General features: G+C 57.3%; 50 protein-coding genes (2 of these 50 running past the window's edge). 19 read left to right on the top strand and 31 right to left on the bottom strand.

Going from position 1 to position 57,671, the window contains the following annotated elements:
- Nucleotides 1-2,283, bottom strand: the 5' portion of a protein-coding gene (mgtA, locus tag UR289_RS19390; protein WP_320711339.1) for a magnesium-translocating P-type ATPase. The gene continues 426 nt to the left of window position 1, outside the view; the window shows 2,283 of its 2,709 coding nt (coding positions 1-2,283); its start codon is at nucleotides 2,281-2,283; the stop codon falls past the left edge of the window.
- 388 nt (nucleotides 2,284-2,671) lie between these two features.
- Between mgtA and treR the strand changes: the two genes are divergently transcribed.
- The 5 genes from treR (at nucleotide 2,672) to nrdG (ending at nucleotide 9,983) form a co-directional block, all read left to right on the top strand.
- Nucleotides 2,672-3,619 (top strand): trehalose operon repressor TreR, encoded by a 948-nt coding sequence (gene treR, locus UR289_RS19385; RefSeq protein ID WP_320711337.1) that lies wholly within the window; start codon nucleotides 2,672-2,674, stop codon nucleotides 3,617-3,619.
- A gap of 129 nt (nucleotides 3,620-3,748) precedes the next feature.
- Complete coding sequence (treB, locus tag UR289_RS19380) at nucleotides 3,749-5,167, top strand: PTS trehalose transporter subunit IIBC (protein WP_320711348.1); 1,419 nt, start codon at nucleotides 3,749-3,751, stop codon at nucleotides 5,165-5,167.
- Nucleotides 5,168-5,218: 51 nt separating this feature from the next.
- Nucleotides 5,219-6,862, top strand: coding sequence for an alpha,alpha-phosphotrehalase (gene treC, locus UR289_RS19375; protein WP_320711335.1), 1,644 nt, complete (start codon nucleotides 5,219-5,221; stop codon nucleotides 6,860-6,862).
- A 376-nt stretch (nucleotides 6,863-7,238) separates the two neighbouring features.
- Complete coding sequence (gene nrdD, locus UR289_RS19370; RefSeq protein ID WP_023310191.1) at nucleotides 7,239-9,377, top strand: anaerobic ribonucleoside-triphosphate reductase; 2,139 nt, start codon at nucleotides 7,239-7,241, stop codon at nucleotides 9,375-9,377.
- A gap of 141 nt (nucleotides 9,378-9,518) precedes the next feature.
- Nucleotides 9,519-9,983: an anaerobic ribonucleoside-triphosphate reductase-activating protein gene (nrdG, locus tag UR289_RS19365; RefSeq protein ID WP_033144500.1), complete on the top strand. Its 465-nt coding sequence runs from the start codon at nucleotides 9,519-9,521 to the stop codon at nucleotides 9,981-9,983.
- Nucleotides 9,984-9,986: 3 nt separating this feature from the next.
- On the opposite strand, the gene UR289_RS19360 is transcribed toward nrdG, so the two are convergent.
- The 14 genes from UR289_RS19360 to pmbA all read right to left on the bottom strand — a co-directional run bounded on the left by UR289_RS19360 (nucleotide 9,987) and on the right by pmbA (nucleotide 21,340).
- Nucleotides 9,987-10,271, bottom strand: coding sequence for a type II toxin-antitoxin system RelE family toxin (locus UR289_RS19360; protein WP_033144499.1), 285 nt, complete (start codon nucleotides 10,269-10,271; stop codon nucleotides 9,987-9,989).
- Nucleotides 10,261-10,503 carry a type II toxin-antitoxin system RelB/DinJ family antitoxin gene (locus tag UR289_RS19355; protein WP_008501400.1) on the bottom strand — a complete coding sequence of 81 codons (243 nt, stop codon included), beginning with the start codon at nucleotides 10,501-10,503 and terminating at the stop codon, nucleotides 10,261-10,263. The genes UR289_RS19360 and UR289_RS19355 overlap by 11 nt, the downstream gene beginning before the upstream one ends.
- Nucleotides 10,504-10,580: 77 nt before the next feature.
- Complete coding sequence (locus tag UR289_RS19350) at nucleotides 10,581-12,491, bottom strand: BglG family transcription antiterminator (protein WP_320711333.1); 1,911 nt, start codon at nucleotides 12,489-12,491, stop codon at nucleotides 10,581-10,583.
- A gap of 19 nt (nucleotides 12,492-12,510) precedes the next feature.
- Nucleotides 12,511-13,647, bottom strand: a complete 1,137-nt coding sequence (locus tag UR289_RS19345; protein WP_094935147.1) for a lactonase family protein — start codon at nucleotides 13,645-13,647, stop codon at nucleotides 12,511-12,513.
- A 114-nt stretch (nucleotides 13,648-13,761) separates the two neighbouring features.
- Nucleotides 13,762-14,502, bottom strand: coding sequence for a 2-dehydro-3-deoxy-phosphogluconate aldolase (dagF, locus tag UR289_RS19340; protein WP_033144496.1), 741 nt, complete (start codon nucleotides 14,500-14,502; stop codon nucleotides 13,762-13,764).
- Complete coding sequence (locus UR289_RS19335) at nucleotides 14,499-15,617, bottom strand: DgaE family pyridoxal phosphate-dependent ammonia lyase (RefSeq protein WP_045888480.1); 1,119 nt, start codon at nucleotides 15,615-15,617, stop codon at nucleotides 14,499-14,501. The genes dagF and UR289_RS19335 overlap by 4 nt, the downstream gene beginning before the upstream one ends.
- A complete protein-coding gene (locus UR289_RS19330; protein ID WP_320711330.1) occupies nucleotides 15,601-16,734 on the bottom strand; it encodes an amidohydrolase/deacetylase family metallohydrolase in 1,134 nt (377 codons plus the stop codon). Before UR289_RS19330 ends, UR289_RS19335 begins: the two co-directional genes overlap by 17 nt.
- A 42-nt stretch (nucleotides 16,735-16,776) precedes the next feature.
- Entirely contained in the window at nucleotides 16,777-17,418 is a 642-nt protein-coding gene (locus UR289_RS19325) for a DUF4310 family protein (RefSeq protein WP_023310183.1), read from the bottom strand.
- A gap of 13 nt (nucleotides 17,419-17,431) precedes the next feature.
- Nucleotides 17,432-18,208 (bottom strand): DUF4311 domain-containing protein, encoded by a 777-nt coding sequence (locus UR289_RS19320; RefSeq protein WP_023310182.1) that lies wholly within the window; start codon nucleotides 18,206-18,208, stop codon nucleotides 17,432-17,434.
- A gap of 22 nt (nucleotides 18,209-18,230) precedes the next feature.
- Nucleotides 18,231-18,530 carry a DUF4312 family protein gene (locus UR289_RS19315; RefSeq protein ID WP_006810338.1) on the bottom strand — a complete coding sequence of 100 codons (300 nt, stop codon included), beginning with the start codon at nucleotides 18,528-18,530 and terminating at the stop codon, nucleotides 18,231-18,233.
- Nucleotides 18,531-18,532: 2 nt separating this feature from the next.
- Nucleotides 18,533-18,895: an SFCGS family glycine-rich protein gene (locus UR289_RS19310; RefSeq protein WP_023293430.1), complete on the bottom strand. Its 363-nt coding sequence runs from the start codon at nucleotides 18,893-18,895 to the stop codon at nucleotides 18,533-18,535.
- 10 nt (nucleotides 18,896-18,905) lie between these two features.
- Entirely contained in the window at nucleotides 18,906-19,244 is a 339-nt protein-coding gene (locus UR289_RS19305) for a glycine dehydrogenase (protein WP_320711327.1), read from the bottom strand.
- Between the two features lie 315 nt (nucleotides 19,245-19,559).
- A complete protein-coding gene (gene cybC, locus UR289_RS19300; RefSeq protein WP_008501412.1) occupies nucleotides 19,560-19,946 on the bottom strand; it encodes a cytochrome b562 in 387 nt (128 codons plus the stop codon).
- 41 nt (nucleotides 19,947-19,987) lie between these two features.
- A complete protein-coding gene (pmbA, locus tag UR289_RS19295) occupies nucleotides 19,988-21,340 on the bottom strand; it encodes a metalloprotease PmbA (RefSeq protein WP_023310180.1) in 1,353 nt (450 codons plus the stop codon).
- A 95-nt stretch (nucleotides 21,341-21,435) separates the two neighbouring features.
- Between pmbA and yjgA the strand changes: the two genes are divergently transcribed.
- Nucleotides 21,436-21,987, top strand: a complete 552-nt coding sequence (gene yjgA / locus UR289_RS19290) for a ribosome biogenesis factor YjgA (protein ID WP_029739257.1) — start codon at nucleotides 21,436-21,438, stop codon at nucleotides 21,985-21,987.
- A gap of 77 nt (nucleotides 21,988-22,064) precedes the next feature.
- On the opposite strand, the gene mpl is transcribed toward yjgA, so the two are convergent.
- Nucleotides 22,065-23,444: a UDP-N-acetylmuramate:L-alanyl-gamma-D-glutamyl-meso-diaminopimelate ligase gene (gene mpl, locus UR289_RS19285; RefSeq protein WP_029739256.1), complete on the bottom strand. Its 1,380-nt coding sequence runs from the start codon at nucleotides 23,442-23,444 to the stop codon at nucleotides 22,065-22,067.
- A gap of 197 nt (nucleotides 23,445-23,641) precedes the next feature.
- Here mpl and fbp point away from each other — a divergent pair, with 197 nt between their 5' ends.
- Both fbp and UR289_RS19275 read left to right on the top strand, forming a co-directional pair.
- Nucleotides 23,642-24,640 carry a class 1 fructose-bisphosphatase gene (gene fbp, locus UR289_RS19280; RefSeq protein WP_023310178.1) on the top strand — a complete coding sequence of 333 codons (999 nt, stop codon included), beginning with the start codon at nucleotides 23,642-23,644 and terminating at the stop codon, nucleotides 24,638-24,640.
- Nucleotides 24,641-24,790: 150 nt separating this feature from the next.
- Nucleotides 24,791-25,147 (top strand): helix-turn-helix domain-containing protein, encoded by a 357-nt coding sequence (locus UR289_RS19275; protein WP_033144492.1) that lies wholly within the window; start codon nucleotides 24,791-24,793, stop codon nucleotides 25,145-25,147.
- Here the strand turns inward: UR289_RS19275 and UR289_RS19270 are convergent.
- From UR289_RS19270 to ytfQ, 5 genes are all read right to left on the bottom strand, one after another.
- A complete protein-coding gene (locus UR289_RS19270) occupies nucleotides 25,119-26,690 on the bottom strand; it encodes a methyl-accepting chemotaxis protein (RefSeq protein ID WP_033144491.1) in 1,572 nt (523 codons plus the stop codon). The genes UR289_RS19275 and UR289_RS19270 overlap by 29 nt on opposite strands.
- Nucleotides 26,691-26,783: 93 nt before the next feature.
- On the bottom strand, nucleotides 26,784-27,785 hold the full coding sequence (gene yjfF, locus UR289_RS19265) for a galactofuranose ABC transporter, permease protein YjfF (RefSeq protein ID WP_023310175.1): 1,002 nt from the start codon (nucleotides 27,783-27,785) through the stop codon (nucleotides 26,784-26,786).
- Nucleotides 27,772-28,797: a galactofuranose ABC transporter, ATP-binding protein YtfT gene (gene ytfT / locus UR289_RS19260; protein ID WP_320711324.1), complete on the bottom strand. Its 1,026-nt coding sequence runs from the start codon at nucleotides 28,795-28,797 to the stop codon at nucleotides 27,772-27,774. The genes yjfF and ytfT overlap by 14 nt, the downstream gene beginning before the upstream one ends.
- Before the next feature lie 10 nt (nucleotides 28,798-28,807).
- Nucleotides 28,808-30,310, bottom strand: coding sequence for a galactofuranose ABC transporter, ATP-binding protein YtfR (ytfR, locus tag UR289_RS19255; RefSeq protein WP_029741733.1), 1,503 nt, complete (start codon nucleotides 30,308-30,310; stop codon nucleotides 28,808-28,810).
- Between the two features lie 133 nt (nucleotides 30,311-30,443).
- On the bottom strand, nucleotides 30,444-31,400 hold the full coding sequence (gene ytfQ / locus UR289_RS19250; protein ID WP_014882271.1) for a galactofuranose ABC transporter substrate-binding protein YtfQ: 957 nt from the start codon (nucleotides 31,398-31,400) through the stop codon (nucleotides 30,444-30,446).
- Nucleotides 31,401-31,709: 309 nt separating this feature from the next.
- On the opposite strand from ytfQ, the gene ppa reads away from it, so the two are divergent.
- Nucleotides 31,710-32,240, top strand: coding sequence for an inorganic diphosphatase (gene ppa, locus UR289_RS19245; protein ID WP_010427397.1), 531 nt, complete (start codon nucleotides 31,710-31,712; stop codon nucleotides 32,238-32,240).
- 466 nt (nucleotides 32,241-32,706) lie between these two features.
- Here ppa and UR289_RS19240 read toward each other — a convergent pair whose 3' ends face one another.
- From UR289_RS19240 to tamA, 3 genes are read right to left on the bottom strand one after another with little or no spacing between them, the layout of a single operon-like run.
- A complete protein-coding gene (locus tag UR289_RS19240; protein WP_014830431.1) occupies nucleotides 32,707-33,051 on the bottom strand; it encodes a gamma-glutamylcyclotransferase in 345 nt (114 codons plus the stop codon).
- 2 nt (nucleotides 33,052-33,053) lie between these two features.
- A complete protein-coding gene (tamB, locus tag UR289_RS19235; RefSeq protein WP_320711321.1) occupies nucleotides 33,054-36,830 on the bottom strand; it encodes an autotransporter assembly complex protein TamB in 3,777 nt (1,258 codons plus the stop codon).
- Entirely contained in the window at nucleotides 36,827-38,560 is a 1,734-nt protein-coding gene (gene tamA / locus UR289_RS19230) for an autotransporter assembly complex protein TamA (RefSeq protein ID WP_039261054.1), read from the bottom strand. The genes tamB and tamA overlap by 4 nt, the downstream gene beginning before the upstream one ends.
- 224 nt (nucleotides 38,561-38,784) lie before the next feature.
- Between tamA and msrA the strand changes: the two genes are divergently transcribed.
- Together msrA and UR289_RS19220 are read left to right on the top strand one after the other, a co-directional pair.
- Nucleotides 38,785-39,426: a peptide-methionine (S)-S-oxide reductase MsrA gene (msrA, locus tag UR289_RS19225; RefSeq protein WP_029741954.1), complete on the top strand. Its 642-nt coding sequence runs from the start codon at nucleotides 38,785-38,787 to the stop codon at nucleotides 39,424-39,426.
- Nucleotides 39,427-39,680: 254 nt separating this feature from the next.
- The gene (locus UR289_RS19220; protein WP_032662457.1) at nucleotides 39,681-41,018 is read left to right on the top strand and encodes a hemolysin family protein; all 1,338 of its coding nucleotides are present in this window, start codon (nucleotides 39,681-39,683) and stop codon (nucleotides 41,016-41,018) included.
- A gap of 71 nt (nucleotides 41,019-41,089) precedes the next feature.
- Here UR289_RS19220 and UR289_RS19215 read toward each other — a convergent pair whose 3' ends face one another.
- On the bottom strand, nucleotides 41,090-41,296 hold the full coding sequence (locus UR289_RS19215; RefSeq protein WP_008501430.1) for a DUF1107 domain-containing protein: 207 nt from the start codon (nucleotides 41,294-41,296) through the stop codon (nucleotides 41,090-41,092).
- A gap of 324 nt (nucleotides 41,297-41,620) precedes the next feature.
- On the opposite strand from UR289_RS19215, the gene UR289_RS19210 reads away from it, so the two are divergent.
- Nucleotides 41,621-42,178, top strand: coding sequence for a YtfJ family protein (locus UR289_RS19210; protein WP_094935137.1), 558 nt, complete (start codon nucleotides 41,621-41,623; stop codon nucleotides 42,176-42,178).
- Here UR289_RS19210 and cysQ read toward each other — a convergent pair.
- A complete protein-coding gene (gene cysQ, locus UR289_RS19205; protein ID WP_023310160.1) occupies nucleotides 42,172-42,912 on the bottom strand; it encodes a 3'(2'),5'-bisphosphate nucleotidase CysQ in 741 nt (246 codons plus the stop codon). The two genes, UR289_RS19210 and cysQ, sit on opposite strands and share 7 nt — an antisense overlap.
- Before the next feature lie 190 nt (nucleotides 42,913-43,102).
- Here cysQ and UR289_RS19200 point away from each other — a divergent pair, with 190 nt between their 5' ends.
- Nucleotides 43,103-45,046: a bifunctional 2',3'-cyclic-nucleotide 2'-phosphodiesterase/3'-nucleotidase gene (locus tag UR289_RS19200; RefSeq protein WP_094935136.1), complete on the top strand. Its 1,944-nt coding sequence runs from the start codon at nucleotides 43,103-43,105 to the stop codon at nucleotides 45,044-45,046.
- Nucleotides 45,047-45,600: 554 nt separating this feature from the next.
- Here UR289_RS19200 and UR289_RS19195 read toward each other — a convergent pair.
- A complete protein-coding gene (locus tag UR289_RS19195; protein WP_023331869.1) occupies nucleotides 45,601-45,987 on the bottom strand; it encodes a winged helix-turn-helix transcriptional regulator in 387 nt (128 codons plus the stop codon).
- An 84-nt stretch (nucleotides 45,988-46,071) separates the two neighbouring features.
- Between UR289_RS19195 and UR289_RS19190 the strand changes: the two genes are divergently transcribed.
- On the top strand, nucleotides 46,072-46,920 hold the full coding sequence (locus tag UR289_RS19190) for an SDR family oxidoreductase (protein WP_033144480.1): 849 nt from the start codon (nucleotides 46,072-46,074) through the stop codon (nucleotides 46,918-46,920).
- Nucleotides 46,921-47,005: 85 nt separating this feature from the next.
- Here the strand turns inward: UR289_RS19190 and UR289_RS19185 are convergent, their stop codons facing one another.
- A complete protein-coding gene (locus UR289_RS19185) occupies nucleotides 47,006-48,460 on the bottom strand; it encodes a beta-ketoacyl synthase (protein WP_233469311.1) in 1,455 nt (484 codons plus the stop codon).
- A gap of 620 nt (nucleotides 48,461-49,080) precedes the next feature.
- Between UR289_RS19185 and UR289_RS19180 the strand changes: the two genes are divergently transcribed.
- The 3 genes from UR289_RS19180 (at nucleotide 49,081) to UR289_RS19170 (ending at nucleotide 52,038) form a co-directional block, all read left to right on the top strand.
- Nucleotides 49,081-50,124: a GlxA family transcriptional regulator gene (locus UR289_RS19180; protein ID WP_033144478.1), complete on the top strand. Its 1,044-nt coding sequence runs from the start codon at nucleotides 49,081-49,083 to the stop codon at nucleotides 50,122-50,124.
- A 48-nt stretch (nucleotides 50,125-50,172) separates the two neighbouring features.
- Nucleotides 50,173-50,997, top strand: coding sequence for an AraC family transcriptional regulator (locus UR289_RS19175; protein WP_033144477.1), 825 nt, complete (start codon nucleotides 50,173-50,175; stop codon nucleotides 50,995-50,997).
- A 75-nt stretch (nucleotides 50,998-51,072) separates the two neighbouring features.
- Nucleotides 51,073-52,038, top strand: a complete 966-nt coding sequence (locus tag UR289_RS19170; protein WP_126787388.1) for a DMT family transporter — start codon at nucleotides 51,073-51,075, stop codon at nucleotides 52,036-52,038.
- Between the two features lie 79 nt (nucleotides 52,039-52,117).
- Here UR289_RS19170 and UR289_RS19165 read toward each other — a convergent pair whose 3' ends face one another.
- Nucleotides 52,118-53,767 (bottom strand): methyl-accepting chemotaxis protein, encoded by a 1,650-nt coding sequence (locus UR289_RS19165; protein ID WP_063440651.1) that lies wholly within the window; start codon nucleotides 53,765-53,767, stop codon nucleotides 52,118-52,120.
- A 244-nt stretch (nucleotides 53,768-54,011) separates the two neighbouring features.
- Between UR289_RS19165 and ytfE the strand changes: the two genes are divergently transcribed.
- Nucleotides 54,012-54,674 (top strand): iron-sulfur cluster repair protein YtfE, encoded by a 663-nt coding sequence (ytfE, locus tag UR289_RS19160; RefSeq protein WP_033144474.1) that lies wholly within the window; start codon nucleotides 54,012-54,014, stop codon nucleotides 54,672-54,674.
- A gap of 38 nt (nucleotides 54,675-54,712) precedes the next feature.
- On the opposite strand, the gene cycA is transcribed toward ytfE, so the two are convergent.
- Together cycA and fklB are read right to left on the bottom strand one after the other, a co-directional pair.
- Complete coding sequence (gene cycA / locus UR289_RS19155; RefSeq protein WP_048977313.1) at nucleotides 54,713-56,122, bottom strand: D-serine/D-alanine/glycine transporter; 1,410 nt, start codon at nucleotides 56,120-56,122, stop codon at nucleotides 54,713-54,715.
- A 311-nt stretch (nucleotides 56,123-56,433) separates the two neighbouring features.
- Nucleotides 56,434-57,054 carry an FKBP-type peptidyl-prolyl cis-trans isomerase gene (gene fklB, locus UR289_RS19150; protein WP_008502892.1) on the bottom strand — a complete coding sequence of 207 codons (621 nt, stop codon included), beginning with the start codon at nucleotides 57,052-57,054 and terminating at the stop codon, nucleotides 56,434-56,436.
- 233 nt (nucleotides 57,055-57,287) lie between these two features.
- On the opposite strand from fklB, the gene UR289_RS19145 reads away from it, so the two are divergent.
- Nucleotides 57,288-57,671, top strand: partial view of an OapA family protein gene (locus UR289_RS19145; protein WP_143347621.1) — the 5' portion only. It continues 261 nt past the right edge of the window; only the first 384 of its 645 coding nucleotides appear in the window; the start codon lies at nucleotides 57,288-57,290; its stop codon lies beyond the right edge, outside the window.

Raw genomic sequence — 57,671 nt, 5'->3', positions numbered from 1 at the left:
CGGCTTCTGGATCTGCTCGTCGTCGACGTTATCAAACGGGATCGCTACCTGAGACACGTCGTACATCAGGTTCTGGATCAGCAGGTGCAGCGGCAGCATCGGCAGGAACGGCAGAAACGCGCTCGCCACCAGCACGCTGAAGACGTTACCGAAGTTGGAGCTGGCGGTCATTTTGATGTACTTGAGCATATTGGCGAAGGTGCGGCGCCCTTCGATCACGCCCTCCTCCAGCACCATCAGGCTCTTTTCCAGCAGAATAATATCCGCCGCCTCGCGGGCGATATCCACCGCACCATCGACGGAGATACCGATGTCCGCCGCACGCAGCGCGGGCGCGTCGTTGATGCCGTCGCCCATAAAGCCCACCACGTGCCCTTCGCGCTTAAGCAGGGTGACGATGCGCTCTTTGTGCATCGGCGTCAGCCGGGCAAACAGCGTGGTACGCCGGGCAAGCTTCGCCAGATCATCATCAGAGAGATGTTCAATATCGCTCCCCACCACCACGTCGCCCGCGTCCAGCCCCACTTCATGGCACACTTTAGCCGCCACCAGCTCGCTGTCGCCGGTGAGAATTTTGACGGTAATACCGCTCGCCTTCAGCGCTTTCAGCGCCGGCGCGGTGGTCTCTTTCGGCGGATCGAGGAAGGCGATGTAGCCCTCGAGGATCAGATCGGATTCGTCGATACGCTGATAGTCACCCTCGCGCGCGGGCAGGAACTTGCTCGCGACCGCCACCACGCGCAGCCCCTGACGGTTCAGGTTGTCGGTGACGCGCTTGATGCGGCGCAGCATGGTGTCGTCCAGCGGCACGATGTCGCCGTTATAGCGAACCTGCGTCGACACGTTGAGGATCTCCTGCAGCGCCCCTTTGCAGATCAGCTGATGCACGTCCGTCTGCTCGCTCACCACCACCGACATGCGGCGGCGCTCGAAGTCGAACGGGATCTCATCCACCTTCTGCCAGCGGCCGGAGAGCGTGCGGGCGGACTCCTCGTCCACCCCTTCCAGCACCGCGACGTCGAGCAGGTTTTTCAGCCCGGTCTGATAATGGCTGTTCAGCCACGCGCTGTGCAGGACGCGCTCGCTGGTTTTGCCGGAGATATCGGTGTGGTTCTCCAGCACGATTTTGTCCTGCGTCAGGGTGCCGGTTTTATCGGTGCAGAGGATGTCCATCGCGCCAAAGTTTTGAATGGCGTCGAGGTGTTTGACGATCACTTTCTGTTTAGAGAGCTTCACCGCCCCGCGCGCCAGCGTGGAGGTGACGATCATCGGCAGCATTTCCGGCGTCAGGCCAACGGCCACGGAGAGCGCGAACAGGGCCGCTTCCCACCAGTCGCCTTTGGTGTAGCCGTTGATCAGCAGCACGATCGGCGTCATCACCATCATAAAGCGGATCAGCAGCATGCTGACGCGACCAATCCCTTTCTGAAAGGCGTTTGGCTCGCTCTCCTGCTCGCTGACGCGCCCGGCAAGCTGACCAAACCAGGTGTTGCCCCCGGTGGCGGTGACAATCGCCTGCGCCGTACCGCTGACCACCGTGGTGCCCATAAAGCACAGGGTATCGCATTCAAGCGGATTCATCTGCTGCGGGTCGCGGCTGCGCGCTACCTTTTCTACGGGCAGGGATTCCCCGGTCAGGGAGGCCTGGGCGACGAACAGATCGCGCGCCTGGATGATGCGTAAATCCGCCGGGATCATGTCCCCCGCGGCCAGCTTCACCAGATCGCCCGGCACCAGCTGGTCGATCGGCAGCTCCACCCAGGCGTTTTCGCCGAGATCGTTAATCACGCGCGAGACGGTCGCGGTGTTGCTGACCATCGCCTTCAGGGCATCCGCCGCTTTGGTGGAGCGGGCTTCCTGAATAAAGTTCAGCAGCGTGGAGATACCCACCATCAGGGCAATCACCCCTGCGGCAAACAGATCTTCCGTCGCGTAGGAGATGAGGCCGAGCACGGTCAGCAGCAGGTTGAACGGGTTGCGGTAGCAGAGCCACAGGTGCACCCACCACGGAGACGGCTTCTGCGCCGGGATCTGGTTATCGCCGTGCACGGCGCGGATTTTTTCCACTTCGGCCGCGTTTAGCCCTTCCGGGTGTCCGCCGAACGCGCGCCAGACTTCGTTTTCATCCATCGCCGCCACGTTCAGGCAGCGTTCGGTCAGGGACGCGGGGATCGCCGCCCCCGCCATGTTTTTGGCGTTTGGCAGCGGGTCGCGCTGAACAAGACGGTGTGGCAGGTGGCGGCTCAGCAGGGCCTGCAGCTGCCGGGTGATATTTTTAAACATAGTCATTCCTCCGCATCCGCCTGGGCGGACGCAGCAATTCCTTCAGGCGTGGCAAAGCCGTACCTGAGAGGCACTCAATTTTTCAAGCAGGAACGTTTAAGACGTTGCTGCCTCACGCCGGTGAGACAGCAAAAGCTGGCTTACCGGAAAGAACGCATTCTCCCGTTCAGGAGAGGTGTGGGATCGGGATCCATGAAGCCTCCGGTAAGTAAAAAAACAGGGTGTCGCCGCGCAGTACAGGGATTTAGGCATACCCTTTATGACGATTCGGGCGGTATTATACCCCCCTGCAAATAAACCGAACGTAAACCAGACTTTGCCCATAGCGAAATCGCGCTATAGCATTAGGCTCAATTCACTACATCGTCGTTGTTACAGGGAATACAGCATGCAGAACCGCCTAACGATTAAAGACATCGCACGTTTAAGCGGCGTGGGGAAATCGACCGTCTCACGCGTGCTGAACAACGAAAGCGGCGTCAGCGAACGCACCCGCGAGCGCGTTGAGGCGGTTATGAATCAGCACGGTTTTTCCCCTTCCCGCTCTGCGCGCGCCATGCGCGGGCAGAGTGACAAAGTCGTCGCCATCATTGTTTCGCGTCTGGACTCTCTTTCTGAAAATCTCGCCGTGCAGACCATGCTGCCCGCCTTCTATGAGCAGGGGTATGATCCGATCATGATGGAGAGCCAGTTCTCTGTGCAGCTGGTTGAAGAGCATCTGGGGATGCTCCAGCGGCGCAACATTGATGGCGTGGTGCTGTTCGGTTTTACCGGCATTAAGGACGAGATGCTGAAACCCTGGCAGCCTTCGCTGGTGCTGCTGGCGCGCGATGCACACGGCTTTGCCTCCGTCTGCTACGACGATGAGGGCGCGATTATCACCCTGATGCAGCGCCTGTTTGACGAAGGTCATCGCCACATCAGCTTCCTCGGCGTCCCGCACGCGGACGTCACCACCGGCAAGCGTCGCCATGAGGCGTATCTGGCCTTTTGCAAAAAGTACAACCTCTCCGCCGTGGCCTCCCTGCCGGGGCTGGGCATGAAGCAGGGCTACGAGCAGGTCGCCAGCGTTCTTACGCCGCAGACCACGGCGCTGGTGTGCGCCACGGATACCCTGGCGCTGGGTGCCAGCAAATATCTGCAGGAGCAGCGCATCGATAATCTGCAGGTGGCGAGCGTCGGCAGCACGCCGCTGATGAAGTTCCTGCACCCGGAGATCATCACCGTCGATCCGGGCTACGCCGAGTCCGGCAGACAGGCCGCAGCACAGCTTATCGAGCAGATAAACGGGCGTTCAGAGCCTCGTCAGATCGTCATTCCCGCTCACCTTTCGTAACCCCTCTAAAACAGATTATTGTGATCTTCGCCTGATTTCGGGAACGTTCCCATTTTCGCCGTCACGCTGAAGGAGTAGGCTTGCGCTCAGGTCATTACACCCCCTCACCATCTGTCATGAGGTTTCATGATGAGTAAAGTCAAACAAGCAGATATCGATTGGCTGATCGTCCTGGTCGGCGGACGCGAAAACATCGCTACCGTCAGCCATTGCATTACCCGCCTGCGCTTCGTGCTGAACGATCCGGCCAAAGCCAACCCGAAGGCCATTGAAGAACTTTCCATGGTCAAAGGCTGCTTCACCAACGCCGGGCAGTTCCAGGTCGTTATTGGTACCGAAGTGGGCGATTACTATCAGGCTCTGCTGGCGACAACCGGGCACTCTTCTGCCGATAAAGAGCAGGCGAAGAAGGCCGCGCGCCAGAATATGAAGTGGCACGAGCAGCTGATTTCCCACTTCGCGGAAATTTTCTTCCCGCTGCTGCCCGCGCTGATCAGCGGGGGCTTAATCTTAGGCTTCCGTAACGTCATCGGCGATGTGCCGATGAGCGACGGCAAAACCCTGGCGCAGATGTATCCGGCGCTGAAAACCGTTTACGATTTCCTGTGGCTGATTGGCGAGGCGATCTTCTTCTATCTGCCGGTCGGGATTTGCTGGTCCGCGGTGCGCAAGATGGGCGGCACGCCGATTCTCGGTATCGTGCTGGGCGTCACGCTGGTCTCTCCACAGTTAATGAACGCTTACTTACTTGGTCAGCAGGTGCCTGAGGTGTGGAACTTCGGCCTGTTTACTATCTCCAAAGTGGGCTATCAGGCGCAGGTCATTCCGGCCCTGCTGGCGGGTCTGGCGCTGGGCTTTATTGAAACGCGCCTGAAACGCATCGTGCCCGATTACCTCTATCTGGTGGTGGTGCCGGTCTGCTCGCTGATCCTGGCGGTGTTCCTGGCGCATGCCTTTATCGGTCCGTTTGGCCGCATGATCGGCGACGGCGTGGCCTTCGCAGTGCGTCACCTGATGACCGGCAGCTTCGCGCCGATTGGAGCCGCGCTGTTTGGCTTCCTGTACGCCCCGCTGGTGATCACCGGCGTGCACCAGACCACGCTGGCCATTGATATGCAGATGATCCAGAGCCTCGGCGGCACGCCGGTCTGGCCGATTATCGCCCTGTCTAACATTGCACAGGCGTCGGCGGTTACCGGCATCATCATCGTCAGCCGCAAGCACAACGAGCGTGAGATCTCCGTTCCGGCAGCCATCTCTGCTTACCTCGGCGTCACTGAACCGGCGATGTACGGTATCAACCTGAAATACCGCTTCCCGATGCTCTGCGCGATGATCGGTTCCGGTCTGGCGGGCCTGGTGTGTGGTCTGAACGGCGTGATGGCGAACGGGATTGGCGTCGGCGGCCTGCCGGGCATTCTCTCCATCCAGCCGGCTTACTGGCAGGTGTTTGCCCTGGCGATGGCCATCGCGATTATCGTCCCTATGGCGCTCACCACCGCGGTTTACCAGCGTAAGTTCCGTCAGGGCTCGCTGCAGATTGTTTAACTTCTTCTTTCGGGGCGCAGTTGCGCCCCTTCGCATTTGCAGGAACGCATTATGAATACCCTTCCTCACTGGTGGCAGAACGGCGTCATCTATCAGATTTACCCAAAGAGTTTCCAGGATACCACCGGCAGCGGCACCGGCGATCTGCGCGGCGTGACGCAGCGGCTGGACTACCTGAAAACCCTCGGCATCGACGCCATCTGGCTGACGCCGTTTTATATCTCCCCGCAGGTGGATAATGGCTACGACGTGGCGAATTACACCGCCATCGACCCGGCTTACGGCACGCTGGATGATTTCGACGAGCTGGTTGCCCGGGCGCACGAGCGCGGCATCCGTATCGTGCTGGATATGGTGTTTAACCACACCTCCACGCAGCACGCCTGGTTCCGCGAGTCGCTGAACAAAGAGAGCCCGTACCGCCAGTTCTACATCTGGCGCGACGGCACGCCGGAGCTGCTTCCCAACAACTGGCGCTCCAAGTTTGGTGGCAACGCCTGGCGCTGGCACGCCGAGAGCGAGCAGTATTACCTGCATCTGTTCGCCCCGGAGCAGGCGGATCTCAACTGGGAGAACCCAGAAGTGCGCGCCGAGCTGAAAAAGGTGTGCGAGTTCTGGGCCGATCGCGGCGTCGACGGCTTGCGTCTCGACGTGATTAACCTGATTTCGAAAGATCAGGATTTCCCGGACGACAACACCGGAGACGGCCGCCGCTTCTACACCGACGGGCCGCGCGTTCACGAATATCTGCAGGAGATGAGCCGCGACGTCTTCACCCCGCGCAACCTGATGACGGTGGGCGAGATGTCCTCGACCTCGCTGGAGAACTGCCAGCAGTACGCCTCGCTCGACGGACGCGAGCTGTCGATGACCTTTAACTTCCACCACCTGAAGGTGGACTACCCCGGCGGCGAAAAATGGACGAAGGCGAAGCCGGACTTCGTGGCGCTGAAAACCCTCTTCCGCCACTGGCAGCAGGGGATGCACAACAGGGCGTGGAACGCGCTGTTCTGGTGTAACCACGATCAGCCGCGCATCGTGTCGCGCTTTGGTGACGAAGGGGAATACCGCGTTCAGGCCGCGAAGATGCTCGGCATGGTGCTGCACGGCATGCAGGGCACGCCGTATATCTACCAGGGCGAGGAGCTGGGGATGACCAACCCGCACTTCAGCCGCATCACCGACTATCGCGACGTGGAAAGCCTGAACATGTTCGCCGAACTGCGCGCCAACGGCCGCGAACCGGATGAATTACTGGCGATTCTGGCGAGTAAGTCCCGCGATAACGGGCGAACCCCAATGCAGTGGGACGCTTCGCACAATGCGGGCTTTACCGAGGGCGAGCCGTGGATTGGCGTCTGCGACAATTACGAGACGGTGAACGCCCGCGCCGCGCTCGACGACCCGGATTCGGTGTTCTACACCTACCAGTCGCTGATCGGCCTGCGTAAAACCCTGCCGGTGCTGACGTGGGGAGATTATGAGGATCTTCTGCCGGAACATCCTTCTCTTTGGTGCTACCGTCGTCAGTGGCAGGGGCAGACGCTGATGGTGGCGGCGAACCTGAGTCCTACGCCGCAGGAATGGCAGACAGGCGCTCTCAGCGATAGGTCGCAGGTGGTGATGAGTAACTACCCGGCACCGCAAACGACGTCGCTGCGTCCGTTTGAAGCCGTCTGGTGGTTGCAGCAGTAATTCTCTCTACCGGGTGCGGCTCAGCACCCGGCTTACTTTACTGTTTTTGTTGAGTAAATAATCAGATTTTTCTCTCGCGCCTTTACAATCGCTGAAGCGCCCGTCGTTTGTACTCTCGTCTTTTTACTTTGTTCTGCATCAAATAAATCGCAAACATGTTTGATGCAAATCACTATATGTAGCACTTAAAATGCACGCCGACCCAACATCTTGTATTTATCGTCTACTATTCCAACAACAAGACGGCGCTTACGCTGGCCGGAATTGTGGATAACACGAGCTGGGAACGCGGGAAGTCTTTGGCCCGGCGGGGAATATGCCCGGTTATGACTTCTCCACCTCTGTGGATAACCTGTTTTCAAAAAATGGAGTGATCATGACACCGCATGTGATGAAACGTGATGGCTGTAAAGTGCCGTTTAAATCAGAGCGCATCCAGGAAGCCATTCTGCGTGCAGCTAAAGCAGCGGGAGTCGATGACGCAGATTACTGCGCCACCGTCGCAGAAGTCGTTAGCAGCCAGATGAACGAACGCAGCCAGGTCGATATCAACGAGATCCAGACCGCGGTTGAGAACCAGCTGATGGCGGGGCCCTACAAGCAGCTGGCGCGCGCCTACATTGAGTACCGTCACGATCGTGACGTGCAGCGTGAGAAGCGCGGTCGTCTGAACCAGGAGATCCGTGGCCTGGTGGAGCAGACCAACTCCGCCCTGCTCAATGAAAACGCCAACAAAGACAGTAAAGTGATCCCGACTCAGCGCGACCTGCTGGCCGGTATCGTTGCCAAACACTATGCCCGTCAGCATCTGCTGCCGCGCGACGTGGTCTCGGCGCACGAGCGCGGTGAAATTCACTACCACGATCTCGACTATTCGCCGTTCTTCCCTATGTTCAACTGCATGCTGATCGACCTGAAGGGCATGCTGACCCACGGTTTTAAAATGGGTAACGCCGAGATTGAACCGCCTAAATCAATCTCCACGGCCACCGCCGTCACCGCGCAGATTATCGCTCAGGTCGCCAGCCATATTTATGGCGGCACCACGATTAACCGCATTGATGAAGTGCTGGCCCCGTTCGTGACGGCAAGCTTCAACAAGCATCGTAAAACGGCCGAAGAGTGGCAGATCCCGGACGCCGACGGCTACGCGCACTCCCGCACCGAGAAAGAGTGCTACGACGCCTTCCAGTCGCTGGAGTATGAGGTAAACACGCTGCACACCGCCAACGGCCAGACGCCGTTTGTGACCTTCGGCTTTGGTCTGGGCACCAGCTGGGAATCGCGTCTGATCCAGCAGTCCATTCTGCGTAACCGCATCTCCGGGCTCGGCAAAAACCGCAAAACCGCCGTGTTCCCGAAACTGGTGTTCGCCATCCGCGACGGCCTGAACCACAAGTTTGGCGATCCGAACTACGACATCAAGCAGCTGGCGCTGGAGTGCGCGAGCAAACGCATGTATCCGGACATCCTGAACTACGATCAGGTCGTCAAAGTGACCGGTTCGTTTAAAACGCCAATGGGCTGCCGCAGCTTCCTCGGCGTGTACGAAGATGAAAACGGCGAGCAGATCCACGACGGGCGCAACAACCTGGGCGTCATCAGCCTGAACCTGCCGCGCATCGCACTGGAGGCGAAAGGCAATGAAGCGGAATTCTGGACGCTGCTGGACGAGCGCCTGCAGCTGGCGCGTAAGGCGCTGATGACCCGCATCGCGCGCCTTGAAGGGGTCAAAGCCCGCGTCGCGCCGATCCTTTATATGGAAGGGGCCTGCGGCGTACGTCTGAAAGCGGACGATGACGTGTCGGAGATCTTCAAAAACGGCCGCGCGTCGATTTCGCTGGGCTATATCGGTATTCACGAGACCATCAACGCCCTGGCGGGCGATACGCATATGTACGACAGCGAGGCCCTGCGTGAGAAAGGCATCGCGATTGTTCAGCGCCTGCGCGACGCGGTAGACCAGTGGAAAGAGGAAACCGGCTACGGGTTTAGCCTCTACAGCACGCCGAGCGAGAATCTGTGCGACCGCTTCTGCCGTCTGGACACCGCCGAATTCGGGATTGTGGAAGGCGTGACCGACAAAGGGTATTACACCAACAGCTTCCACCTCGACGTGGAGAAAAAGGTGAACCCGTACGACAAGATCGACTTCGAAGCGGCGTATCCGCCGATCGCCAGCGGCGGCTTCATCTGCTACGGCGAGTACCCGAACATTCAGCACAACCTGAAGGCGCTGGAAGACGTGTGGGATTATAGCTATCAGCACGTGCCGTATTACGGGACCAACACGCCAATCGACGAGTGCTACGAGTGCGGCTTTACCGGTGAGTTCGAGTGTACGAGCAAAGGCTTTACCTGCCCGAAATGCGGCAACCACGATGCGGCTCGCGTCTCCGTGACCCGTCGCGTGTGCGGCTATCTCGGCAGCCCGGACGCGCGTCCGTTTAACGCCGGCAAGCAGGAAGAGGTGAAGCGTCGCGTGAAGCATTTGGGGAATGGGCAGATCGGGTAAGTTCTGCGCAGGGTTCTCACCCTCACCCTACCCCTCTCCCCCAAGGGAGAGGGAACCGATCGAGCACATTGCTAAGCCTGACTCCGGTTTTCTCCCTCTCCCTGTGGGAGAGGGGCGGGGTGAGGGCATCAGGTTAACGCTATGAATTATCATCAATACTACCCCGTCGACATCGTCAACGGCCCCGGCACCCGCTGCACCCTGTTCGTTTCAGGCTGCGTCCACGAATGCCCCGGCTGCTATAACAAAAGCACCTGGCGCTTAAATTCCGGCATGCCGTTCACCGCCGAAATGGAAGACCGGATCGTCAACGACCTTAACGATACGCGCATCAAACGTCAGGGGATTTCCCTCTCCGGCGGCGACCCCCTGCACCCGCAAAACGTGCCGGAGATCCTGAAGCTGGTGAAGCGCATTCGCCGCGAATGTGCAGGCAAAGATATTTGGGTCTGGACGGGATATAAGCTGGATGAACTCAATGCGCAGCAAAGAGAAGTAGTGGATCTGATTAACGTCCTGGTCGACGGCAAGTTCGTGCAGGATTTAAAAGACCCGGCCCTGATCTGGCGCGGCAGCAGCAACCAGGTTGTGCACCATCTGCGGTGAGCATTAGAGCCGTTTGTTTGCATCATGATAAACGGCTGATTTCTCTCGCTTACCGATAGCGATAACGAATACCGTTACAACGTTGTCCTGAACCTGATAGACCAAACGATAACCCTGCGATCTGAGTTTTATTTTGTAGCAATCCGGCAGACCATGCAGGCGGGCCGATTCGACCCTGGGGCTCACCAGCACGTCCGCAAGTTTCTTCTTAAACTGGTCTTTTACAGTCTGCCCCAGCTTGCTCCACTCCTTTAACGCCCTCGGGTCAAATGCCAGTTCATAAGTCATCCAGACTAACCTTGATTCCCTTTTGCGGATTCGCCAGTCGCTCCCGGACCGTCTGTATCAGCGCATCTTCGCTGTCGCTAATCGTGACCGTTTTCACCGGCATACGTCCCGTCTCCGCGACGTACTGAAACAGTAATCGCACGGCTTCCGTTGGGGTGATATTGAGTTTTTCCAGCACGGCATAAGCCTCGTTTTTGAGTTTGTCATCCAGACGGACGTTCAGCGTGGCCATTATGCCTCCAGCAAAATCGAATGTGTAATGCAGTTTAGCATTACATTCGCATTACATCGAATTCTGGATAACGCCTCTCAAAACCGACTCAAACTCTCCATCGCCACCGCCTTAAACCCGGCAAAATCTCCGCAGCTACAGAGCCGCGACATCGCCCGTTCACGCAGGAAGGTGACGAAGATATCGTAAATCGCCATCGCCTCTTCGTATTCGCTTTTGCTGATGGCGAGCAGGAAAATGACGTGCGCGGTTTCATCTCCCCACTGAACGCCGTGTGGGGCGAGCACGGTATAGACCACGGTTTTCTGCGCTAAAAGGCCGAGGGAGTGCGGCAGCGCGATGCCGTCGCCGAGCATGGTGCTGACGATGGCTTCACGCTCGACGACGGAATCCAGGAATTCCGCGCCGACAAACCCCTCGCCTTCAAGCTGCGCGCACAGTTCACGGAACAGCGTTTGCTGGTCAACGGGCTTATCGATAATGCGGAAATGGGCCGCATCGAAGTATTTATCCAGCATCCACGGGCGGGTGCGGTCCACCAGCACCAGCTTGCCGATCTGCTCTAGCTGGTAATCGGTCGGGAACGGGGCGATCATCACCACCGGTTTAGATTTTTCGCTCACGCGGGCGGTGGAAATGACAAAGTCCTCGCCGATGGAATCCGCCAGCTCGTACTCGCGCAGGGTGAGCGTGCGGGCCACCTCAATCTGCGGGTACTTGCGCTGGAGCACCGCCTCGATCATGCGGACCATGGCATTCCCGGCGTCGCATACCAGCAGCACCCGCGGCTGGCGCTGGTAGCCGATGTTGTAATGGCGCTCCAGCCCGACGCCGATATGCAGCACCAGGAAGCCAATCTCGTTTTCGCTGATCACATACGGCGTGTATTTTCCCCAGCTCGACACCGCCGCGAGGGTCATATCCCACGCCATCGGGTAGTGCTGCTTGATGTTATCCAGCAGCGGATTGGGGATCATGATTTGATACCGCACGCGGGTGATCATGGTTTTGATGTGCGTGAGCAGGTCCGCGTGCAGCTGCGCGTCGCTGAGCAGGTTGTAGTTATAGTGGGTGTTGATGTAGCGCAGGATGTAGTTGACCAGCGCTTCGTCGTCATCCGCGTTAATGGCGCTCGGGGCTATCTCCTGAATCTGCCGCGCCGCAATGTGCACGCACAGCCAGCTCTCCTCCGAAGGTGAAAGCGCTTTGCCCGCCAGCTGCTGGATAGTGACGGCGATATCTTTTGCCGCCTCGCGCACGTTCTCTTCCACATCTTCGGCATGGAATTCCGGCAGCGGATAGCCCTCGCTGATGCGCCGCACCGACACCGCGCAGTACAGGCGCAGGAACAGCTCGCCCTCGTCGGTCAGACGGATGTGATGACGCGTCAGCGCCTCGTGCAGCACGGGCACCATCTGCTCCGCCACGCCTGCATTCAGCGCCACGTCGGTCACCAGCGGGTTCAGGCTGTCCTGCTGCGCCAGCTCCCAGAGCAGATCGGTCAGGCAGGCGCGGGTCGACATCTCGCTGCCAAACAGCTTCATGCCGTGGCGCGGACGCGTTTCCAGCGTCAGGTTATAGCGGTGAAACCACTCGCGGACTTCGGCCATGTCGCTCTGCAGCGTGGCGCGGCTGACGAACCACTCGTCCGCCAGATCCTCGAGCTTAAGAGAAAATGCCGAGGTCAGAAAACGCACCACCAGATAGTGCACGCGCTCCGGCCCGGTCCGGGGAATACGCAGCGCGCGCGGGTGGGATGCCTGCAGCTGCTGGTAGCGCTGAGCATCATCAATTTTGAGCTGATAGCCGTTGCCCCGGCTCAATATAAACTGCGCGCCGTGGCTTGCCAGCAGCGCGTTCAGGGCGGTGATATCGGCACGGACGGTTCGCGTGGAGACCGACAGCCGCTGCGCCAGCTCGTCCTGCGGCAGCGTCTCGTTTTGCAACAGATCGAACAGTTGCGCTAAACGTTGGTTCGGAAATCGCACGGGTTTGTCCTCTTACAGCTTAAGGTGAAATGACCATCTGAGATGGGCTGCCGACCGGGGTATAGTCCGGCTCGAAGCTTAATTTCCCGTCCTGCGCCACGCGGAAACGGGTGATGTTGTCGCTGCGCTGGTTCATGACGTACAGCCAGCGTCCCTGCTTATCGAGCGTCAGGGTGCGCGGGTAGTCGCCGCGCGTCCACACGTCGTCCTGATGCGTCAGCGTGCCCTCCGCTGTTACGGTAAAGTGCCCGATGCTGTTATGCAAACGGTTAGCCACATATAGCTGTTTACCGTCGGCGCTTAATGCGAGCCCGGCAGCAAAGCTGGTGCCTTTGTAACCTTCCGGCAGGGCTGAGAGCGTTTTGCCCTCTTTCAGGGTGCCGTTGGCGTTCACGGTATAATGGGTGAGCGTAGACGCCTCTTCGTTAATCAGCCACAGGGCATCGCCTTTTGGCGTAAAGACAAAGTGGCGCGGCCCGGCGCCTTTTGAGGAGGCGCTGATAAACGGCGGATCGTTCGGCGTCAGCTTCCCTGTTCGATCGTCAAAACGGTACTGGTAGAGGCGATCCAGCCCAAGATCGGTGGAAAACACGTATTTCCCGCTCGGATCGGCGGCGATCATGTGCGCGTGGGGGCCGTTATGATCGCTGATGGCAAAGCTGCCCTCCGCTGCCGCTTCCGGCTTCGCCGCGCCCGGTTCGCCCTGATCCTGATGTGTGTCCGTCGCCTCACCCAGGCTGCCGTCTGCTTTAACGGGCAGCACTGCGATAGATCCGCTGACATAGTTCGCCACCAGCAGATGACGACCGTTCGGGGTCAGCGACAGGTAAACCGGCCCCGCGCCGCCGGAGGCCACCTGATTCAGCTCGCTCAGCTCGCCGTTATCCCCCACCCGCAGCGCCTGCACCACGCCCTGCTCCACTTCGCTTGCCAGATAGAGCGTTTTGCCATCGCGTGAGACGGCCAGCTGCGCGGCGTTCGGCAGCCTGCTCACCAGCGTTTTATTCGCCAGCGCGCCGCTTTGCGGGTCAACGGTAAAGCGGTACAGCCCTTCGCCGTTGGGGTTGTAGGTGCCCACCCAGGCGTACTGCGGCTGGGCGATAGCGGCGGTGGCGAGCATTGAGAGTGAAGCAACAAGCAGGGTACGGGTGTGCATGGTGGCTCCTTCAGGTGTGTGCGGTTTGTTTTCCCTCACCCCGGCCCTCTCCCAAAGGGAGAGGGGGTAAAAGTTCCCTCTCCCTTTGGGAGAGGGTTAGGGTGAGGGCAGATACTACTTCACCAGCTTCTTCGTCATCGCAAGCAGCGTACGCACGTCTTCCGGGCGCGTGTCGCCGCTGGCTTTGTCGATAATTGAGCTGTAGATATGCGGGATGATTTTGCTCACGCCCGCGTCGAGGGCGATCTGCAGGATCTCCTCATAGTTTTCCAGATCGATACCTCCGGTCGGCTCCAGCCAGAAGTCGTGACGGGCGCAGGCTTCCGCCACCGCGTTGTACTCGTCACGGCACTTCAGGCCGCCCATCGGGAAGTATTTGATGGAGCTGCCGCCGAAATCCTTCAGCAGGGCAATCGCGGTTTCAACCGGCACAATGCCGTCCGGAGCGTTGCTGCTCAGCGGTCCGGTGGAGATTTTGACCATCCCCACGGTGCCGGTCGGAGAGACCAGGCCGTTGACCACCGACTCATTCTGCCCCAGCAGCGCGCGGCTGGTGGCCACGCCGGTGAAGACCTGGTTGACGTGCTGCGGCTGCACCTGACGGGAGATCTCGCTCACCATCGCCGACTGGTTCGGATCCCCCGCGCCGAGGCCGACGGAGAGTGCGTTATCGATCAGCGCGGCATATTCACGCATATCGGCAACGGCGCTCGCCACGTCCGGGTAATTTTTGGAGAGCACGCCCACCAGCACGTGACCTTCCGCCGCCTCGTAAATGGCGCTGGCGTTGGCTTTCGATCCTGCCAGTACGTTCAGGCAGACGCGGTCACGGTAAAAGTTGGGGGTCAGTTTCATGCTTTTTTCTCCTGTCCTAATACTTCGCTAATGCGGCGATACACGATGTTCAGCTGGTCAGCATTCACGCTGCGCACGTCCGCCTCGATAATCCCTTCGTTGGCCTTGTAGCCACGGAAGTAAATGGCATATTCGCCCTGCTTGAGCTTCGCCACCAGATCGCCCGTGCCGACGCCCGTTGCGGCTTCGTCGAACTTAATCTCGGTGCGCGCGATATCGCGACCGGCGCTGTCCCAGACCACGCGCGCGGTCACGCCGTTGAGGGTGTTGAGCGCCTCGATAAACGGCGTCATCTTCGCCACCATCTCGGCCCCGCTCTCTTTGGTCGCCGTCAGGTAGTGTTCGATGGCGCAGGTCAGGCCAAGAATGCCCTCTTTGCCCACCTTCATCGCGCGGCCAATGCCCGCGGTCTGGCGCTTCACCCACTCAACGTACTGGGTTTTGCCGATCACCAGCCCGCTGGTTGGGCCTTCAATCGCCTTCGCGCCGCTGTAGATCACCAGATCGGCACCGGATCGGTAGTACGCGTGCAGATCTTCTTCCGCCGCCGCATCGACGATCAGCGGGAGATCGTGCTTGCGCGCCACCACCGCCGCCTGCTCGACGCTGAGCATGCTTTTCTGCACGCAGTGGTGCGATTTGATGTAGAGGATCGCCGCCGTGCGCGGGGTGATCGCCGCCGCCAGCTGATCGGCGGAGCATTCGTTGGCGTAGCCCGCCTCCACCAGCTTGCCGCCGCCCAGCGCCACCATGGTGCCCACCGGCGCGCCAAAGTTCACGTTGTGGCCTTTCGGCAGGACGATTTCGTTGTTCTCAATCGGGGTCACGTGCAGGTTTTCCAGCAGCCAGTCGCTGTCTTTGACCAGCACCGCCGCCACGGACTGGGCTATGCCCGCCGACGCGCAGGAAACCACCGTCGCGCCTTCCACATCCAGCAGCTTCGCGATGTACTCCCCGGTTTTATTGACCAGATCCTTCATCTCGAAATAGTGATTCATGCCGTCCATCGCCGCCTGCACCACTTCCGGGCGCGGCGTGGAGACGCCCAGCGCCGTCATGCGGCCAGAGGTGTTGATAACCTGCTTTAAATGGTACTTCTCATAAATCGAAGGCATGTTCCGTGCTCCCTTGTTCGGTCATGTAGCCCTTGCCCGCGCGGATCGCGGCAAGCGGCACCAGAATGTGTTCAGCCTGCAGGCTGTCGTTTTCGGCGTCCGTCAGCACCGTCGGCTGGCGTTTAATTGTGAACAGCGTCAGGTCGGCGTCGAGACCCGGCTGGATGCGGCCCTTGCGCGCCAGGCGCAGGCCGTCGGCGGCGTTGGCGGTCACGCAGGCAATCACCTGCGGCAAGGACATGCCGATGGCGAGAAACTTCGACATCACGCTTGCCAGCGAGCCCACCGGGCCGTTGATGCGGTTGCGGCAGTAGATATCCGAGCTGATGGTGTGCGGCAGAATGCCCATCGCGATGGCGCGTTTCGCCACCTCAAAGCTGAAGCTCGCCGTGCCGTGGCCGACGTCCAGACGCACGCCGCGCTTCAGGGCGGAGGTGATGGAGGCGCGCAGCTCGCCGGAGGGCGTCAGAATGCGGTTGGGCTTGCCGTTGTAGCAGTGGGTGATGATGTCGCCGGAGCTCAGCAGCTCGGCAATTTCGTCGAGGTTCGGCGGGTTGTTGCCGATGTGCACCATCAGCGGCAGGTCGCCGTTCTCTTTCTGAATGGCTTTCGCGCGCTCCAGCGGCGTGATGCCGTTTTCACCGACCACGCTGCTGCTCATGCGCGCCTTCAGGCCGACGATAAAATCAGGGTGGCGCTTCACCGCCTGCTTCACCGCGTCGGCGTCAATATTCGCCATGTTGGCCAGTTCGTTCTGGGCAATCAGCCCCACGCGGGAGATGTTCAGCAGGGCAAACACCTCGGTAGAGGCCCTGCGGGTGATGTCATAGAAATCGTCCACGTCGTCGGCACCGGTACTGCCCGCGTCCACCACGGAGGTGACGCCGGTGGCAATGCCCACGCTGTCCGGCTCGTCGTGGTAAATCGGGGAGTTCGGGTAGCAGTGAACGTGGGAGTCAATCCAGCCTGCGCTGACGAACACGTCGCCGTTCAGCTCAACCGTTTTATGCGCGGGGGCGTCAATCTCGCCCAGCGCCGCGATCTTCCCGTCCTGAATGGCGATATCGGTCAGGGTATCGTCGGCAAGGCGCGCACGGCGCAGGAGTAAATCAAACATGAGGATCTCCTGATAAGGCGGGCGCCTGAGCGCCCGCGGGTATTAAAGGGCGACCGGGAACAGCCAGCCCAACAGCATTGCGCCGAGGATCGCGCCACCGGTGATCGGCTTCTGCCAGATGTAGAACACCAGCGCACCCAGCAGGGAACCGACGCCGATAGGAATGGAGGCGGTCATGGCGCTGAGGATAATCAACGGCCCGAGGAAGCGGCCGGAGGCGTTACCCGCGCCCATCATCACGTCTGCACCGTAGGTGGAGTTGCTCTGGTTGATGGTGAACTTACGCGCCAGGATGATGACGTAGCCAATCGCCAGACCAATCACCAGGCCGGTAATCAGCGCGGCAATGAAGTTGGTCACCGGGAACATGATGCCCGCGCCCAGCAGCAGCGCAGGAACCCCGAGGCCCACGCCGGTCTGGATCGCGCCGCCGATGTCGAGAATACCCACCAGCGACCCTTCGATAATGCGGGCGAACAGGAAGCTCGCGCCGAACGCCGCCACCGCGCCGTAAACCCCGGTATCGATCCCCGCTTTCAGCATCGCCACGAAGGCCACTTCGTTAAACGCGCCGATGCCGTAGAGGTAGTACATGTGCGTCCCGGCGAAAACGCCGGAGGAGAGCAGGCCAACGAAGATCGGGAACGACCAGTCGGCATACCAAAAACCTTTATTCTGTTCCATTTAGAGGCTCCTGTTATTTACCGCTGAGCGAGTTGTGGATCATGTCGAGCCAGTTCGGCACGGTCAGATGGAAGGATTCGATCATCTTCATGTCGAAGCCGCGGAAGAAGCCGCTCAGCACGAAGAGCAGGACGATCGCCGCCATCATCACTTTGGTGACGTGGTTCCAGCCGCTCTCTTCCACGCCTTTCCCGATCAGGATCCCCAGCACCAGGCCCGGTACGGCGTTCCCCATAATCAGCTGCGCCGCGCCGCCAAAGATGGTGGCCCAGAAGCCCGATTTTTTACCCGCGTCGATGGCCGCCAGCCAGAAGATCACCGGCATGACGGTGTTGACCAGCAGGTTTGCCGCCGGTACCAGCACCTTCACGGCGGTGACCTGAAGCGCTGCCGGCACGGAGGAGGCGGTCAGGTTCAGGAAGGTGACGACGAGCATGCCAATCACGCCGCAGGCAATTGCCATTTTGCGCGGGTCGTGCAGCGTTTCGCCGACGTTACGGTTTTTGATCATCAGCGCAGCAGCACCCCAGTTCGGGATGATGCGGTGGTCAACGTCCTGTGTGAAAGCCCCTGCGGCCACGGAAGAGGCCCAGGCGTTAAAGAAGAAACCTAACCCAAAGGAGAAGTGGGAGGCCGGATCCCCTTCACAGGAGTTCAGTTCCCCCAACGTACGAAACGCGCCCATACCCTGAGTGGTAGGCGCATGAAACATGCGTGCAGCCCCGGCGCCAACACCGACGCCAACCAGGCCGCCAATGATGAGCGATTTTATTAATATAATTAAGAACATCAGTCTGCCCTTTTATGAATAATCAGCGTTGCGTGACGAAATCCACCTGGTCAAGATTGATAGCGGTCACGTTGACGGTCACATCCAGCTCCACGCTGTAGGTGCGTCTTTCCCGGCGCAGAAAGAAGAACAGAAACGCTTCTTTTCGCACCGCTTCTTGCGCCTGAACGACCTGCACATCCTGTGGCTCAATACGCAGTAAGATATGCGGTGAGGCTTTCATCACCGCGGCCTGAACGTGGTTGAGCGCGTCGGCAAAGGCGCGCGCTTTGGCGTCGCCTTTGCCCTTCACTCTCACCGTGGTTGTGAACTGTTCTTTCATGCTTATGCGCCGTATTTCTTCTGCCACGCCTGCACCAGACGCTCGCCCAGCTCTTCTTTATCCATAAAGCCGAAGCCCAGCACGTTGCAGCCTTCGTTGATGGCGGTCACGCCCTCTTCCACGGAACGCATGCCGTATTTGGCCTTGTAGCCATATTTGGTTTGGGCAGTGATGGCACCCGCGCCGCCGCTGCCGCAGAAGGAGATGCCGAAGGTGGCGTTTTCCGCTTTCATCACGTCGCCGAGCTTCATGTCTGCCGCCATGCCCGGTACAACCACCGCGCGTCCACCTGCTTTTTCCACACCGGCAGCCACTTTCTGACCTTTACCCAGGCGATCGCCAATCACGACTGTAATCTGTTCCATGTGTTGCTCCTTAAAGGTTGTCTTTCGCGACTTCAAAGTGAACGGAGAGCAGCCAGGCTTCTTCATCAGGAAGATTGCCAAACTGCGCGACCACTTCACGGGCGAGCCGCATTGAATCCGGTGAAATTTCGTCAAACAGCTCTGTTTCAACCTCCGGCAGCGGCTCGCCGGTCACGGACCGGTGCGCCATTGCGCGCACGTGGGAGGTGAGCATCTGCTCCTGTACCGCATTGGGGATGATGTTGTTTCGGGCCAGCAGGGCATAAACCTGCTGCAGCATGGTGTTCGCGAGCTGTTCTGTTTGCTCCGCCTGTTCCCCAACGTCGTTCATTACCGCTCCGTTAATCACTGGTCTTACCCCGTTAATGGCTCTGGAATAAAACTAACGTTGGGGGGGAATTGTTTGTAGCGAGTTGTTTTCCACTTCGAAGTGGAAAGGCGAGCCGCAGCAGTGATCTGTGCCACATAAATGCGGTGAATCTGAATTAATGACGGTATTTGCGTGATGAATATCACGTATTCCAGCGGCAAAACGCGCGCCGGGGAAACGAAACGTTCAGGCGCGGTGACGCAAAAATGTGATGGCGATAGGGTTTACTTATTACCGCGTAAAAAAAACGGGGGCCGCTGGCCCCCGCTGGTTGTTTGTCAGATGCGCGATCGGTTAACGGTATTTCTTGTGGTAGGTATTACGGGTCGTCACAAACTGCTCGGCCGCCGCCTGGGCTTCCTTCACTTTGCCTTCGTTAGCCAGCTTCAGCGCGCCGTCGATCTGGCCGACCAGCACGTCAAAGCCGTGGCGGTAGTCTTTCATTTCTGCGCTGTCTGCCGCTTTGCTTTCCAGCTTCGGAGGCGTCGCTTTTTGTGCGTCCAGCGCCGCTTCACGCATTTTGGTCAGCGCGTCTTTCATTTCAGCCGCATTGTCGGTTTTCTGCACCACCTTCAGGTTTTGACCGAGGATGCCCATGTCGTCTTCAAGATCGGCAGCAAACGCAGAAGAGCCAAGAACCAGCGTTGAAGCCGCGACGATCGCTAACAGATGTTTACGCATTGCTCACTTCCTTTTTTATTATTAAAACGCCTTTACGGGTATTACTGACCGGCGATTTTCATTTCCGGCAGAAGTACAGAACCACACTGTATATTGCTACGTGTTTCAATATCGTTACCGACCGTAACGATATTGCGCCACATGTCCTTCAGGTTGCCAGCGATGGTAATTTCGCTCACCGGATACTGAATTTCGCCGTTTTCCACCCAGAAGCCCGCCGCGCCGCGCGAGTAGTCTCCGGTAATGCCGCTTACGCCCTGGCCCATCAGCTCGGTGACCACCAGACCAGTGCCCATCTCTTTCAGCATCTGCTCAAAGTTCAGGCCCTGTCCGGCAATGCGCCAGTTGTGGATGCCGCCAGCGTGTCCGGTGCTTTTCAGCCCCAGCTTGCGCGCGGAGTAGTTGGTCAGCAGCCACTGGGTCAGAATACCGTCTTTGATGATATCGCGACGTTCGGTGCGCACGCCTTCGCTGTCGAACGGCGTGGAGGCCAGCCCCTTCAGCAGATGCGGATGTTCTTCAATGGTGAGCCATTCCGGCAGGATCTGCTTGCCCAGCGAGTCGAGCAGGAAGGTCGATTTACGGTAAACCGAGCCGCCTGCGATAGCGCCCACCAGATGGCCAAACAGACCGGTCGCCACTTCGTTAGCAAAAATGACCGGGGCCTTCATGGTGGAGAGTTTACGCGGCGACAGGCGTGACAGCGTGCGTTCGGCACACTCCTTACCCACCCACTCAGGAGACTGCAAGTCCCCCAGCGCGCGGCCAATGGTGTAGGCGTAGTCACGCTCCATGTCACCGTTCTCTTCGGCGATCACGCAGCTGGAGAGCGAATGACGGGTAGAGCAGTAGCCCTGCAGCATGCCGTGGCTGTTGCCGAAGACTTTGATGCCGTAATGGCTGTTGAAGCTGCCGCCTTCTGTATTGGTGATGCGCTTATCCGCCTGCAGGGAAGCCTGCTCGGCGCGCGCGGCCAGTTCGATCGCTTCGTCCGGGGTTACTTCCGCCGGGTGGAAAAGATCGAGATCCGGCGCGTCAAACGCCAGCAGGTCTTTATCCGCCACGCCTGCGTAAGGATCCGGAGAGGTATAACGGGCGATATCCAGCGCCGCCTGCACCGTGCGGGCAATGGCATCCGGGCTGAGATCGGTAGATGACGCGCTGCCTTTGCGGTTCTGGTGATACACCGTGATCCCAAGCGCGCCATCGCTGTTGAATTCTACGTTCTCCACTTCACCATAGCGGGTGCTCACGCTGATGCCGGTGGTTTTGCTGACCGCCACTTCGGCGCCATCTGATTTTTCTGAAGCAAGCATCAGCGCGGTGGAGACGGCTTCTTCAAGAATCTTACGCTGCGCTTCAACTTGTGAGGTTACTTTCATCGCAAATGCCATACTGTAAGAGAGAGTTATCTGAAGTCTAACAGAGAACCGTTTTTCAGTGCGCGTCTTAACTGGTAACATTAGCCTCTTTTTTTAAGGAGCCTGACATGACTAAGCAGCCCGAAGACTGGCTCGACGACGTTCCCGGTGATGACATCGAAGACGAAGATGATGAGATCATCTGGGTCAGTAAAAGTGAAATTAAACGTGACGCCGAAGAGTTAAAACAGCTTGGCGCAGAAATGGTAGAACTGGGTAAAAACGCGCTGGACAAGATCCCGCTCGACCAGGATCTGCGTGATGCCATTGAACTGGCACAGAAAATCAAGAAAGAAGGCCGTCGTCGCCAGCTTCAGCTTATCGGGAAAATGCTGCGTCAGCGCGACGTCGATCCGATCCGCCAGGCGCTGGACAAGCTGAAAAACCGCCACAACCAGCAGGTTGCGTTTTTCCACAAGCTTGAGCAGATCCGCGATCGCCTGATTGAACAGGGTGATGACGCCGTACCGGAAGTGCTGAACCTGTGGCCGGATGCCGACCGCCAGCAGCTGCGTTCCTTGATCCGCAACGCGCAGAAAGAGAAAGAAGGGAATAAGCCGCCGAAGTCTGCGCGCCTGATTTTCCAGTATCTGCGCGAGCTGTCTGAGAACGAAGAGTAATCTGTTCCCCTCACCCCGTAGGGGCGAGGGAGAAAAGAAAGTAGGCCCGGTAAGCGCAAGCGCCACCGGGCTTTTTTTTACTCTGCGGCTGCCGCTTCCGCTTTCTTCGCCAGACCGTCCAGCAGCTTCTGATGGATCCCACCAAAACCGCCGTTGCTCATCACCAGAATGTGGTCGCCAGGCTGTGCGGCTTTCACCACCATATCCGCGAGCGCATCCACATCCGCGCTCCAGTGCGCAGGCTGAATGCAGGCATCGGCCACTTCGGCCACCTGCCACGGAATATGCTGCGGCTGCAGCAGGAAGACCTCATCGGCACGTCCTAACGACGGCGCGAGATCATCTTTGCAGATGCCCATCTTCATGGTGTTCGAGCGCGGTTCCAGCACCGCGAGGATGCGGGCTGTCCCGCCGACCTTGCCGCGCAGGGCGGCAAGCGTTGCCAGAATGGCCGTTGGGTGGTGCGCGAAATCGTCATACACGGTAACGCCGTGGGCTTCACCGCGCAGTTCCAGACGGCGACGGGCGTTAATGAACGAGCCCAGCGCATTGGCCGCATCCGCAGGCAGTACGCCCACGTGACGCGCCGCAGCAATAGCCATCAGGCCGTTGTGCATGTTGTGCTCACCCACCAGGCCCCACTTCACCTCACCCACTTTTTCACCGTCGAGCAGCACCTCCCACTCGGAGGCATCGGCGTTGAGTTTCTTCGCCTGCCAGTGGCCCTGCTCGCCCACCAGCTCCTGCTCGCTCCAGCAGCCCATCGCCATCGTCTGCTTCAGGTTGATGTCGTTCTCCGGCAGGATGATGCGCCCCTGGCCCGGAACAATGCGCACCAGGTGGTGGAACTGTTTCTGGATCGCTTTCAGGTCGTCAAAAATATCCGCGTGGTCGAACTCAAGGTTGTTGAGGATCAGCGTGCGCGGGCAGTAATGCACAAACTTGGAGCGTTTGTCGAAGAACGCGCAGTCGTATTCGTCGGCTTCGATCACAAAGAACGGGCTGTCACCCAGACGCGCAGAAACGTCGAAATTACCCGGTACGCCGCCAATCACGAAGCCCGGCTTGTAGCCGCAGGCTTCGAGGATCCAGGTCGCCATGCCCGCGGTCGTGGTTTTGCCATGGGTACCGGCAACGGCAACCACCCAGCGGTCGCGCAGGACGAAGTCATGCAGCCACTGCGGGCCGGACATGAACGGAATATTGCGTTCCAGAACCGCCTCGACGCACGGATTGCCGCGGGTCATGGCGTTGCCGATGATCACCAGGTCCGGCTCGGGATCCAGCTGGCTGGCATCGTAGCCCTGAATTAACGAGATGCCCTGTTTCTCCAGAAGTGTGCTCATTGGCGGATACACATTGGCGTCCGAACCTGTCACTTCATGGCCCAGCGAGCGCGCCAGCATTGCCAGTCCGCCCATGAAAGTGCCACAAATCCCCAATATATGAATGCGCATACGTCACTATCCTTCTTCAATGTGGCGCACATTTTACTCACATGTTAGCGGCTGTGAAACGCATTTCAGGTAAATCCGTATGTTGCTGGCGCGATTCACCTCTGCGCTAATATTTGAATGTTTGTTAAGATTGTTGGGCTTTAGTCGTTTTAGTGAACATACAATCGCTCTACTCACAAAGATGCAGGGAAAGTGTTATGAAAACGTTAGGTGAATTTATTGTCGAAAAGCAGCACGAGTTCTCTCATGCTACCGGTGAACTCACTGCTTTGCTGTCGGCAATAAAGCTGGGCGCTAAGATCATCCACCGCGATATCAACAAGGCCGGTCTGGTCGATATCCTGGGTGCCAGCGGTGCCGAGAACGTTCAGGGCGAGGTTCAACAGAAGCTCGATCTGTTCGCAAATGAAAAATTGAAAGCTGCACTGCGCGCGCGCGACATCGTTGCGGGTATCGCCTCTGAAGAAGAAGATGAAATTGTTGTTTTCGAAGGGTGTGAACACGCTAAATACGTTGTTCTGATGGATCCGCTCGACGGCTCCTCAAACATCGACGTTAACGTTTCTGTCGGTACCATTTTCTCCATCTACCGCCGCGTCACGCCTGTTGGCACGCCGGTAACCGAAGAAGATTTCCTGCAGCCGGGCATTAACCAGGTTGCTGCCGGTTACGTCGTTTATGGCTCCTCCACCATGCTGGTGTACACCACCGGCTGCGGAGTTCACGCCTTTACGTACGATCCTTCACTGGGCGTTTTCTGCCTGAGCCAGGAACGCATGCGCTTCCCGGAGAAGGGCAACACCTACTCCATCAACGAAGGCAACTACATCCGCTTCCCGAACGGCGTGAAGAAGTACATTAAATTCTGCCAGGAAGAAGATAAAGCGACCCAGCGCCCGTACACGTCCCGCTATATTGGCTCTCTGGTCGCGGATTTCCACCGTAACCTGCTGAAAGGCGGTATCTACCTCTACCCAAGCACCGCCAGCCACCCGGACGGGAAGCTGCGCCTGCTGTACGAGTGCAACCCGATGGCGTTCCTCGCCGAACAGGCGGGCGGCAAGGCGAGCGACGGTAAAGAGCGTATTCTGGATATCGTGCCGGAAAGCCTTCACCAGCGCCGTTCATTCTTCGTCGGCAACAACCACATGGTTGAAGACGTTGAACGTTTTATCCGTGAGTACCCGGACGCGTAATGCCTCTCTACAGGGGAGCCGTTCTGGCTCCCCTGTTCATTTATATATTTTACCGTATAAGTGTTTATAAAAAACATGCTTTAATATTCACCACTGCTCCTGCATTATTTCCATAACAGTTTGACAGATATTTCGTGGAGCAGAATCGCAATGAACAATTATTCCCGTGCTAATACCGGCATTGATTTAAATCTTATCCCTGTATTTATTGAAATCGTCCGCTGCGGCAGCATGGCTAAAGCCTCTTTGCGTCTGGAGATGTCACGTCCGGCGGTGAGTCTGGCCCTAAAGCGTTTTAATCAACTCTTTGATGAACCGTTATTTTTCCGCAAAGGTTTATATCTTGAACCGACGGAAAAGGCGTTAGCCTTAACCAGCTCACTGGAAATATTAATGGGTGAAATTCACGATAATATTGCGGCAGTTAATTCCGGAAAAAATAAAACCCCGGCACAGAACGTACCGGGGCTGGGTAATATTATGCAGCGGTCTGAGTCGTCACTTTGAATGATGACATGGCTTCCATCAGCTGACGCGACTGCTCCTCAAGAGAGCGGGTCGCGGCGGAGGATTGCTGCACCAGCGCGGCATTCTGCTGCGCGGTTTCGTCCATCTGATTCACCGCAATATTCACCTGCTCAATACCGCGGCTCTGCTCCTGAGACGCGGTCGCAATCTCACGCATCAGTTTGGTCATGCGCAGCACTTCAGTTGCGATTTCGTCCATCGTTTCGCCGGCCTGCTGGGCCAGCTCGCTGCCCTCGTTAACGTGGGTCTGCGAATCACTGATAAGCGATCGGATCTCTTTCGCCGCGTCGGCGCTGCGGCTGGCAAGGTTTCGCACTTCGCCCGCGACGACGGCAAACCCGCGCCCCTGCTCGCCCGCGCGCGCCGCTTCCACGGAGGCGTTAAGCGCCAGAATATTGGTCTGGAAGGCAATACCGTCGATCACGCTCAGGATGTCGGCGATGCGCGCCGAGCTGCCCGAGATATCGCGCATTTTTTCAATCACGTAGCAGACCATTTCGCTGCCGTGATCGGCCGTGTCGGACACCGACTTCGCCAGCTGGTGCGCCTGCTCGGCGTTATCGGCGTTGAGCTTCACCGTCGCGGTGATCTGTTCCATGCTGGCCGCCGTCTGCTCCAGCGACGTGGCGGTGGATTCCGTACGCTCGGCAAGATCGCGGTTTCCCAGCGTCAGCTCGCGGCTACCGGTGTCAATTTGCGAGCTGGCGTCGCGTACCCGCATAACCGAGTTCATCAGCGACTGCCGCATCTCCTCTATCACCGCGTTGAGGCGGTTAAACTCCTGGCTCGCGGGGGCATTCAGCGTATGGGTTAAATCCCCCGCCGCCACGTTCTCCAGCTGAGCGATCGATGCAGAGAGCGGCTTGAGCAGCATATGGCGCAGCACCAGCCACGCGAGCACGATAATGCCCGCCGTCAGCAGCGCTGCGACGATAATCAGGATCAGCACGCGGGTTTTACTCGCCTGCACGGCACTCACTTCCGCCTGACCACGCGCTTCGCTCCATTTCTGAAACGCCTGCATATCGTTATCAAACTGTTTTGCCACCGGGATCAGCGTCTTCTCCAGCAAATCGTAATACCCGTCCGCGCTCTGGTCGTTCAGGGTTTTCAACATCGGGTTAATCCCCTGCTGGCTATACGTCGCCAGGCTGGCCGCCACTTTATCGAGCAGCTGTTGCCCCTGCTCGTCAGCCACGCCGCCGTCGATCACGCCTTTCAGCGTTTTCTGGGCCAAGGCAACTTCCTGATTGATGTTTTTTACCGCTTTGGCCGCATCGTCCAGCATGCCGATTTCCATCATGCGGACGGCCTGGCCCGCCTCATTGCGCGCGCGCAGGATCAGCGTATAGCCTGAATTAAGCTGCACCATCTGCTCACCCTGAAGGTGATTAATACGCTGCAGTGAAGAAGAACTCTGTGTGAGGGCATAAATGCCAATGCCGCTGACAATCAGCAGCAGAAGGGTCATAACGGCCAGTAAAGAGAGCAAGCCGGTACGAATCGATAGCGTTTTAAGCATGATATTATTTCCGGTAGCGAGATATTTCTGGGCATAAAAAAAGAGTATCGGCCGCTACCGGAAAATGTTTAGACTTTAAGCAAATTCAGCGTGTTATCGCTCTGTTACCGATGTGTTTACGCGGGTAACAGGTGAGCTTTGGCGGTTCTCCCAGAGCACCGTCAGCCCCCGCTGCAGGGCAATAAAAATAAACAGCAGAATGCCGATGGCGATCTTCGTCCACCAGGAGCTGAGCGTGCCGTCAAAGTTGATATAGGTTTGTATCAGCCCCTGGATAGCCACGCCGAACAGCGTCCCCAGCACCGTACCGACCCCGCCGCTCAGCAGCGTGCCGCCGATGACCACAGAAGCAATCGCATCCAGCTCCACGCCCACGCCTGCAAGGGCATAGCCCGCCTGGGTATACACCGAGAAGACGATACCCGCCAGCGTCGCCAGGCCGGTCGAGAGCATATAGATGCGGATGGTGGTGCTGCGGGTGGAGATCCCCATCAGGTTTGCCGACGTGGCGCTACCGCCGATGGCGTAAACCTGATTGCCAAACCGGGTACGATGGGCGAGGAAGATGCCAATCACCACCACGCCCAGCATCAGCAGCCCCATCGCGCTCAGGCGGCCGCCGCCGGGAATTTTCCACGCCAGGCTGGAGAGCGTGTCGTACACCGGATGGTTGATCGGAATCGACTCTTCCGAGACCAGATAGCTCACCCCGCGCAGGAAGAACATTCCCGCGAGGGTAATGATAAACGCCGGGATTTTTAACGCGTCGATCAGCAGCCCCATAAAGGCGCCAAACGCGCAGCCCATCGCCAGCACCAGCGGAAACGCCACCAGCGGAGAGATCCCCCAGAAGCCGATCGCCTTCGCGAGGAACACGCCCGTGAACGCGATCACCGACCCGACGGAGAGATCGATTCCGCCGGAGAGGATCACAAAGGTCATCCCGACAGCGATGATGCCTAAAAAGGCGTTATCGGTCAGGATATTGCAAATCACGCGGGTCGAGGCAAAACCGGGGAATTGGGTGAGGCAGTAGAGATACCCCAGCACAAACACGCCCAGCGTGATCATCAACGGTAAATTACGTTTTATCATGGCCACGGATCCCCTTAATGATGCTGACAAAGCGCGGCGACTGGACGATCAGCACGCAGAGCACGACCACCGCTTTCACCACCTGGTTGAGTTCCGGCTGGAACCCCGAAAGCAGGATCCCGGTGTTCATTCCCTGAATGATCAGCGCGCCAATCACCGAGAGCAGCAGGTTAAAGCGCCCGCCCATCAGCGATCCACCGCCGATCACCACCGCGAGGATCGCGTCCAGCTCCAGCCAGAGCCCCGCGTTGTTGGCATCGGCCCCGCGAATATCCGCCGCGACGATGACCCCGGCGATGGCGGCGCAGACGCCGCTCAGCACGTAGGTCAGCATCACCATCAGGCGGGTGTTGACCCCGGCGTTGCGCGCGGCGCGGATGTTGATCCCGACGGCTTCAATGAACATGCCCAGCGCCGTTTTGCGGGTGAAAAGCCAGAAGACAACGAGCGTGACCAGGGCAACGATCACCGGCGTCGGGAAGAACAGAAGGTTGCCGCTCCCGAGCCACGCCAGGCTCGGGGAGTTAAAGGTGACAATCTGCCCGGAGGTAATCAGCTGCGCCACGCCGCGCCCGGCCACCATTAAGATAAGGGTGGCGACAAAGGGCTGAATTTTCAGCACCGCCACCAGAATGCCGTTCCATAATCCTGCCAGCACGCCGGTGCCTAAGGCCGCCAGCAGTACCACCGGCAGGCTGTGTCCGGCCACGGTCATGGAGGCTGCCGTGGCCCCGGCGATAGCCATCACCGCGCCGACGGAAAGGTCAATCCCGCCGGTGGCGATGACCAGCGTCATCCCGATGGCCAGCAGCGCCACGGGCGCGGCACGGTTTAGAATGTCTATCGGGCTGCCAAACAGGCGGCCATCCTGCACGATAATCTGGAAAAAATGCGGCGCGACCAGGCTATCAACCAGCAGCACCACCAGCAGCGCTGCGATTTGCGGCGTGCCGGTTGGCCAGCTGAAGCGGCGCTTAGACTCACCGGTTTGCGAAAGCGAACGGGGCATCACGATTTACTCCTTATGCCGCGATGGCATTCATGATCGCCGGAACGGACAGCTTATCCAGCGGGATCTCTGCCACCTGTTTGCGATCGCGCATGATGATGACGCGATCGGCATAGCCCACCAGCTCTTCCAGCTCGGACGAAATAACCAGCAGCGCCAGACCGTCCGCGCACAGGGTTTCGATAAGCCGGATAATTTCGGCGTGCGCCCCCACGTCAATGCCGCGGGTTGGTTCATCGAGGATCAGGAACTGGGGTTTGGTCAGCAGCCAGCGAGACAGCAGCACCTTCTGCTGGTTGCCGCCGGAGAGGAACTCAATAGGCTGTTCCGCGCTCGGCGTGCGGATGCCGAGCTGACGGATAAAGCGCTCGGCAATGGCGTTTTGCTCTTTACGGGGGATCGGGCGCAGCCAGCCGCGCTGGGCCTGCAGCGCCAGAATGATATTTTCCCGCACCGAAGCCGCGGCAATAATGCCGTCCGTTTTCCGATCTTCCGGGCAGAAGCCGACGCCCAGACAGGAGGCCTGATGCGGGGATCGCAGGGTTTGCGGTTTGCCCTTGATCAGCGCGGTGCCGCTGTCGGCCGGCTTGATTCCGAATATCACCTCGGCGGTTTCGGTCCGGCCGGAGCCCAGCAGGCCCGCCAGCCCGACAATTTCGCCAGGGCGGACTTCCAGATTAAACGGCGAGATCACCCCTTTCTTACCGTAATCGCTGAACGCGGCGACCGGTTTCTCGCTGAGCAGCGTGCGCCCGGCGCGCTGAAGGGCGTTGGTTTCCAGCTCGCGGCCCAGCATCATTTTCACCAGTTCGATCTGCGGCAGCTCGCGGGTTTCGCGGCAGCCGACAAAGCTGCCGTTGCGCAGCACCGTGATGCGATCGCTTACCTCATATACCTGATCGAGGAAGTGGGTAACGAAGATCAGGCTGACGCCCTGATCGCGCAGCTGGCGCATCAGGGTGAAGAGCATCTCAACTTCCTGGGTATCGAGGCTGGCGGTGGGTTCGTCGAGGATCAGCACCTTTGCCGAGAGATCGATCGCGCGACAAATGGCGACGATCTGCTGCATCGCCACGGAAAAGCGGTTCAGCGGCTCGCGGACGTCGAGGGAGAAGCCGTACGATTCCATCAGCTTTGTCGCCCGCGCCTCCATCTCTTTGCGGCGCAGCAGGCCAAAACGTCGCGGCTCACGGCCAATAAACAGATTATCCGCCACCGACATATTCGGCAGCAGGTTTACTTCCTGGTACACCGTCCCGATCCCCAGCTGCTGGGCATGGGCGGTATTTTTCGGCGAAATGGCGTTGCCTTCCAGCCAGATGGTGCCGCGATCGGCGTGATAAACGCCGGTCAGGGATTTAATCAGCGTCGATTTTCCCGCGCCGTTCTCGCCCAGCAGCGCCATGATCTCACCGCGCCGCAGGCTGAAATCAACGTTATCCAGCGCCTTTACGCCGGGGAAGAATTTGCTTAAGCCCTCTGTGCGGAGGATTTCCTGGTGTTGTTCAGTGGTCATGGTTTTCCCCCTCACCCTGACCCTCTCCCCGGAGGGGAGAGGGGATTGATCGTGCCAATTGTTAATATCCAGCTCCGCCCTGCCTTTCTCCCTCTCCCCTCCGGGGAGAGGGCTGGGGTGAGGGGCGCGGGTCTTAGTAGCCCATATTTTTCTTCTTCTCTAACTCTTCTTTCGCCGTATCAGGCAGGTAGAGCGTGGACTTGGTGACCGTCACCTTCTCAGGCATCGTGCCGTCTTTCTTGAATTTCTCCAGCGCGTCGAATGCCGGACCCGCCATGTTTGGCGTCAGCTCCACGCTGGCGTTGGCTTCGCCGTCGATCATCGCTTTGTAGATGTCCGGCACGCCGTCGATAGAGCCGGTGAGGATATCTTTGCCCGGCTTCAGGCCCGCTTCTTTAATCGCCTGAATCGCACCGATCACCATGTCATCGTTGTGGGCGTAAACCATGCAGATGTTCTTGCCGTTGTTTTCAGCCTTGATGAAGCTCTCCATGACCTCTTTACCTTTACTGCGCGTAAAGTCGCCGGACTGAGAACGGATAATCTTGATGTTTGGCGCTTTAGCGATGGCCTCAGCAAAGCCTTTTTTACGGTCGATGGCCACGCTCGCGCCGACGGTGCCCTGCAGCTCAACGACGTTACACGGCTTGCCGTCGACCTGTTTCACCAGCCAGTCGCCAATCAATTGCCCTTCAAGCACGTTGTTGGCGGTCACGGTGGTCATATAGAGGGATTTGTCTTTGACGTCGATGGAACGGTCGAGCAGGAAGACCGGGATCTCAGCGTCTTTCGCTTCCTTCAGGACGGGTTCCCAGCCGGTCGCCACGACGGGTGCAATAAAGATGGCATCCACGCCCTGGGCGATAAAGGAGCGCACGGCTTTGATCTGATTCTCTTGTTTTTGCTGACCATCGGCGATTTTCAGGGTAATGCCGCGTTTCTGAGCCTCGCTTTTCGCAACGTTGGTTTCTGCCGCTCGCCAGCCAGATTCAGAGCCGACCTGCGAAAAACCTACGGTTAAGGGAGCGGCCATCGCCATAGACGACATGGCTGCCGAAACTGCTGTGACAAGAAGTAAGCGCTTCCACATATGAGCGTCCTCGTAGGGGTGTTTATTGTTGGTTAAAAGATGTTCTGCGAAATGACTATAGCCCATGAAATATGTAACGAATTGCGTTACATCACACTTCAGAAAAGTGAATAAAACGTTAATCACAAGTTTGTAATCGCTTTCATTTCGCCATGAAAAATGCGGCTGAGTTTATGGATTTTTCTGTCATGGAATCGGTCTGAAAAGTGGAGAAAGCGGGGAGAGAAAGCGAAAACAGGCGGAGACATTCAGCGCGAGTTGGCTATAATACCTGCCACTTGTTTACCATCCATTTTAAAGGACACCGACATGAGCTTACTCAACGTCCCAGCGGGTAAAGAACTGCCAGAAGACATCTACGTAGTTATCGAAATCCCGGCTAACGCAGATCCGATCAAATACGAAGTGGACAAAGAGAGCGGCGCCCTGTTCGTAGACCGTTTCATGTCTACCGCGATGTTCTATCCGTGCAACTACGGTTACATCAACCACACCCTGTCTCTGGACGGTGACCCGGTTGACGTGCTGGTCCCAACGCCATACCCACTGGAGCCAGGCTCCGTCATTCGCTGCCGTCCAGTTGGCGTGCTGAAAATGACCGACGAATCCGGTGAAGATGCGAAGCTGGTTGCGGTACCGCACACCAAACTGAGCAAAGAGTACGATCACATCAAAGATGTGAACGACCTGCCAGAGCTGCTGAAAGCGCAGATCACTCACTTCTTCGAGCACTACAAAGACCTCGAAAAAGGCAAGTGGGTTAAAGTTGACGGCTGGGACAACGCAGAAGCGGCGAAAGCAGAAATCATCGCCTCTTTCGAACGCGCTGCTAAGAAGTAATTCTTACTGCCGATTGATGAAAGCCCCGCGAGTCGGGGCTTTTTTATGCCTTTAAAAAACACATGAACTCCTGACCGTCGCGATCGTGAGCGTTATACATGCTAAGTTTCTTTCTTCAAAGCATAAAGATGGGCTACATAAAGGCGTTTGACTGTTACGGTAAAGACAGTAAATGGCAGTATCTCTGCATCATGACATTCCAGCTTGCCTGGTTTTTGTTTTACTTATGGATCCCTTATCGAAGCGATTATGTGATTCTGCTGTTTTTACTGTTTTTCCTGCCCGTCATTTCAAGCAATACGCGGTGCATAAACTACTATGGCCGTTCACGCGCCTTGTGTTTTTTATGGCTTATTGCCCCGTACATCATGCTGTTCGTTCCTCTGTTTTTAACCCGACGCCGGGATACAGAAGAGAGTTGAAGAAATAAAAAAAACAACGACACCTCACGGTGGCGTTGTTTTTTTCAGTACTGGTCTCTGTCTAACCAGTTACCGCTTACAATCCGCGTTAACCCTTCGACCGGACGCTGGTAGACGTACATCCACGCACTTCCGTACGGCGTCTGGATCAACTGGCGTGCGTATTCACCGCCCCTGGTGCGCAAGGCATCAAGTTCGGCAAGCGTCGCGTTATCAATACGATAGACTTCACCCTGTACTGTTCCTTCGCCCGGAACCGCGCCTGGATAGTGGCCCAGGCTGTACAACTGGTAGTTCTCGATATTGTAATTCCCCAGCAGCAGGGCATTGGTCATCCAGTGACTGTTGCCTTGCTTGGTTCGTAAACTGCCGTAGACAAATATTCGCATTGCTAAAACTCAAACTGATAGAGCAGATCAAGTGCCTGGTCTACGCCGGACACTGCTTCCAGATATAGCTTGGGCATCAGGCGATAGCGTAACGTGAGAGTTGCCAGTGAGTCAAAGATCCCCACACCATATTTTACCTGCAGACCCGGCAGTACATAGCCGCTGACCACCACCTGCGAGGAGTCACCCACGCCCTGGGTGTCCAGCGCCAGATTGCTTACGCCGAACGTCTCGCCGATTTTACCCACAACCTGCCCACTTTGTGCAACCCCCAGACCCACTAACATCGAGGTCATCGCCGCACTGTCGCTTTGTCCGCTGTTCAGACCTTGTCCACGCAGCAGATAAGAGAGGGCTTCCTGCTGCGACATCGCCGGGTCAGAGAAGATCTCCGCCTTCGGTTCGTCGGCGGAACCGGTGACGCGAACGCCAGCAATGACGTCATCTTCCGTCGCTTCCGGGTTACGAATCGCCTCGATATTCAGCAGGGGCTGATCCGGTGGGCCGGAGAACAGCAGCTCGCCTTTGCGCACAATCAGATCCTGACCATAGGCGTGGAAACGCCCTTCAGGGATAGTGATCTGCCCGTTCAGGCCAAGCCCCTGTTTATCCTGCGCGACTTTCAGATCGCCCGTCAGCCTCGCCTTCAGCCCAAACGCATTCAACCGCACGTTATTTCCCACGTGCACGATGAGGTTACTATTGATCGGTATGCCCGCGCTCTTCTGTTCGACAGGTTTCAGATTTTCATTGAGCATCACTTCATCACTTGAGACGCCGACCGCGCTTTCCGGCACGTCGTGAACCACGATGCGCGCCCACGGCACGTCGACGCGTCCGTCAAGCGTGAAGAGGCTTGGCGTGGCTTCAAAGACCACATCAGGCGAGACGTCCAGGCGCACCATCGGCGGTACGGTGATGCGCACCTTGCTGCCCTTCGCGGCAATTCGGGCGCGCCAGTTGTCGAGCTGGCTCCAGTCCGCGTCGCCGCTCAGGTTGATTTGCCCTTGCTGCGTCAATACCGAGCCGCTCAGCGTCGAGCTCATACCGTTGAAGTTCATCGCGATCTGGCTGGGCTGCATGTCAAACGGCATGAAGTTACCGTCGATATCCACGCCGCTGAGCCGCATCTGACCGAACAGCTGCGGGCTTTGCACGTTACCGGCCAGGCGCAGGTTAGCGTTCAGCATGCCCTCCGCTTTTTCCCCGCGCGCGAAAATCGGGTTCACCATCGCCAGGTTGAAGTTACGGATGTTGACGTTGCCGCCCAGATTACGCCGTCCCTGCGGATCGGTAATCTGGACCTGCCCGTCCAGCTGACCGTTGTTGGTCAGGCGGATCGTCCACCCCAGCTGTGCGCGATTGTTATGCAGATCGGCACTCAGGTTCAGGGTGTCGAACGCCACCGGCAGCGGCGCGTCGTTGACCTCCTGCGTCACCTTCACGTTACGCCCGGACAGCGTGACGCTGCCCTGCGGCAGTCCCTCTTTGGTGGTGTCCCAGGCCACATCGGCTTTCCCGCTGAAGACGCCGCTGGCCTGGGTCGTATCCGGCATAAACGGCTTCAGCATCGCCAGATCGAAGCGGTTGAGGTTGATCTGCGCGCGCCCTTCCGCACCCGCATCGATGGTCTGCGGCACGCACAGCTCCGCATTCGGGTTGGTCCAGCAGTGTGGCCCAATGCTTATCTTCTGCTCGGCGTTGCGGTAGTCGAGGGCAATGGATCGCGAGAGCGCCAGCGGCCCGACCGGCGTATTGAAACGCGTGTTATCCAGCGTCCCTTTCCAGCGTTCTTCCTTGCGGTCGAAGCTGCCGGTAAGGTGAAGCTGGCCGGAGACCGGCTCGCCCTGCACGCGCAGCTGGAGGTCGTGCTGTTTCTCGTTCCCTTTGGCGTCCAGGGTGACCAGGTTAATGTTCACGTCCGGCTGAGAAATGCGCTCCACGCGCAGGTTCAGGCTACCGCCGATCTGATCGGTGGATTTCACATCCCCTTCCACGCGGACGCGGGCAACGCTCAGCTCCTGCCAGCGCAGGTTATTGGCGGTAATGTCCGCCAGCAGCTGCGGTGCCTCCACCGTACCGCGCACTTTCACGAGACCTTTCGCCGTGCCGCCCAGCCCCGGCAGGGCGTTATCCAGATTCGGCGCGTCGATGGTGGCGTCCAGATTGAGATCTTTCACCCCCAGCTCGCCTTTGATATCCGCCGTGTTGCGGCCCAGCGCCACGTGCAGCCCCGGGATAACCCACTGCAGATAGCTGTTGCCTTTCACCGAGCCTTCAACGTTAACCTTGTTCTGCTTCACGTTCCCGGTGAGCTTGATTTCCGGCACGTCCATCTGCCACGTACCGCCGTACAGGCTGCCGCGGGTTTTAATCAGGCCATCCAGCTTCGACGGCCAGTCCGGTACCTCTTTGGCGGTGTTAATGCCCGTCAGCTTCAGCTCGCCGCGCCAGCTGATCGCCTGCTGCCAGTCGAGCAGCGCGGTCAGCTCGGTTTTGCCTTCCAGCGCCGCGACGGTCAGCTTGTCGAGGTTGACCTGCTGTTCGTTGCCCTTCGCATCCAGCGTGATATTCGCAGGCGGCACGCCCTGCCCCTTCACCGCGGTGCGGAACGAGAGCGTGTAGTCGGTCATCTTGCCGCTCAGCTTCAGCTTCAGATCATCGGCCTGGAACTGCTTTTCGCCGGTGAACGGCCAGTAAAGCTGCTTGCTGACAACCTCCAGATTGAGCGGCAGCCCGGCTTCCGCCAGCTGCGTTTGCGCGCGCAGGACCATGTCCACCGGGCCGGAGAGATTCACCCCGACATCCAGCTTATCGCGCAGCGCACCGCCCACTTTGACCTTCACCTTTTCGCCTTTCAGCGGATCGATGTTGAGGGCACTGTTAAGCGTGATGTCCACCGGCCAGTTATCGCGCAGCAGGGCATTCCCTGACGCATTCACCGAGCCCTGGTTGGTGTCGATATCCAGCGCGTCGAGCTTCATGTTGCCGTCAATGCTGCTGACTTTCAGCAGCATGTTATAGACCGTCAGATCGGTATCGCCGGTCAGGCGCAGCTGCTCGCCTTTGAACTCCTCGATATTAAGGTTCAGCGGCAGATGAACGTCGGTCATTTCCGGCAGGACAGGCTTCGAGAAGAGATCTTTCAGCGTTTCGCCCAGCGGCTTTTCTTCCGGCTGCGGGTTCTGGATCTTCGGCTCGACGATCTCTTCCTGCGCCACGTCGGCCACCTTCGGCAACGCGATCAGCAAGCCCTGCAGGGACGTCGGCGTCAGGGTAAGGTTTTTCTCCTGCCAGCGCAGGCCGGAGGTGAAATCCATCACGGACACGGTAGTGTCGTCGATTTTGATATTGACGTTATCGAGCGCGACCCGATAGAGCGCGATCGGGTACGGCGTGGAGAGATTCAGCGGGCCGCTGTCCTCTTCCTCGACCGGCGCAGACTTCGGCATTTTTTTCGAATCTATCGCCACTTTGACGTCTTTTAGCGACAGATCGTTGACGCAGAGCTTGCTGTCGCGCAGGCAGCCCAGCTTCACCGCCAGGTGGAACTCCCCGGCGTTCACCGCCACGCCCGGCTGCTCGTAGCGGATATTCTTCAGACGCAGATCGCGCCAGCCGCCCGTTACCTGGCCAATCTCCAGCCCAGGCACCCAGCGGTTCGCGGCGTTAAACAGCAGATGCAGCCCGGTCGTCGTTCCCACCAGAAACGCCACCGTACCGAGCAGCAGCACGATAAAAATCAGCACCCCGAGGCTTATTTTCTTCCATAAACTCATAATTCAGGCCCCAGACCGATGTAAAACTGTAATCCGTGCTCTTCTTTGTCACCGACAGGCACGGCGAAGTCGAGCTTGATGGGCCCGACGGGTGACTGCCAGCGTACGCCCACGCCCGCGCCGGTTTTAAAGTCGCTGCGGCGGATATCGTTCACCGCTTCGCCACCGTCAACAAACATGGCGCCCCACCACTTTCCGCTGACGTTGTACTGATACTCCAGCGATCCGGTCGCCAGTTTTGACGCACCGGTCAACTGGCCCTTTTCGTTCTCAGGTGAGATCGATTTGTACTTATACCCACGAATGCTGCGGTCGCCCCCGGCGAAGAAGCGCAGATCCGGCGGAACGCGCTCGAAGTCGCCCGTTTCAATCCAGCCGAGATTGCCGCGCATCACAAAGCGGTGTTTGTCATACAGCGTGCGGATCCAGACGTTTTGCGCCTGCAGGACGGAGAAGTCCACGTCGGAGCCCCAGGCGGAGTTGGAATAATCAATGGAGTAGCGCTGCGAGTCGCCCCAGGTCGGCATCAGGCCGCCGCGCGAGCGGGTACGGCTGATCATCACGCCAGGATAAAGCAGCATGGTGGTATTGGTGACGTTGGCCTGGGTAAAGTGGTCCAGGCTCCAGCGCAGGTTAATGGCGCGCTGCCAGCCGCTGGAGAGATCCCAGAAGCGGGAGACCGCAAGGGTCGTAGAATCCTGCTTGGTGTCGTTCAAGTCGGTGCGCTTAAAACCGCCCTGCACAAGGTAATATTGCTCAAGCGGGTTTTTCAGCAGCGGCATTTTGTAGCTGAAATCCAGCTGCTGCTCGGGCGCAGAGAGGCTCAGGCTGGTGGTCAGGCTGTGACCGTACGAGTTCATCCACGGCTTTTTCCACGAGGTTCTCACGCGTGGTCCAACATCCGTCGAGTAGCCAACACCGGTCTCAATGGTGTTCTCGGTGCGCGGCGAGACAACGCCATGCAGCGGCAACACCTTCGTTTTGCGAGACTTATCAAATTCCGGTGCGACAACCACGGAGTTAAACCAGCCGGTAGCGGAAAGACGACGGTTCAGTTCCGCCAGGTCTCTCGACTGGTAGTAATCCCCTTTTTTGAACGGCACGAGGTTTTGCAGGTATTCTTCACGAATTTGCGAACCTTCAAACGTCACATCGCCAAAGCGGTAGCGTTCTCCGCTGTCGTAGTCGATATCCCAGAAGGCCTGACGCCGATCCAGCGCAATCCCCAGTTGGCTTTTATTGAACTGGCTGTCGAAGTAGCCCTTACGCAGGGAAACGTTCGTCAGCTCTTTTTTGAAATGGTCGTAGTCACCGTGGTTAAGCACGGTACCGATTTTCGGCCGCGTGCTGAGCAGGTCCAGGTAATCCCGGTCGGTACGCGCCCCGCCGCGCAGGATAACGTTCGTGCCGCCAATCAGTACCGGCTCACCCGGCGAAACGCGGGCAATAAGGACCTGACGCCCCTTCTTTGGCGGCGGGCGAAGATCGAAATCAATGGTGGGTTCGTAATACCCCAGCGCTTTCAGCCCTTCACGGATGGCGTCATCCACGCGCGCGCGAAAACGCCGGTCCGGCGTCACCTCATCACTCTGGATGGTCGACAACTGCGCACGCACGTTTTTTTCCAGCGCCCCGGATAACCCCTCAACCTGCAAACGGACATTCGCCGCGCTGGCAATCCCGCTTGTCAGCAACACACTGACTAAACATAACTGGCGGATTTTTGTCACGTTTTCTCCTGAATATCCCTGTTTCCACCCTGGAAGCAAATGAAGTACCGCTCCGCGGCAAAATACGGCCTGTTGGCCAAAAACCCAAATCACGGGTTGAAAACGGGTGTAACACCCAAATATTTCTTATGATTAAATCTAGACTCATTCAGCGCATTTATTGTGTTCAATTAAACGCTTCGTGACAACCTTAACCGAAACATCGCACCCCGGGAGGCCCCATCGTGAGTTTATTCGACAAAAAGCATCTGGTTTCACAAACTGATGCATTACCGGGACGCAACACCCCTATGCCTGTGGCGACCTTACACGCCGTCAATAACCATTCCATGACCAACGTGCCGGAGGGAATGGAAATCGCCCTGTTCGCCATGGGCTGCTTCTGGGGCGTTGAGCGCCTCTTCTGGCAGCTGCCCGGCGTTTACAGCACGGCGGCTGGCTACACGGGCGGCTACACGCCGAATCCGACCTATCGCGAAGTCTGCTCCGGCGAAACCGGGCATGCGGAAGCGGTACGCGTGGTCTATGACCCTGCAGTCATCAGCTACGAGCAACTCCTGCAGGTCTTCTGGGAAAACCACGACCCGGCGCAGGGCATGCGTCAGGGCAACGACCACGGCACACAGTACCGTTCGGCCATTTATCCGCTCACGCCCGAGCAGGATGCCGCCGCACGCGCCAGCCTTGAGCGTTTCCAGCAGGCCATGCGTGAAGCGGGCGATACGCGCGAGGTGACGACGGAAATCACCACCGCGAAACCGTTCTACTATGCCGAGGACGATCACCAGCAGTATCTGCATAAAAACCCGTACGGCTACTGCGGTATCGGGGGCATCGGCGTCTGCCTGCCGCCACAGCTGGCCTGATTATCGACCCAGCGCCACGCGAGCCGCGTGGCGCTCAAAGAAGCGACAGCGTTGTCTCATAGCTTAACATCCATCCACCAGCCGCCCCCGCCGGCCATCTTCGCCAAATTGTGACCTCTGGCAGATTTACATCTCTTTACGCTATACTACCCGCTGAAATAATCGGCTCAACGCTACGAGCTGATTTTCAATGTGTTTTCACACAAATGGTATCAACTCCCCTTCTGAGGATCTGGCGAGAAGCCGGATAAACTATGTTAAACAGTATTTTAGTAATACTTTGTCTGATTGCCGTCAGCGCGTTTTTCTCGATATCTGAGATCTCGCTGGCCGCGTCCCGTAAAATCAAACTGAAGCTGCTTGCCGATGAAGGCAACATCAATGCTACCCGCATCCTGAAAATGCAGGAAAACCCCGGGATGTTCTTCACCGTGGTGCAGATTGGCCTCAACGCGGTCGCCATTCTCGGCGGTATCGTGGGTGATGCGGCGTTTTCCCCGGCGTTTTATAGTCTGTTTGTTAAGTACATGTCCGTTGAACTGGCCGAACAGCTGAGCTTTATCCTCTCCTTCTCGCTGGTAACCGGCCTGTTCATCCTCTTTGCAGACCTGACCCCGAAACGCATCGGTATGATTGCGCCAGAAGCTGTGGCTTTGCGTATCATCAACCCGATGCGCTTCTGTCTGTACGTGTTTCGTCCGCTGGTGTGGTTCTTCAATGGCCTGGCAAACGTCATTTTCCGCATCTTTAAGCTGCCAATGGTGCGTAAAGACGACATCACCTCTGACGACATTTATGCGGTGGTTGAAGCCGGCGCGCTGGCCGGGGTGCTGCGCAAGCAGGAGCACGAGCTGATTGAGAACGTGTTCGAGCTGGAATCCCGTACCGTGCCGTCTTCCATGACGGGCCGTGAAAACATTATCTGGTTCGATTTACATGAAGATGAGCAGAGCCTGAAGAACAAAGTAGCGCAGCATCCGCACTCTAAGTTCCTGGTCTGTAATGAAGATATCGACCACATCATCGGTTACGTCGACTCCAAAGACCTGTTGAACCGCGTGCTGGCAAACCAGAGCCTGGCGCTCAACAGCGGCGTGCAGATCCGCAATACCCTGATTGTGCCGGACACCCTGACGCTCTCAGAAGCGCTGGAAAGTTTCAAAACCGCCGGGGAAGACTTCGCGGTTATCATGAACGAATACGCGCTGGTGGTGGGTATCATCACCCTGAACGACGTGATGACCACGCTGATGGGCGATCTGGTTGGCCAGGGACTGGAAGAGCAGATTGTTCAGCGCGACGATAATTCGTGGCTGATTGATGGCGGCACACCGATTGAAGACGTGATGCGCGTGCTGGATATCGACGAGTTCCCGCAGTCCGGCAACTACGAGACCATCGGCGGCTTTATGATGTTTATGCTGCGTAAGATCCCGAAACGTACCGACTCGGTGAAGTTCTCCGGCTACAAGTTTGAAGTGGTGGATATTGATAACTACCGCATCGACCAGCTGCTGGTGACGCGCATCGATAACAAACCGACCGTACTGGTACCGAAGCTGCCGGACGCGGAAGAGAAGGTGTCGGCGTAAAGTACCAGCCTCTACAAACATCAACGGCTCCCATTGGGAGCCGTTTTTTTAACTACTGCATAGCACGTTGGTTAAGCCATCTCAGTCTGCAGACGCATAACCTGACGGTTGACTTCGGACATCACAGACAGGTGCTGTTTGTCCTTCACTTTTGGGACAAGGATCTTGCCCTTATCAAACTCAAAAGCGCCAACATCCTTGATGTACAACCGTCCACGGAACAGGATCTTCACGTACTTCGCCACCTGAAGCGGGTTGTAGCGTTGGAAAATTTTCATTCTTGTATCTCCTGCGAATCATACGCTCTTGCGGTGCCACAATCGGCCCGACTGTCCTGAGCGCAAATTTTAATGCCCAATGACTATAGACCAGAACTACGGTGTTACCCAGTGTGCATAAGTTTATTTACCGTTTGATTACAATTATTCAGAATAATCTTTGCAAAGCGTGACCGGGCGCAGTATAAGCCGTCGTTTTTTCATGGATATGTGCGTTCGCCCGCAAACTGGCATCGGGATTGCGGGAAAACCCCATTGATCGCACTTATGATTAAAAGCGCAAGACCAAGTGGTCGGATCACCTGCAAACAATAAGGAAACGCCATGACCCTACGTAATATCCTTGCAGCAACCTGCCTGCTGCTGCCGCTGTGGGCTTCCGCTCACAACATTGAAAAAGGACAACGTGTACCGCCAGTCGGCATTGCTGACCGGGGAGAATTGATTCTCGACAATGATAAGTTTAGCTACAAACCCTGGAATAGCGCGCAGCTCGCGGGCAAAGTGAGAGTTGTACAACATATTGCCGGTCGTACATCCGCAAAAGAGAAAAATGCTACCCTGGTGGAAGCGATCAAGGCCGCAAAATTCCCTCACGACCGCTACCAGACGACCACGATTGTTAACACCGACGACGCCATTCCGGGCTCCGGGATGTTTGTGCGCTCAAGCCTTGAGAGCAATAAAAAGCTCTACCCGTGGTCGCAGTTTATCGTCGACAGCAACGGCGTAACCCGTAAGGCCTGGCAGCTGGAAGAAGAGAGCTCCGCGATTATCGTGCTGGATAAAGAGGGCCGCGTACAGTGGGCGAAAGACGGCGCGTTAACCCAGGAAGAGGTGCAGCAGGTTGTCGACCTGCTGCATAAGCTGCTGGCTCAGTAAATAGAGACGCGGAAGCCGGGGTTGAGGAAGGATTCGCGCGGGGTATAGTCCAGCGGCTTGCCCTGCCAGTCATGAACATGCGCCCCGGCGGCCGCGGCAACGGCATGACCTGCCGCGGTATCCCAGACGTTGGTTGGCCCAAAGCGAGGGTAGAGCTGCGCATGGCCTTCCGCCACCAGGCAGAATTTCAGCGATGAGCCAATCGAGGTGGTCTGGTGTTCACCCAGCTGCTGCAGGTACTCCTGCAGCTCGCTGTCGCTGTGCGAGCGGCTAATCACCACCAGCGGTGGACGCGCATCGCGCACCTGGATCTGCTTGCGCACGCCGCACTCTTCCTTCCACGCCTTCCCTTCTGCAGCGCTGTACATCACCTTCATTACCGGCGCGTAGACCACGCCCAGCACCGCTTTGCCCTTCTCAATCAGGGCGATATTGACGGTGAATTCACCGTTGCGCTTGATGAACTCTTTTGTCCCGTCCAGCGGATCGACCAGCCAGTAACGCTGCCAGTGCTGGCGCTCGTCCCAGCTTTGCGGCGCTTCTTCTGACAGAACGGGGATGTCCGGCGTTAAGGCCTGTAATCCTTTCAGGATCACCTTATGCGCCGCGATATCCGCCGCCGTGACCGGAGAGTCGTCGGCCTTGCTGACCACCTCCATAGGTTTACTGCCGTCATACACCTGCATGATGGCATCTCCCGCATCCCGTGCGAGCTGACAAATTTTATCTAGCATTTTCCACCTCTTTGTTAACTCAGTGAGGTTAACTCTTTGTTTTAGTTATATCGTAATGTGAACAATTCCGCTATCTGTGAAGCAATTCCGGTTTCAGGTGACTTTTTTCTGTCAGGATTCACATTTCTGTAAGCAACAAGCTATAGATACATACTCTTTTGTGCTCTGCATCGAAAAAAGGACTCCTCTGATGATTAAGTTTAGTGCAACGCTTCTGGCGACGCTGATTGCAGCAAGCGTACAGGCGGCGACGGTAGATCTGCGTATTCTGGAAACGACCGATCTGCACAGCAACATGATGGACTTCGATTACTACAAAGATACCCCGACGGAAAAATTCGGCCTGGTACGCACGGCAAGCCTGATCGATGCGGCGCGTGGCGAAGTGAAAAACAGCGTGCTGGTCGACAATGGCGATCTCATTCAGGGCAGTCCGCTCGGGGATTACATGGCGACCAGGGGGCTGAAAAAAGGCGAGATCCATCCTGTTTATAAAGCGATGAACACCCTGGACTATACCGTCGGCAACCTCGGCAACCACGAATTCAACTACGGTCTAAAATACCTGCATGACGCCCTTGCCGGTGCGAAATTCCCGTACGTTAACGCCAATATCATCGACGTTAAGACGCAAAAGCCGCTCTTTACCCCTTACCTGATTAAAGAGACAAACGTCGTCGACCAGGACGGTAAAAAACAGACGCTGAAAATCGGCTATATCGGTTTTGTGCCGCCGCAGATCATGACGTGGGATAAAGCCAACCTCGACGGCAAAGTGACCGTTAACGACATCACCGAAACCGCGCGGAAATACGTGCCGGAAATGCGCGAAAAAGGCGCCGATCTGGTGGTCGTTGTCGCCCACTCGGGTCTCTCCGCCGATCCGTATCAGGCCATGGCAGAAAACTCCGTTTACTATCTGAGTGAAGTCCCGGGCGTCGACGCGATCCTGTTCGGCCACGCCCACGCGGTCTTCCCGGGCAAAGATTTCGCCAGCATCAAAGGGGCGGACATTGAGAAAGGGACGCTCAACGGCGTGCCGTCGGTGATGCCGGGCATGTGGGGCGACCATCTTGGCGTGGTGGATCTGGTGCTGAATAACGACGGCGGCAGCTGGAAGGTGACGCAGTCAAAAGCCGAAGCGCGCCCGATTTACGACGCTGCGGCTAAAAAATCTCTGGCGGCGGAAGATAAAAAACTGGTCGACGTGCTGAAGCACGATCACGACGCCACGCGCGAATTCGTCAGCAAGCCGATCGGCAAATCCGCCGACAACATGTATAGCTTCCTGGCGCTGGTGCAGGACGACCCGACCGTTCAGGTCGTCAACATGGCGCAGAAAGCCTATGCGGAACACTTTGTGCAGGGCGATCCGGATCTGGCAAAACTGCCGGTCCTGTCAGCGGCTGCGCCATTCAAGGTTGGCGGGCGTAAGAACGACCCGGCAAGCTATGTTGAAGTCGAAAAGGGCCAGCTGACCTTCCGTAACGCCGCCGATCTCTATCTCTACCCGAACACGCTGGTGGTGGTAAAAGCGACGGGCCAGGAGGTGAAAGAGTGGCTGGAGTGCTCTGCCGGACAGTTTAACCAGATTGACCCGCACAGCAGTAAGCCGCAGTCGCTGATTAACTGGGACGGCTTCCGTACCTATAACTTCGACGTGATCGACGGCGTAAACTACCAGATTGACGTCACCCAGCCGGCGAAATATGACGGCGAGTGTCAGGCGATTAACCCGCAGGCGGAGCGCATCAAAAACCTGACCTTCAACGGCAAGGCGATCGACCCGAATGCCACCTTCCTGGTGGTGACCAATAACTACCGCGCCTACGGCGGTAAGTTTGCCGGTACGGGAGATAGCCACATCGCCTTTGCCTCGCCGGACGAGAACCGCTCGGTGCTGGCGGCGTGGATCAGCGCGGAGTCGAAGAAGGCGGGCGAAATTCATCCGGCGGTGGACAACAACTGGCGACTCGCGCCGATCCACAGCGATACGAAACTGGATATCCGCATAGAAACGTCGCCGTCCGATAAGGCAGCCGCGTTCATCAAGGATAAAGCCCAGTATCCGATGAAGAAGGTCGCAACGGATGATATCGGGTTCGCGATTTATCAGGTGGATTTGAGTAAGTAAAAACAAAACGGCAACATACGTTGCCGTTTTTCGTGTTTGTTCCCTCTCCCTATGGGAGAGGGGTCCTCAGTAATTTTCCAACTCGAAGCGATGAATATTTCTTCAGAAAAATTAATGAATTGCAGCGATGCCCTGGTCCGGCTGTAAATCGCCGAAGCGTTTCCGCAAGGCCGGGGCGAGGCGCAAGGATGCGCCGAGAGGGCGTGGCCTGCAGGGATGCAGGCTCATGCCCGACCCGATAGCCTGAAGGAATAAGCTGAGGACAAAATTGCCGGGAGCAATTTTGGACAGCGCCTGAGCTGGCCCTGAAAGGGTGAGCCCCAGGGATGGGGCGAGCAATCCGCGAAGCGGCGATTTACCGCCGGGAGCCCGGGTCGCCGGGGCGGCGGCGATTGAGCCGCCCTGGCACGTTCACAGGCCATGTCGTTACAGAGAAGCAAGGAACATAAAGTGAACGGAATGACCACCAGAGTTATATGTTCCCCCCTCACCCCCGCCCTCTCCCTCAAGGGAGAGGGGGTCGCCCACGCAGGCATTAGGTCAGGGTGAAGACATCAGGCCGCACGATCGTCCCGATTCGCCATCACCTTCGGCGTATTCACCTCAATCCAGTCCGCCAGCGCGGCGACTTTCTCGCTGACCTCAATCCCCATCGGCGTCAGGCTATACTCTACGTGCGGCGGCACCACCGGATACGACACGCGATCGACAAACCCGTCCTGCTCCAGCGCCTGGAGTGACTGGGACAGCATCTTTTCGCTCACCCCGCCCATTTTACGACGCAGATCGCTAAAGCGATGCGTTCCCTGGCGCAGGGCCAGCAGAATCAGGACACCCCAGCGGCTGGTCACGTGTTTGAGCACCTCGCGTGAAGGGCACTGTTCCGCGAAAAGATTGCCATCGCGCATTTGTTCGCTGAGCGTCGGTATCGTTGTTTTCATACTTACCTTTTTGTACGTACTTACTAAAAGTTAGCTATGGTGCTAGTGTGCCACAACACCAGACAAACACGAAGGAGATTCATCATGATCGCGATTACCGGCGCTACCGGCCAGCTTGGCCATCTCGTTATCGAACAGCTGTTGAAAACCGTACCGGCCAGCCAGATTGTGGCCATCGTACGTAACCCGGCGAAAGCGCAGGCCTTAAGCCAGCAGGGAATTGTGGTTCGCCAGGCGGACTACACGGATGAAGCCGCATTCACCGCCGCGCTGAGCGGCGTGGATAAGCTGCTGCTGATCTCTTCCAGCGAAGTCGGCCAGCGCGCGACTCAGCACCAGAACGTGATTAACGCCGCCAAAACAGCAGGCGTGAAATTTATCGCCTACACCAGCCTGCTGCATGCGGACAACTCACCGCTGGGTCTGCACGTTGAACACGTTGCCACTGAAAAAGCGCTGGCGGCGTCCGGCATCCCTTATGCCCTGCTGCGCAATGGCTGGTATACCGAAAACTACCTGGCGAGCGCGCCGCCTGCGCTGGAACACGGCGTGTTTATTGGTGCGGCAGGCGAAGGCAAAATTGCCTCTGCCACCCGTGCAGACTATGCCGCGGCGGCAGCCAAAGTGATTGCTGAAGAGGGCCACGCGGGCAAGGTCTACGAACTGGCGGGCGACCACGGCTGGACGCTGAGCGAACTGGCGGCTGAACTCAGCAAACAGAGCGGGAAGCCGGTAACCTACCAGAATCTCAGTGAAGCGGATTTTGCCGCCGCCCTGAAAAGCGTCGGCCTGCCTGCAGGGCTGGCAGATATGCTGGCGGACTCGGATGTGGGTGCGTCCAAAGGGGGACTCTTTGACGATAGCCATACGCTGAGCAAACTGATCGGGCGCGCAACGACCCCGCTGGCGCAGAGTATTAAAGCCATTCTTTAACAGTGTCACCGTTCTATCCTGCGGCCGGGTGATTTCCCTTACCCGGCCCGCTCATATTTATTAATAATAAAAACAGATATAACGATTAAAAGTCCGGGTATTCTTTATCCGTCGCGTACGTTATCGGTTTTTCAAATCCGGGAATGGTGATGCCATTCATATCAATCTTAATATCTTCCTCATTTATCCCCTGCTGGCCGAAAAGATAAATGACATTGAGTTCACCCTGCGACGCCGCCTCGTCGTAGGCGTTAGCCTGACGTCGCACCTGGCGGTTACGCTGCTGATAATTCGCAAACACCGTTTCCCCATAGCGTTTGCGCAACCATTGACGGGTAAGCTTCGGCGAGTAAACCACCCCCGTGGCATTATTACCGCCAAAGCCTTTTGAATTAATAAAGGCAATTTGTCTCTGGTCTTCCTCTAATTTGCAGTCCTGAAGAGGAATGGTTAAGCGCGCGTTGTTCACCTGCGGTGCGATGTGGGACACGCTTTTAATTCCCGGCAAAATACCATAGCGGAAGACGCCGAGGCAGCCGATCAGCTGGTCGCCGCTGGCTGGGCCCAGGGAGTGACCGAGGTACGATTTCACCGCCGTCACCGGCCAGTCGCGAATCGAAAAAGCTTGCGCAACGCGGTCAAAAATATCCGCCTCGGAGACGCAATTCTTCGGCGTGCTCGAGCCGTGCGCCTGAATAAACGATCCCTTCTGCACCGTCTCTATCCCGGCCATCGATACCGCAGAGGCTACGGCTTTCGCCATGGTGATGTAATTCCCCGGCCCCGGTGACGCAATAGAGCGTTTAAAGCCGTCAGCGTTGATGAAGACATTCCCCACCGAACCGTGGATCTCTGCGCCAAGCTGCAGCGCCAGCTCGTCGTCCATTAGCACGACATACTGGCTGGATTCTGCGATAACAAAACCGCAGCTGTTGCCAAACGGGCGGCTGCTGTTGCACCAGTCGGCCGTTTCCGTTTCATCAGTGTGCTTAAGCTTGCTCTCCGTTGCCAGGGCGCCCATGGCATCGAATCCTTCAATCACTTCTGAGGTGACCGGTGCTTCGGCGCTGCCAACGACGGCTACGCGAATGCGCCCCGCTTTGATATCTTCGACTGCCGCATTCAGGTTATACAGAAACGTGGCGCACGCCCCCAGCGTGGCGCTGGTATGACCGACGCTACCCAGCACATACGCATTGAGGAAATCGGCGCACATGCTGTTCAGGCCCAGCGGGCACTGTTTGGCGCTGACGCGATGGCCTTTCAGGCGCGACTGCAGCATTCCGCCAAAGCCATAATCGTCGAGCTGCCCCATGATATTGCCCGAATAGACGCCGAGCTGATCCGGCGTGATTTTGGCCTGTACCTCTCGCCACGGGATCCCCAGCGCGTTGATGGCGTCTGACGCTCCGACAATCGCCATTTGTAACGCCCGCGGATGGAACTGCGAATTGTAATGGTCGCCCGGACGGAATCCCTGCGGCAACAGCCCTGCAGCCTGAACCTCCGTGCGCAGCAACGCCTCAATTTTGCAGTCCATCTCTCCCTGAACGGTAATACGGACACGCCGATCCGCTAATTCTTCAACGTGCCATCCCGCCGGTAAGGGTTGAGGTAATTGCCTGGCAGATATATTAAAACTGAATCCCTCTTCGCCTGAAACCATATTCAATTTTGCATGACCGGCAATAGCATCGACATCAAAGTAGTCGCGCGTAATATTTCTGATAAGGGTTCCCTCAAGCACCTCGTCTTTTATCCTCGCGGCGGCCTGAGCAGGTGTAAATCTTTTACCGGAAATGTCGCAATACCCACCTTCATCATATTTAAGGACGCCCATCAGGATGGCTAACGATAATAACGTACCCTGCCGTTCCTCTTCCGATAATGACTCAATAATCATTCGACGAAATGCATGATGTGAAGAACTACGCCCAGCTGGACCATAGCCGCCAAAAGCCGTTATTACGGGTAATTTCACCATAATTTATTCTCTCGTGGTCGTGGATTTATTTTATTAAGCAAGTACGATAATTTCAGATATTAGTTTACAAATTACCAACAAAAGCTAATATGAAAATCCAGCCAAAACGCTGACTTTTTTGGCCACGGCAACGATGAGCCACCAAAAATAATAGTAAAAACAGGTATTAATCAAAAATGACAAATACACAAATAGGATTTGTGTTATGTGAACGCATGCTAAGTTCCGGTCTCAGTCTTCCGATTGAAATGTGGAAAGCGGCAGCCAGTAGCTATTTAGCTGAGCAAAAAACAACATCCCACGCAGGCACGCACAAACCGGAGAAGTCACCCTTCAGGCTCTGTCGCCCGGAGAATATTCTGAAGGTGAATACCATTGGCATAAACAGCGAGCCCATCCTGACGCACAGTGGTTTTAGCATTACCGCCGATACCACCCTTGCCGCAGACAGACACTATGACGTTATCTATCTTCCTGCCCTGTGGCGCAATCCTCGCGCGGTGGTCAGACAACAGCCTGAACTTCTGGAATGGCTGACCGAGCAGGCCGCGCGAGGAACCCGCATCGCCGCCGTCGGAACGGGCTGCTGTTTTCTGGCGGAGTCGGGATTGCTAAACGGAAAGCCCGCCACCACCCACTGGCACTACTTCAAACAATTCTCGCGCGACTACCCCAGCGTAAAATTACAGACAAAGCATTTTCTCACTCAGGCCGATAATATTTTCTGCGCCGCAAGCGTTAAGGCCCTGTCCGATCTGACGATCCATTTTATAGAAACGATATACGGGAAACGTGTAGCCACCCATACTCAACGGACATTTTTCCATGAAATTCGTAGCCAGTTTGAACGTCAGTGTTACAGTGAAGAAAACAAACCCCATCCGGATGAAGATATTGTTCAAATTCAAATCTGGATAAAAGCCAACTGCGCCTCGGATATATCCATGCAGAATCTTGCAGATATGGCTGGCATGAGTTTGCGCAACTTTAATCGCCGCTTTAAAAATGCCACCGACATGTCCCCACTGCAGTATTTATTAACCGCCAGAATTGAATCCGCCATGACAATGCTGCAATCCACCAATCTGTGTATTCAGGAGATTGCAAATGCGGTTGGATATCAGGATATTGCGCACTTTAATCGCCAGTTTAAGCATAAAACAACGGTTTCACCGGGGGATTACCGTAAGACCGTCCGGGCAAAGATGTTTAGTGCATAAACTGCGGTCATCTCTGATAATGAAAAGATGACCACGAGGAGGCTCAACGTGCAAGGCGTACCGGAACAGTTTAATGATGAAAGAGACAGCGCGCGCTTTCGCCATCTTGCGCAGCTGCCGGGCCTGGAGCTTTATCACGCGCATATTTCTGACTACGCCTTTGAGCCTCACACCCATGAAGCCTTCGGGATCGGCACGATTGAAACCGGTGCCGAACGCTTTCGCTATCGCGGTACCCAGCATCTCGCGGCGGAAAAATCCGTCGTCACCATGAACCCGGACGAGATCCATACCGGCGAATCCGCCACCGAAGGCGGCTGGCGCTACCGGATGGTCTATATCGAACCCGATCTTCTGGAAGAGGTGACCGGCCTCCGGCACTGGTGGTTTAGCGATGTCACGCGTCATGACCCGCTGCGCTCGCAGCAAATCGGCAGGCTGATTTACGGATTGTGGCATACGGACGATCCGCTTGCGCAAAAAGGATTACTGCTGGATCTGATTGAGACCTTCCAGCCGCTGGCCCATCACGCGCCGGTGATTCAGGAAGGCGCGCACCGCTTCGAACGCGTGCGCGAGTACCTGCACGACAACTACATGCACGCCCTGACGCTGGACGAGCTGGCCAGCGTCGTTTCGCTGAGCCCGTACCATTTCCAGCGCCAGTTCAAAGCCCATTTTCACGTTACGCCGCACCAGATGCTGATGGCCATTCGCCTCTGGCGCGCTAAAGCGTTCCTCACCCACGGCATGCCAGCCGCCGAAGTGGCAGCCGCGACCGGGCTGACCGACCAGTCCCACTTAACCCGCGCGTTTACCCGCCGCTACGGCATTACGCCCGTGCGCTACCAGAAGCAGGTCACCCGGCGCTAATGCGCAATCTCATACAATACGCACGCATTTTCCCCTCCTACACTGCATGCAGCGTAAATACCTGTGGATGGAAAAATGATTAGTGGAGTGTTGTATGCCCTTCTGGCCGGGATGATGTGGGGGCTGATTTTTGTCGGCCCATTAATCGTGCCCGAGTATCCGGCAATACTGCAGTCGACCGGACGCTATCTGGCGCTCGGGCTGATTGCTCTGCCCCTGGCGTGGCTGGGACGCGCGCGCCTGCGTCAGCTCAGCCGTCAGGACTGGGGCACCGCGCTAGCGCTGACCATGATGGGCAATCTTATCTACTACGTTTGCCTTGCGAGTGCCATTCAGCGTACCGGTGCGCCGGTATCTACCATGATTATCGGCACGCTGCCGGTCGTCATCCCCGTCTTTGCTAACCTGCTCTACAGCCACCGCGATGGCAAACTGGCGTGGTCAAAAATGGCGCCGGCGCTGGTATGCACCGCCGTGGGGCTGGTATGCGTCAATATTGCAGAGCTGCGTCACGGGCAGGCGGATGTTGACCTGTGGCGTTACGGCTCTGGCATTGTGCTGGCGTTCATTTCCGTGGCGTGCTGGGCATGGTATGCCCTGCGCAACGCGCGCTGGCTGCGGGAGAACCCGGACAAGCACCCGATGATGTGGGCGACGGCGCAGGCGCTGGTCACGCTGCCCGTCTCGCTGGTGGGCTATGCCGGGGCGTGCATCTGGTTAGGCCATCAACAGCCAGACTTCGCCCAACCCTTCGGGCCAAGACCCTGGGTTTTTATCGGCCTGATGGTTGCGATTGCGGTGCTGTGCTCATGGGTGGGCGCGCTGTGCTGGAACATTGCCAGCCAGAAGCTGCCGACGGTGATTTTAGGGCCGCTGATTGTCTTCGAAACCCTGGCCGGACTGCTTTATACCTTCCTGATGCGCCAGAGCTTACCGCCGTTATTCACGGCCTGCGGGATCGCGCTGCTGGTGGTGGGAGTGGTGATGGCGGTAAGAGCGAAGCCGGAAAAACCGAGGGTCGTTCCGGCTTCGGAGATGTGAGCATTGCCCAGCGGCGCTGCGCTTGCAGGGCCTACAAAATCGTAGGCCCGGTAAGGCGTAGCCGCCACCGGGCAAGCCCTTAAAACGTTTCCCAGTTCCCTTCAGACGCCGCCGCTACGGGCTGCGCTTTAGGTACATAGGTTTTCACCGGCGCCGCTTTGACCGCCTGGTTGCGGGTGATTTTGAACACCGCCACCGCTTCGTTCAGGCGGGCAGCCTGATCTTCCAGCGCCGCCGCCGCGGCCGCAGATTCCTCTACCAGCGATGCGTTCTGCTGGGTCACGCGGTCCATCTCGGCTACCGCCTGGCCCACCTGGTCAATACCGCGGCTCTGCTCGTCAGAGGCCGAGGCAATTTCGCCCATGATGTCGGTGACGCGGGTGACCGCATTGACGATCTCCGCCATCGTCTCCCCGGCTTCGTTAACCAGCTGGGAGCCCGCGTTCACGCGCTCGCCGGAATCATCGATCAGCGCTTTGATCTCTTTCGCCGCCTGGGCGCTGCGCTGGGCGAGAGTACGCACTTCCCCAGCCACAACCGCAAAACCACGGCCCTGCTCGCCCGCGCGCGCCGCTTCCACCGCCGCGTTCAGCGCCAGAATGTTAGTCTGGAAGGCAATACCGTCGATTACGTTAGTAATTTGCGCGATTTTACTGGAGCTGGTGGCGATTTCGTCCATCGTACGCACCACGCCTTCAACCACGTTACCGCCCTTCTTCGCCGTAGAGGAGGCGTCCAGCGCCAGACGGGAAGCCTGACGCGCGTTATCGGCGTTCTGCTTCACGGTTGCCGTCAGCTGTTCCATGCTGGCTGCCGTCTCTTCCAGAGACGCGGCCTGCTGCTCGGTACGGGAAGAGAGGTCGTTGCTGCCGGCAGAAATTTCACCGGCACCGGTGTAGATGGTATCCGCACCTTCACGCACCACGCCCACGGTGTTCGCCAGCGAGGTCTGCATCTCCTGAACGTTACGCGCCAGGATAGCCATCTCGTTCTTACCTTCAGCCTGAATCGGCTGGGTTAAATCTCCCGCCGCAATGGCGCGAATATGGTTAATCACCTCTTCCAGAGGCAGCAGCAGCACGCGGCGCATGGCTACCCAGCTGGAAATAATCACCACAATCACCAGCAGCATAACCGCAGAGAGGATCCACAGGATGCGCTTGTAGTCGCTTTCATTGTCCTGGATGCCTTTATCGGTAAGCGTTGCCTGCGCTTCGCGCCATTCACGGTAAACCGCCTGCATCGCGGTCTGCTTTTGCTCCGCATTCTGCTTGAACATGTCTTCCAGATTGCCCTGGCTCAGCAGGACGTTCATTTGCGTCAGCGTTGCAGAGTAAATGCGGTACTGCTCTTCAAGCCGGTTAGCCAGGTTCTCGTCCAGGCCCGGCGTATTTGGCAGGGCATAGTATTTATCGTAATGGACCTGCGCATCGGCGAGCAGATTTTTCGCCGTGTTGACCAGCTCATTAAGCTGCCCACCGTTAATCTGAGAGGCCATGCTGCTTTGCAGACGCAGCATCCCGCGGTTCAGCGTCACGCGCGCCTGGTTCAGGCTGATCCACGCATCGGTAAACTCCGCCACGTTCTTGCTGGAGAGCTGCGACACGGTGAAGTTGTCTTTATCGTTATTCAGCGCGTTGATAAAGATACCCGCGGAAATCACTTGCATGATGCCGAGCACAAGCAGCACCGAAATCAGAAGGGTAATGACTTTTATACGTTTAAACATGCGTTGCCTTTGTTATATGCAGGTTTGTCTGACGTGGATATATCGGCAGGCGCGGCGGGTTGTTTACTGTTTCTACACCTTTAAAAAGTTTCTAAACCACTTTCCTAAGTCCATTCAGAGAGTTAAACGGGGTATTTTTTTGTGATCTGCATCTCACTTTCCCCCTTCCCTCTAAAGGGTTATAGCGCTGGCTTAAAGATGTATTTAATATGCATCTTATATTATTAATGACGAGGTAACTGCTATGGCCTTTCGCGACCAACCCCTTGGCGAGCTGGCGCTCTCCATTCCTCGCGCTTCTGCGCTGTTCCGTAAATACGATATGGATTACTGCTGCGGCGGTAAGCAAACCCTGGCGCGTGCGGCCTCACGCAAGGAACTGGACGTTGAGGTGATTGAAGCAGAGCTGGCGCAGCTGGCCGGGCAGCCCGTCGACAAAGACTGGCGAACCGCCCCGCTTGCTGAAATCATCGACCATATCATCGTGCGATACCATGACCGTCACCGTGAACAGCTGCCGGAACTGATCCTGCAGGCAACCAAAGTTGAGCGCGTTCATGCCGACAAACCTTCCGTACCGCGCGGTCTGGCGAAATACCTGACCCTGCTGCATGAAGAGCTTTCCAGCCACATGATGAAAGAAGAGCAGATCCTCTTCCCGATGATTAAACAGGGAATGGGAAGCCAGGCGATGGGGCCTATCAGCGTGATGGAAAGCGAGCACGATGATGCGGGTGAGCTGCTGGAAGTGATCAAACACACCACCCACAACGTCACGCCGCCGCCAGAAGCGTGCACAACGTGGAAAGCGATGTACAACGGCATTAACGAGATGATTGACGACCTGATGGAACACATCAGTCTTGAGAACAACGTTCTGTTCCCGCGGGCATTAGCTGGGGAATAGAAAAACTAAAAACGGCAACCGAAGTTGCCGTTTTGCTTTTACCTTACGCCTGCCATACGTTTCTTACCGATAAACACCCAGCCCAGCCCCAGCGCGATAAACCACAGCGGCGTGACGATGAGTGCCTGACGGGTATCATCTTCCAGCGTCAGCAGAACCAGCACGAAGACGAAGAACGCCATGCACACCCAGCACATCAGCTTGCCCAGCGGCATCTTGTAGATCGATTTTTCATGCAGGTGCGGGCGCTGCTTGCGGTACACCAGGTATGAACAGAGGATGATGGTCCAGACGAACATAAACAGGATCGCAGAGACCGTGGTGATCATGGTGAACGCGCCAATCACGCTTGGGTTCACGTAGAGCATCACCACGCCGCCCAGCAGGCACATGCAGGAGAAGGTCAACCCTTTTGCCGGTACCGCGCGCTTGGACAGCTTGGCGAACGCGCTCGGCGCCACGCCTTCCTGTGCCAAGCCAAACAGCATACGGCTGGTGGAGAACACGCCGCTGTTCGCGGAAGACGCCGCAGAGGTCAACACCACGAAGTTAATCAGGCTCGCGGCAGCAGGCAGGCCTACCAGCACGAACAGCTCAACGAACGGGCTCTTGGTTGGCACCACGGAGCTCCACGGCGTCACGGACATAATGACGATCAGCGCGAAGACGTAGAACATGATGATACGCAGCGGAATAGAGTTAATCGCGCGCGGGAGAGACTTCTCGGGATCTTTGGTCTCCGCTGCCGTCGTGCCCACCAGCTCAATGCCCACGAAAGCAAAAACCGCGATCTGGAAGCCGGCAAAGAAGCCGCTAATGCCTTTCGGGAACCAGCCGCCGTCATTCCACAGATGGGTAAACGACGCCTGAACGCCCGTTGGCGACTGGAAGTGGGTGAGCACCATCACCAGACCCACGACGATAAGCCCGACAATCGCCACGATTTTGATCATCGCGAACCAGAACTCCATCTCACCGAACATTTTAACGGTGGCGAGGTTAAGGCTCAGCAGCAGAACAATGACCGCCAGCGAGGCGACCCAGTCCGACAGCCCCGGGAACCAGAACTGCGCGTAGGCGGTAATCGCCACGACGTCCGCCATACCGGTGACGACCCAGCAGAACCAGTAGGTCCAGCCGGTGAAATAGCCCGCCCACGGCCCGAGCAGGTCAGAAGCGAAGTCGCTAAAGGATTTGTATTCGAGGTTCGAGAGCAGCAGTTCACCCATTGCACGCATCACGAAGAAGAGCATAAAACCGATGATCATATAAACGAATATGATCGACGGCCCGGCGAGACTGATGGTTTTGCCTGACCCCATAAACAGCCCGGTACCGATGGCACCCCCAATCGCAATGAGCTGAATATGACGGTTTGTGAGATTGCGCCGTAGCGACTGTTCAGACGACGCCTCTTCGTCGGCGACGACTTTGACCTGATCTACCATGTGATATTTTCCTGTTTATGCCTGTCTGTGTTGTTAAGGCTCTTCTGGCCTTTAAATACGTCAAAAGATGACGTTCCCTTGTAAGGGCTAATCGATATTAGGTAAGAATCGGCGGGATGAATACTATGATTTAGATATTATGTTAATAATATGTTGAAAGTGAGTGTCATATCACTCATACAGCGCGAAACAGCTCACAAAAATACACGCAACAGTTTCGTTTGCAAGATAAAATGTTGATAGCACCGTAACTATAGGTTTTTACACTATTTTCCTCTCCCCTACCGGGGAGAGGAAATAAGAAAATTCGATTACAGAATTTCCAGCAGCTCGACTTCAAAGACCAGGGTGCTGAATGGCGGGATGGACGCGCCAGCGCCGCGCTCGCCATAGGCCAGGTTATGCGGGATAGTCAGTTCCCATTTGGAACCGACCGGCATCAGGGTCAGAGCTTCGATCCAGCCTGCGATCACGCCGTTGACCGGGAATTCAGCCGGTTCGCCGCGCGCCACGGAGCTGTCGAACACGGTACCGTCGATCAGTTTACCGGTGTAATGCACGCGAACGTGGTCGGTACGCGCCGGGATTGCGCCGTCGCCCTGATTGATCACGCGGAACTGCAGACCGGATTCGGTGCTGTTCACGCCTTCACGCTCGCGGTTCTCTTCCAGATATTTCACACCTTCGGCTGCCATCTCTTCGAAGCGCGCGCGACGCACGGCGTCAGCACGTTCGTGGATTTCACGCAGCGCACGGTGCACAACGTCTACCGGAACGGCAGGCTGTTTGCCTTCCAGCGCGTCAGCGATACCCGCCACCAGCGCTTCAGGTAACAGACCTTCCAGGCCGGATTCGCTCAGCTGCTGTCCTACCTGCAAGCCGATACCGTAACTTGCCTGCGCTTCGATAGTGTCAAAAGTCGGGGTGGTCATGGGTTTTCCTTCCATCACATTTAAAGTAGCGGGCAGCATATCAGCCATGCCCTTATGGGTAAAACTTTGTCTGAAGTTAAGGTGACAAACCGCGACGAAACAGAAACAATAGAGATAACCAGGATTAATCCCGAACTGATGTCACGGATGTCGGGTTTACTACGCCGTTCAGGCAGTTAGCAAACTATACTTCGGGGCACAGGATAAAAAATACGCGGAGCAGGAGGAGTGCCATGCCCGGGCGATTTGAACTGAAACCTACCCTGGCGAAAATCTGGCAGGCGCCGGACAATTTTCGCATCATGGACCCGCTGCCTCCTCTGCATCGCAGAGGGATCATCATTGGCGCGCTGATGGTGATCGTGGGCTTCCTGCTTCCTTCCGGGGGCGATGATGTCGATACCGCACCCGTCACCCGCAATGCCCAACTGGACATTCAGTCGCAGACGCGGCCGCAGCCTGACGCACAGCCGATGCAGACGCAGCTTGTGACCCCGTCTAACGATCCGGGTCAGGTCGCGCCGGTTGAGCCAGAACCTATTCAGGATGAACAGCCGCAGGATCAAGCCGCCGCCCCGTCTCAGCCTCAGACGCAACAGCCTACCGGCATTGAGCAA

Origin of the sequence: Enterobacter sp. 302C9, assembly GCF_034106085.1 — a bacterium.
GTDB classification, from domain to species: domain Bacteria; phylum Pseudomonadota; class Gammaproteobacteria; order Enterobacterales; family Enterobacteriaceae; genus Enterobacter; species Enterobacter asburiae_B.
Note: the sequence above shows the minus strand (reverse complement) of the source record. Positions and strands in the feature narration are given on the sequence as shown.

Excerpts from the sequence above, each read along its gene's own strand:
- mpl (WP_029739256.1), bottom strand. The coding sequence starts at position 23,444 with ATGCGCATTCATATATTGGGGATTTGTGGCACTTTCATGGGCGGACTG.
- UR289_RS19165 (WP_063440651.1), bottom strand. The coding sequence starts at position 53,767 with ATGTTTAAACGTATAAAAGTCATTACCCTTCTGATTTCGGTGCTGCTT.
- UR289_RS19275 (WP_033144492.1), top strand. The coding sequence starts at position 24,791 with ATGAACAATTATTCCCGTGCTAATACCGGCATTGATTTAAATCTTATC.
- UR289_RS19320 (WP_023310182.1), bottom strand. The coding sequence starts at position 18,208 with ATGTTCTTAATTATATTAATAAAATCGCTCATCATTGGCGGCCTGGTT.
- cysQ (WP_023310160.1), bottom strand. The coding sequence starts at position 42,912 with ATGCTAGATAAAATTTGTCAGCTCGCACGGGATGCGGGAGATGCCATC.
- UR289_RS19355 (WP_008501400.1), bottom strand. The coding sequence starts at position 10,503 with ATGGCCACGCTGAACGTCCGTCTGGATGACAAACTCAAAAACGAGGCT.
- UR289_RS19210 (WP_094935137.1), top strand. The coding sequence starts at position 41,621 with ATGACCCTACGTAATATCCTTGCAGCAACCTGCCTGCTGCTGCCGCTG.
- UR289_RS19220 (WP_032662457.1), top strand. The coding sequence starts at position 39,681 with ATGTTAAACAGTATTTTAGTAATACTTTGTCTGATTGCCGTCAGCGCG.
- treR (WP_320711337.1), top strand. The coding sequence starts at position 2,672 with ATGCAGAACCGCCTAACGATTAAAGACATCGCACGTTTAAGCGGCGTG.
- UR289_RS19170 (WP_126787388.1), top strand. The coding sequence starts at position 51,073 with ATGATTAGTGGAGTGTTGTATGCCCTTCTGGCCGGGATGATGTGGGGG.
- UR289_RS19325 (WP_023310183.1), bottom strand. The coding sequence starts at position 17,418 with ATGGAACAGAATAAAGGTTTTTGGTATGCCGACTGGTCGTTCCCGATC.
- ppa (WP_010427397.1), top strand. The coding sequence starts at position 31,710 with ATGAGCTTACTCAACGTCCCAGCGGGTAAAGAACTGCCAGAAGACATC.
- cybC (WP_008501412.1), bottom strand. The coding sequence starts at position 19,946 with ATGCGTAAACATCTGTTAGCGATCGTCGCGGCTTCAACGCTGGTTCTT.
- UR289_RS19310 (WP_023293430.1), bottom strand. The coding sequence starts at position 18,895 with ATGGAACAGATTACAGTCGTGATTGGCGATCGCCTGGGTAAAGGTCAG.
- UR289_RS19180 (WP_033144478.1), top strand. The coding sequence starts at position 49,081 with ATGACAAATACACAAATAGGATTTGTGTTATGTGAACGCATGCTAAGT.
- treB (WP_320711348.1), top strand. The coding sequence starts at position 3,749 with ATGAGTAAAGTCAAACAAGCAGATATCGATTGGCTGATCGTCCTGGTC.
- cycA (WP_048977313.1), bottom strand. The coding sequence starts at position 56,122 with ATGGTAGATCAGGTCAAAGTCGTCGCCGACGAAGAGGCGTCGTCTGAA.
- fbp (WP_023310178.1), top strand. The coding sequence starts at position 23,642 with ATGAAAACGTTAGGTGAATTTATTGTCGAAAAGCAGCACGAGTTCTCT.
- UR289_RS19315 (WP_006810338.1), bottom strand. The coding sequence starts at position 18,530 with ATGAAAGAACAGTTCACAACCACGGTGAGAGTGAAGGGCAAAGGCGAC.
- ytfE (WP_033144474.1), top strand. The coding sequence starts at position 54,012 with ATGGCCTTTCGCGACCAACCCCTTGGCGAGCTGGCGCTCTCCATTCCT.
- treC (WP_320711335.1), top strand. The coding sequence starts at position 5,219 with ATGAATACCCTTCCTCACTGGTGGCAGAACGGCGTCATCTATCAGATT.
- ytfQ (WP_014882271.1), bottom strand. The coding sequence starts at position 31,400 with ATGTGGAAGCGCTTACTTCTTGTCACAGCAGTTTCGGCAGCCATGTCG.
- yjgA (WP_029739257.1), top strand. The coding sequence starts at position 21,436 with ATGACTAAGCAGCCCGAAGACTGGCTCGACGACGTTCCCGGTGATGAC.
- UR289_RS19215 (WP_008501430.1), bottom strand. The coding sequence starts at position 41,296 with ATGAAAATTTTCCAACGCTACAACCCGCTTCAGGTGGCGAAGTACGTG.
- UR289_RS19330 (WP_320711330.1), bottom strand. The coding sequence starts at position 16,734 with ATGTTTGATTTACTCCTGCGCCGTGCGCGCCTTGCCGACGATACCCTG.
- pmbA (WP_023310180.1), bottom strand. The coding sequence starts at position 21,340 with ATGGCATTTGCGATGAAAGTAACCTCACAAGTTGAAGCGCAGCGTAAG.
- tamB (WP_320711321.1), bottom strand. The coding sequence starts at position 36,830 with ATGAGTTTATGGAAGAAAATAAGCCTCGGGGTGCTGATTTTTATCGTG.
- yjfF (WP_023310175.1), bottom strand. The coding sequence starts at position 27,785 with ATGATAAAACGTAATTTACCGTTGATGATCACGCTGGGCGTGTTTGTG.
- fklB (WP_008502892.1), bottom strand. The coding sequence starts at position 57,054 with ATGACCACCCCGACTTTTGACACTATCGAAGCGCAGGCAAGTTACGGT.
- dagF (WP_033144496.1), bottom strand. The coding sequence starts at position 14,502 with ATGAAACTGACCCCCAACTTTTACCGTGACCGCGTCTGCCTGAACGTA.
- UR289_RS19185 (WP_233469311.1), bottom strand. The coding sequence starts at position 48,460 with ATGGACTGCAAAATTGAGGCGTTGCTGCGCACGGAGGTTCAGGCTGCA.
- UR289_RS19270 (WP_033144491.1), bottom strand. The coding sequence starts at position 26,690 with ATGCTTAAAACGCTATCGATTCGTACCGGCTTGCTCTCTTTACTGGCC.
- UR289_RS19345 (WP_094935147.1), bottom strand. The coding sequence starts at position 13,647 with ATGCACACCCGTACCCTGCTTGTTGCTTCACTCTCAATGCTCGCCACC.
- nrdG (WP_033144500.1), top strand. The coding sequence starts at position 9,519 with ATGAATTATCATCAATACTACCCCGTCGACATCGTCAACGGCCCCGGC.
- UR289_RS19200 (WP_094935136.1), top strand. The coding sequence starts at position 43,103 with ATGATTAAGTTTAGTGCAACGCTTCTGGCGACGCTGATTGCAGCAAGC.
- UR289_RS19240 (WP_014830431.1), bottom strand. The coding sequence starts at position 33,051 with ATGCGAATATTTGTCTACGGCAGTTTACGAACCAAGCAAGGCAACAGT.
- nrdD (WP_023310191.1), top strand. The coding sequence starts at position 7,239 with ATGACACCGCATGTGATGAAACGTGATGGCTGTAAAGTGCCGTTTAAA.
- UR289_RS19360 (WP_033144499.1), bottom strand. The coding sequence starts at position 10,271 with ATGACTTATGAACTGGCATTTGACCCGAGGGCGTTAAAGGAGTGGAGC.
- UR289_RS19195 (WP_023331869.1), bottom strand. The coding sequence starts at position 45,987 with ATGAAAACAACGATACCGACGCTCAGCGAACAAATGCGCGATGGCAAT.
- UR289_RS19335 (WP_045888480.1), bottom strand. The coding sequence starts at position 15,617 with ATGCCTTCGATTTATGAGAAGTACCATTTAAAGCAGGTTATCAACACC.
- UR289_RS19190 (WP_033144480.1), top strand. The coding sequence starts at position 46,072 with ATGATCGCGATTACCGGCGCTACCGGCCAGCTTGGCCATCTCGTTATC.
- ytfR (WP_029741733.1), bottom strand. The coding sequence starts at position 30,310 with ATGACCACTGAACAACACCAGGAAATCCTCCGCACAGAGGGCTTAAGC.